This window comes from Streptomyces sp. NPDC006739, from assembly GCF_042869815.1.
In the GTDB taxonomy this organism is placed as follows: Bacteria; Actinomycetota; Actinomycetes; order Streptomycetales; family Streptomycetaceae; genus Streptomyces.
On the sequence record NZ_JBIAGM010000006.1, the window covers coordinates 57,672 to 115,128 of the forward strand.

Genomic DNA, 57,457 nt, shown 5'->3' on the forward strand with positions numbered 1-57,457 from the left:
TCTTCGCCCACGCCATCTTCAGCGCGTGCCGTCGTACCGGCATCCGAGCCGACGGGCGCAGCATCTGGCGTGGCTCGGGAACTCGTGCCGTCGGCCAACGCTTCCAGGAATCCGCGAGTGGTCTCGCTCAGGTCCTCGGATGTGAGGGTCGCCGGATCGATCTCCACCCAGCCGTCGGTGGAGCCGCCCGCCATGACCATGGCGTCGTGGACCGCTGCGTCGACCAGGTCGGTGCCTGGTTCTGTGACCGTCGCGTCGTGGACTTCCGGCTCGCTTGTTGCCGCGGCTCCCTGCACGCCGAGGGCTTTGGTCAGCTTGCGGTGCTGGGCCTCGATCTTGTCGAGTTCGGCTTGCTGCGGGAAGGGTTTGCCGACCAGTTCCTTGGCCCGCGCGATGTTCGCCTCGATCCGGGCGACGTGCTGCTCCGCCTTGGCGTACACGGTGCCCAAGCCGTCCAGGGCGTTTTCCAGCTTGCGGATCAGGCCGACGCGATCTTGCTTCGCTAGATCGCTCGCCGACAGCCAGATCGGGTCGACGGGGGCGTCCTCGAATCGCAGGTCCACGATCAGGCCGTCGAAGGTGCGCTCTGTGAAGGCCTGGACAGGGAGGCCGCCGAGTTCTCCGACGACGGCGTCCTGCCGCCTGCCACCGGTGTTGATGGAGGTGCGAACAAGGCGTTCCAGCCGCTGGGCCAGCGCTTCGCCTGCCTCCCGGCGCTCGTCGTAACCACGGCCGTCAACCTTCATTGTGAAGGCGTCGCCCCGAGTGACGGTTCGCCGGTCCATAGCGGCCTGAACCTTCTGCATCTGAACCTTGAGGTCCTGGACGCGCCGTCGTCCCTGCTCACCGGTGACTTCGTAAGCGAATTGCTCGTCGTGCCACATCTGCTGGTCCAGGCGCAGCTTGGCGAGCATGCCTTCGACGCGCTCCAGCTGTTCCAGCTCAGGCTTGTCCGCGGCGACGGCGAACATCACGCCGGCGGGGATGCGCCCGTCGTCGCCGTCCTCAGCGGCTTCCAGGATGCGGCTGGTGTCGTTGATGTCGAGGATGGCCTCGGCGAACGCCTGCTTGGTGGCTACCTTCTGCCACAGGAAGGGGTCGTACGACTTCTTGGTGACGATCGCGGTGTGGTGGATTTCCTTGTTCTGGTTGCCCTGGCGTTTGCCTCGCCCCAGGCTTTGGATGATCGGGGTCGCCTTCCACGTGGGGTCGATCTGCATCACGTGGATGACGCGTTTTTGCAGGTTGCGGCCGGTGCCCAGGCCAGAGCGGCTGCCGACCAACACGGCGATCCGCCCTTCGCGGGCATCCTTGTCGAGACGGGCCTTCTGCTGCGGGTTCTTCGCCTCTTGGTCGAAGCGGATGAGGCTGCCCGGCATGCCGCGAGCGGTCAGCGCCTCGCGCAGCGCCTCGTAGAACACGAACTCCTTGTCCGGGCCGGGCACGCCGAGGTCGCAGAAGGCAAGTTGCAGGCTGCCGCGGTTGGTTTCTTCGTTGCCGTCGTCGTCGTAGTAGACGTCGTCCTTGTGCAGCTGCCAGATGCGGAACAGCTCGTCGGCGGCGACGTCGACTTTCTGGGCTTCGTCGGTGCTCTTGTTGACCAGCCGTACGTCGAGCGAGGCCAGGCGGCCGTCCGTGGAAATCCACAGGGTGTTGTCCTCGACCAGCTTGCCCTTGCGGTTGTACTTCAGGTCCGGGCTGCCGAGGCGGATGCCCATCATCCGCTTGCCCAGGGACTGCATGAGCTGGCGCAGTTCCGGAGAGGCCTCGGCTTCCAGGATCCGCATCTCGCCGCCGATGATCGCGGGCTCACCGAGCTGGAGATCGCGCTTGAGTTTGACGTCGGCGATGGTGAACAGCACGCGTTTGAGTTCGGTCTGGTTGACGTAGCGGGCGTAACGGGCGCGAGTGGAGAAGGAGTTGCCGTCCGGGCTCATCTCGACCCGGTTGACGGGCTGGATGTAGGTGGAGACGAACTGGTCGTCCTCCTCGATGCCCCATTCGTCGCGCAGCAGGTCGGGGCCGAGGTACTTGATGGCGGTCAGGATCTCCATCGGGGAGTTGTCCACCGGTGTGGCGGTGGCGTGGGTCGTGACTCGGCCGCCGTAGTTCTTGCGCAGATAGGACAGCTTCATGTCCATGTCCGCGGTGATCTGGTTGCCTTCGAGGGCGAGTTCGCGGATGGACGAGATCACCCGGAGGTTTTTCAGGGTGTGGGCTTCGTCGTAGAAGATGTACGTCGAGCCGGTTCGCTCGAACTCCACGCCCGAATCGCCTGGCGTCTTGAGTTCGTCCTCGATCCGCCCCTTCAGGGTGGCGATCTGGTTCTCGATGTCCTTGACGGTGTACTTGTCGTCGCCATCAGCGTTGTCCAGGTGCGCCTCCAGGCGCTTGACCTCCCGGTTGATGTAGTCCAGGCGGGCCGTTTTGGACATCGGGATCTTCTTGAACGCGGTGTGGCTGATGATGACCGCGTCCCAGTTGCCGGTTGACCAGCGGGCGACGAACTTGTGCCGGCGTTCTCCGGTGAGGTCGGAGGAGTCGGCGACCAGGATCCGGGCCCTGGGGTAGGCCTGGAGGAATTCGCGCTGGAACTGGCCCAGAACACCCTTGGGCACGGCGTAGACCGGCTTCTTGGCCAGGCCGAGGCGGGTCAGTTCCATCCCGCCGACGATCATTTCGAGGGTCTTGCCCGCGCCGGTGCCGTGGTAGAGCCCGACGCCGTGTTTAGAGGCGCGGATCCGGGCGACCGCAGCCTTCTGGTGGGGGTGCAGGGTGTAGGCCTTGGACAGACCTGGGGCCGTGATCTGTACGCCGTTGTAGGTCGGGGGGACGATGGCGTTGTAGCGGTCGTTGTAGTACCGCAGCAGGGTCTCGGCCCGGTCAGGGTCTTCCCACAGCCACATCCGGAAGCGGTCGTCCAGCTGCTTGGACTTCGCCAGAGCGAACGCCGTCGCCTGCCGGTCCGTCACTATCTGCCCGTCGGGCGGTATTTTCCTGGTGACCAGGATTTCCTGGTTGTTGAGCAGGTTGCTGGCCAGGGCTTGGGCGGAGCGGGCCTGGGTACCCCAGACGGTGCGGGCCAGCAGGCTCGCGGTGTCCCCGCCCTTGACGCTCCAGCGGGCGCCGAGGTTGCTGACCTTGATGTCGTCGTCTTCCAGGATTTCACGAAGGAACTGCTGCACGTACTTGGCGCTGACCCAGGCGGCGCCGAGCCGGCTCTGGATCTCCGCGGGTTGCAGGTCGCGGGGGATGACCTCGCGCAGCGCCTGTACGTTGACGGCGAACGAGGGGTCCTTGGCCGCGGCCTTCTCGGCAGCGGCGAGCTTGCGGCGGACGTTGCCCGACAGGTACTCCATGCGGCGCACCAGACCGCCGGCCGGATCGTCGTAGACGAGGGTGCCCAGCGCCTCACGTGCTGCATGTTCGCTGTCCAGCCCAAGCAGACCGGCCACGGCGTCGAGGCGGATCTCGTTGTACTGGTCCCAGCAGATCAGCGCCGCGTCTTCCGGGCTGTCCGCCCGGGTCAGCGGCTCGGGCGGGGCAACGACCCGCTTGGCTAACAGGTCGGCCTTCGCCGCGATCTGGTGGTCCTCGTCGAACTTCTCCAGCGCGAAGACGTACGGGGCGAAGGGGTCGTTGCGGAACCCGCCCATGCGCGGGTAGCTCCGGCGCTCAGGCGCGTTGTCATCCTGTACGGCTTCACCGGACGGCGGGTTGTTGACCTTGAAGCGGTTGATCGGACCGAACCGTGCCACGTACGCGTCGTAGCGGCGGTTGAGTTCGGCCCGCAGCTGCGTCATCCGCGGAGTGATGAGGTGGTGCTCGGACTCCTCGTCCAGCAGGGCCACCGCGATGTCGCGCAGGCCGATCAGCTCGCGCAGCTCCCGGACCTGAGTCTTAGCGGGTACGTGCGGAACGGGCCGGCCGTTGCGGATCTCGGTGAAGGTACCTTCGGGACCGAGTTCCAGCAGGCCGTCGTACTTCTCCAGCGTGCCGTGGAAGACCATGCGCTCGGTGAAGGTACGGCCCGAGTCCTGGGCGCGCTGCGCGACGTGTTCCAGGGCCGCGCCGAGAGCGGCTTCGGCCTGCGGGTTCCCCTGGACGACCAGCTTTGGGCCGTATCGAACGATATCGACTTTGGGTGTGCCGAGCACCATCTCCGGGTGTTGCACGAAGTAGTTGTTGATCTCGATGGGCTGGGAGGCAACGCCGGTTCGCGCTCCGGGCAGAACCGTCGGCTCAACAGTCAGCCAGTCGGCTTCTGCGGGCGTCTCGCCTTCCCCTCGACGCCGGAAGACGAGGAGGTCCATCACCACATTCGTGCCGGCAGCATCCTGGTGGGAGTTGCTGGGCAGCCGGACGGCGCCCAGTAGGTCAGCGACGGCGGCCATCTGTTCCCGGGCTTCGCGCGCCTCGTCGGTCCCGTCCAGTGTGTAGCGGGAGGTGATCAGGGCGACGATGCCGCCAGGCCGGGTGAGCGCCAGGCTTTTGAGGATGAAGTGGTTGTGGATCGAGTGGCGCCGCCCGGGGTTGTACTTGCGGTCCGTGACCTTGTACTTGCCGAACGGGACATTGCCGACGACGACGTCGAAGTCCTCCTCGGGTGGCCGGGTGTCGGCGAAGGACTCGGTGAGGATCTGCGCGTTCGGGTAGAGGGCGCGGGCGACGGCCGCGGTGATGGGGTCGACCTCGACACCGACGATCTCGGCGTCGGCGGGGGCATCGGCGAGGAAGCGCCCTGCGCCCACACCGGGCTCCAGCACCCGCAGTGGTGCTCCGGCCGGCACCCCGAACCGGTGCAGGGCCTGCCAGACGACGCGGGCGTAGGCAGGATCGGTGTAGTGGGCGTTCAGGGTCGAGGAACGGGCCTTGGCGTACTCGTCGTCGGACAGGATGTCCCGCAGATGGGCGCGTTCGGCCGCGAACATGGCGGCGAACTTCTTGCGCTCGTCGAACAGGTACGGGGCGGCGCCCCAGCCCGTCCACTGCTGGAGTACCTGCCGCTCGGCCTCGGTGGCCGGCCGGTCCTCCGCCTGCAGCTGCAGCACGACGTGCACGGCAGCGATGTTCGCGGCGACCCGCTCCCGCTCCGTACGCGGCCCGGGCCGTGCTACTCCTGGTCCGGTTCCACGTCCAGGAGCACCCTCTCCCGCAGCACTTCGCCCTCCGCTGTCGAACGGGAGGTGTTCAGCCGCTGCAGGCGCTGCAGGTATCCCTCCCCGTCCGGCTCCTGGCCCGCCAGCTCCCGGGCCCGGGTCTCGATCTCCGTCGAGACCTCCTCCCCGAGTTCCGTGAAGAACTCCTCCGGGCTCTCCAGCTCCCCGAACGCCTGAGGCTTGTGCTCCTTCCAGTGCGTCATCGCCTGGTCGCCGTACCGGTTCATCGTCGAACCCCCCTGCCTGCTCAGCACTGTTGGAACTGGTGGACGGAGCGGGGTGCCCCGTCTCATCCTCTCCCGCCGCCGTGCCGTCCGGGCGTGCCGCAGCACCTTCCCGCACCGGAGGGGCCTGGTCACCGAAGCCCAGGCCCGGCAGGAAGCCGCTGTCGTTGATCGAATTGTCGTCGGCGGGCTGCTGCGGTGTACTCAACGCCTGCTCCCAACGTCGAGGGCGGTTGTGTCCATCGGGGGGCCCAAAGGGCTGCTGGTGGGCTGGGTCAGATAGGGGACGGCGGCACGGGGAGATCTCGCACGGCGGCGGTGCCGTCCGGGGTCATCCGCTGCCGTCCTCGTCCGGATCGGGCTGGTCATCACCGCGCGGCTCTGATGCATCGCCGTCGGGGTCGGGGCCTTCGGCGGCCAGGAGCAGAGCGAGGTAGTCCGCGTCTCCATCCCAGGTGGCATCACGGTGGCGGGCCCGGTGCTGGCCGTTTCGGCACGCGCCGAGCCAGAACCGGCCCATCCGCTCCACGGCCCGGGCGAGGGCGTCTTGCCACAGGTACGGCGCCGACCCCCCGTCCTCCCCGCCGGCGTAGGCCGACTCGTGGGAGGTCCACAGCGCCGTGAGTTCCTCAACGACCGCGCCGTGCTTCCACCAGCACTGTCTGGGCAACTGGTCCGTGGTCATCTCGTACCGGTCGGCAACCCAGATCACCCAGCGAACGAACTGAGGCCAGAGCACGGCGCGTTCCTCTGGTTCGAGGTCGTTCCACCGCACCGGGGCACCGACCGGGCGCTCCTGCTCCCCGTCGGCATCCCCGCTGCCCGATCCACCGGCCTCCAGCTGCTCCTCCAGCAGCTTGACCCGCTCACTGAGAAGCACCTGCTCGGCGTTGATGTTGGTGAGCTCGGCGAAGATGTCATCGAAGCCGCTAGCCATGACCACCGCCGACCTTCTCCAGCCCCACGCGGTCGTCGACCATCTCGTGCGCCCTGCGAGTGGCCTCCTTGATCTCCGCCGCCCGCGGCCCCTCGTGGGCACGGATAAACGTGACGAGCGTGGCGGGGGTGCGACGGTGGAACACCATCCCGCCGCGCTCCGGGATCATCCGGATCGCGGCAGGCTCCACCACCGCACGACGGCGCACCGACGTGGACACCGAGACCCGGTCCCCGTCATCGGAGACGGTCTCCACGTCCTCGTCGAATTCACCCGCGAGAGAACTGTAGGACTTCAATTCTTCGGGATCGCTGATACCGCCCAGGAAGACCTTCACCGTGCCGGATGCGAACATTTTCCGTACGCCCAGGGCACCCCAGCGTTCCTCCGCTTGGGCATATCCCTGAAGAACCGCCATGATGAAAATGTTCTGCGATCCGCTGACACTCATCAGGTTCGGAATTTCCGGCAGAGGCGCTACGTTGGCCAGCTCGTCCATGAAGCAGCCGAGCGGAATCGGAAGGCGCCCGTTAGGGCTGCGGGCCGCGACCCGCTTGGCGGTGTCGAACATCGCTTTGGCGAAAGCGGCATTAAGCGGTGCCAGGGCAGAGCCTTCTTCGTCCTCGCCGATCAGGAACAGCGTTCCGGACTGCCGGAGGTACGTTTCGATGTCGAAGACCTCCACGTCCCCCTGGGGGGCGAAGATCTCGGCGACCTTCTCGTCGTAGAGCGCGATGAATGACTGCTCTGCGGTCCTCCAGGTAGCGGATCGCTCCTCCTCCGCCGCGGCGTGCTGGCCGGCGAGCGCTGCGGCGAGCAGATGCTTGCCCTTCGCTGCCAGAAGGTCGACGGCCTCGCGGTTGTCGGGGTCCGTCGCCCAGGCCAGCACGTCGAGGACGGGCCGGTTATGGAGGGCTGCGGCATGCAGCCAGCAGGTAATAAGGGTTTTCGCGTTGAGCGCGAAATAACCGCCATTCTTTGTCCCTTCTTCGCTTTTCGTGGTCGCCGCAAGGGTCTCGGCGCGCTTGCGCGCTACCTGGTATTCCTCGCAGCCAGCGGTCAGCGGCCAGCGCAGCTGATTCGGCCAGCCGGACAGTCCCGTCGGGTCCAAAACCCAGACAGGTCCGTGTTCCTGCCGCAGAAGCGCGGTGTTGTAGAGGACGTCTGTCTTGCTGCTGGTGGCGAGGACCGTTCCACGGAATTCGAGGATCTCGGGAAGGATGATCTGGGAGGTCTTTCCCTCGCGCGGCGGGGCGACCAGGATCATCGATTCCTCGATCGTGATCCAGAGATGGATTTCCGAAGGATCTGCGCTGCCGATATAGACGGCGACGTCGCGGATGGTGATGGCCTTGGCGTTCTGCTCGGCAAGCGTGGGACGCAGCGATCCGGCACGGGACAGGGCCTGTTGCTCGCCCATGGCCTTCTCCAGCTGGGCGCGGGTCGCCATCCCGTCGGCGCCGTCAACGCCCCGGTGCTTCCACCACCAGTACGTCTTCCACATCCCCCAGGTCGCTGCGGCGAGCAGGAGGAAGAAGGTGGGCCAGAACAGGAACGGGCCGGCTACGCCCGCGCTCGGCGGCCAGGCGGCTGCGGGGTCGCCGGGGTGGCGGAAGACGGCGACGACCGCGTGGCCCGCGGAGTCCCAGCTGATCGCCGCCGGCCGCCCGTGTGCAAGAACCCCAGACACAAGCGCGGTCGACCACAGCAGTGCGGTGAGCACGAACGCCGCGATCAGCGGGAGGATCCACACGGCATCGCGACCGAGGCGCAGGCGGGCCGCGGTCTTGGGGGTAGCGGCTTTCGGCATCATGCCGCCGCCCCCTTGCGGAGGCGTATCATCGGAGCCGACACCTGTGCACCCTGATGGTCCGCAGGCTCCCGATGCCCCTCCGACATCCGGCGGTTGGTGTCCGTGAGCCGGATCTCCAGCGGGGTCCGGATATGTTCCACCAGGTTGATCCGCGAACCCACCTGCCAGATGGCCCGCCCTGGTGCGCACACGTTGGAACCATCGGCCAGCGCCTTGCGCGCCCAGTCGGGAAGTCCCAGGTAGTTGGCGGTGGTCTCGGCCTCGTCCCGGTCCATGTGATAGAGGACCCTGGTCGCCGTCAATTTCAGGATGGCCGCCGCCTCCGGGGCCTGCTCCAGCAGCAGATCCCCGAGGTGATGCAGGACCGCCCAGAAGGACAACCCCAGGCGCCTGCCGTACCTGACCAGCTCCTCGAACAGGCGCGCTACGGGGCGGTGGGAGAGGATGTGCCAGGCTTCCTCGACGATCAAGGTCCGTTTGATCCGGTCATTCGGCTTGATCCATCCGAACCTCAGCCAGGGCCCGATGACCGCCATGAGCAGCGGCATGGCCTCGCCCTCGCGCGGGAGCTTCGTCAGATCGAAGATGATCAACCTGGCGTCGAGGTCGATCCCTTCGGTTGTCGGGCCGTCGAACATGCCGGCCAGGTCGCGGCTGGGGTTGCACAGTGAGTCCAGGGCCAGCGCGGCTGGCTGGCCCCACTCCACCAACTCCTGTGGAGTGACCGGCTGTTGTCCGAGAAGGGTCGGCTGCGGGGCGGTCAGCGCGTCCAGGACGTCGGAGAGGATCGCCACGCGCTGCTGCTCGCGGGCGGCGGCGGTGGCCGACTTGTGGGCCTCGGCCAGGGCGAACTTGGTCTGCGAGGTGAGGGTGCCGGTGAGGATCTCCATCATGGACACGAGCACCTTGAACTGGTGCTCGGCAGGGATCCGGTCGTCGAGCGGGTTGATCCGCACCCCTTCGCCGCCGTCGCCCGCGCCATAGACGAGGCGGATCGGCGTGATGCCCAACTGCCGGGCGATGCCGTCCCATTCACCGGCGCGCCGTCCTCGCCCTGCGCGTCCAGAATGGCGAAGCTCCGGTCGCGGAAGCGCAGTTGTCGCAGGACGTAGGTCTTCTCCAGTGCGGACTTGCCGTAGCCGGACTTCCCCAGGATCAGAGCGTGGCCGCTGGCGAGCCGGATGCGCGCCTGCGGGTTGTACAGGATGAAGGGGTCGTAGATGTAGGCCTTGCCGCTGTAGGCCTCTCGCCCGATGATCACGCCACGGGGGTCCATGCTGGCCGCGCCGACCGCCGGGTAGAGGCCGCAGGCGTGGCTGGTGGTCGAGCGGACGGCCCGCCGCCGGGTCTGTGTCTGGCGCCGCAGCATCTCCAGCATCGCTACCGCCCTTCCTTCAGCAGTCCGGCGGCGAAGGGCAGCGTGTTGGCGAAGGCCCGGTGATGCTCGGTGTCGCACCACTCCAGTCGCAGGCCCGCGCGGGTGGCGCCGGCGCGGACCGTGTCAGCGTCCCGGCGCAGGGCGTCGAGGGTGGGCGAGGTGACGGTGATCCAGGCAGCGAGCCGCGTGCCCGCCGCACCGTCGGCGATGTCCCGCATCGTGCGGATCGAGGCGCTCTGGGCTTTCTGCTCCCGCGGGTCCTCGATCCGTCCGGCCTTCTTGTCCGCCTGGCCCAGCTCGTTCGTGGCGTCCGCCATGGCTTCGGTGATCGCCTGGTCCGTGCTGACGAGGTCCATGACCACGGACACCGACAGGATGATGTCCTGGAGGTAGAGCAGGATCGGCGCGAGGAAGTTGATGCCGACCGGGAGGACAGGCAGCTCCTTCACCCAGGCGGTCATCGAGTACCAGTCGTCCTCAGTGGCCTCCCAGCTGCGCGAGGACATGTACTTCTTGTTGCGGGCGTCCAGGACGGCGGGCCAGCAGGTGATCCGGTCCATGCCGGCGGTGTCGTCGATCCAATGGCCGGGGTCGTAGGCGTGGTGCAGATAGGAGGCCAGCCCGGCTTCGTCGAGATTGCGGACGTGGCGCAGTTGTCCGCGTCCCAGCGTCCGGATGAAGCTCTCGATCTCCTGCCCGAGCGTGATCGCGTAGCCCTCGTGGAGGGTGTTGTAGCGGCGGGCCTCGGCGACCAGGTCAGCGGTGTAGGGGATGCCCACCACAAGCAGCAGTCGGCGGTCCTCTGCGGTGACCGCAACGCGCCGGATCAGGTCGTCGTACGACTGCTGCAGCCACGTCGGGCTGTTGGTGTCACGCCGTTCGGCGGCGTCCCGGGCGTGGGCGTTGGGGTCGGTGGGGATGACCCGGCTGATCCACTGGAGGCGGCGGATCCGACCGCCGCTGTCGGCTGTGGTCTTCAGCAGGTGCTCGTAGGCGCGGATCAGGGCCTCCTTGTCCGCGGTGTCGAGGCTGCCGAAGTCGCGCTGGCCTTCCACCTCGACCACGGCGGTGAACATCAGCTCGTCCGGCTGCAGCACGATCGCGATCTCGCCGAAGGAGGTACGGGCCGAGATCCACTGCATGTTTCGCGGGACGCCGACGGGGACGTCGACGGGGACACGGCGGCCGTCGGCGTACCGGCCTGCGTACGGTGCCCTGGACCTGTAAAGCAGCGAGCCGTCCCGCAGCAGCTTCTTGTAGGTCCGGTTGATCTCGAACCACCGGACGTAGGTGCGCCCTTTGTGCGGTGCCAGCGTGGCCCAGGAGCATGCGCCCGCGATCAGCACGAAGCCGATGACCTTCAGCAGGATGCTGCCGAGGATCCAGGCCGCGATGAGTCCGCCGACGAATCCGCATCCCAACACGAGTTGCTCATCGGCTTCGAGCTTGCGGCCGAGCAGGCCGCGCGGCCTCGGCCGCGGGTAGGTGAAGGTGCGAGCCACAGCTACTCCTGGACGTACGTCGGGACGGGCATCAGCGCATCTCCTCGTCCGGCGGGGGCGGTTCCGGCTCGTCCGGGGGTTCGGGCGGCGGCCAGGACTGCGTGCCTGCGGGATCCACTGGCTCCCCGCCCGCCGACGCACTGTCCGGGACGGACGAGTCAGGAGCGCTTCCGGCAGACGGTGCGTCCCCGCTGGGGGCGTGACCACCGCCGCCATCGGCACCGCCGCCATCGGCACCGCCGCCCGCCGACGAGGCAGCGGATGAACCGCCGGAGTCGAGACCGCCGGTTGCCCCGTCGACTCCGCGGTCGACGGCGGCTTCGGCCTCGTCCTTGGTCTTGTCGACGCCCTTCTTCGCGGCCACGGCCGCCGCTCCGACACCGGTTGCGGCAGCTGCTCCTTCGGCCGCTCCGGCCTCGGTCGCACCGTCCCCGCTCAGGGCCTCGCCGTCTGCAGCGTCGTCTTCCCCTTCATCGCTGTCGTCACTGGATCCGCCGTCGCCGCCGCCCATACGCGATTTGAGTTCTCCGTAGGAGTCGCCCACCTGGTTGCCGACGTTCTTCGCCCGGCCCTTGAGGTCGTCGCGGGCGGCGTACATGTCGCGCACCTCGTCGCCGAACGCCGGAAGGAACTTCGAGAGCTGGAAGGGCATGTAGAAGGCGAGGAACAGCAGCGCCAGCGCGGTGAAGACGGTCGCGAAGGACTGGGCCAGGCTCTTGTTGGGGCTGTCGGATGCCAGCGTTCCGGTGGCGAGTGCGATGACCGTGAACGTCACGTACTTCGAGGCGATGATCGCGGCCATGACGCCGCACCAGCGCTTGGTGTGTCCCCACAGATCGCGGTCCACCAGGCCGCTGAACACCGTCGGTCCGAAGACGAGTCCTGAGAGGATCAAGGCGTTGCGGACGATGAGCTCCAGCCAGACGCCGGCCACCGCCGCCAGCAGTGCCAGGCTGAAGAAGATCACGATGATGGCGCCGCCGGGGATCTGCATCAGCGCGAGCATCGCTGTCGTGACGGTGAGCACCATGTCGGCGGCGTCTCCGGCCACGGGCTTGAACATGGCCTCCGCGGCCTCGTCGAAGAGCCGCACGGTGTAGGCGACCGCCAGCGGTGCGAAGGCGGAGACCAGGACAGACATCAGCAGAAAGCCGATGGACTCCCCCAGCGCCTGGAGTGGCTGAACCCCTTGAATCGCCCGTTTGGCCACGGCGATCAGCCACAGGATGACCGTCAGCACCGTGGAGGCGGCAAAGGCCATGGTGTAGGTCCGAAGGAACCCCGGGTCTTGCCAGTCGATGCGCGTGGTCGATCCGAGTGCCTTCATCATCTGGGTGAAGATGCTGGTCACAGCGTTGTTGAAGAACTGGGCGATGTACCCCAGGGGATCCGACGCGAAGTCGATAGCCTCGTTCGTCTTCTCGACGACATTGCAGACCTTGTCGGCAAACGGAATGTTCTTGCAGGACCAGTCGGAGAAGTCGTTCGCCTGGGCCTGACCCGGGGCGAGCATGATGCTGAGCGTGGCGGTCAGGCCGGTAATCCAGACGAGACGGGTCCGTACCCGATACTGAGTTTCAGCCGACATACGGGGGCGCATTGAACTCCCGATCTGCCGTGCGGAACTCATCCACGCTGGTGGGGCTGTCGCTGCCTGTATCCAGGGGGGTCGGGCCGTTGACGGAAGTGATCGCGTTCAGCTTCCAGTCGTTGGACTGCCACTGCAGGGTCAGCGTGTACGTGGTCCACGACGCGGATACCGGCATCGGGGCGTTCTTGTCAGTGACGCCGACGAGTCCGGCCATCCACACGTCGACGGTGGCCACCTGATCGGTGTACGTAGTAACCCTGGTGCCCATCGCCGCACCACGTGCGACCAGCTCGTCAGCGCTCCCGGCGGTGATGCCCAGCGACGTGAGGACCTGCTGCATGCCGGTGTCGTCGTTGCGGATCTGCCGCTCCAGCGCCTGCCTGGTCATCATCGCGGTGAGCGTCGCGTGCCGGGCCTTCTCGTCGGTGAAGTAGGCGGCTGATGAACGCGCCACCTGGTAGTTCACTGCGGCCTGAACCGCGCCGGCCTGGTTGTGGGTGTAGCCGACCGGGACACCGTTGACCAGCTTCTTCGCGGTGCTCTTGGTGTCCCCTCCCGTGGTGTTCTTCTCCGCCGGCGACTTCTGGCTCTGACCGTCGGACGAGCCGTCGGATCCGCCACCACCTCCGGAAAGGCTCATGAACACCGCGAGGATGACCAGCGCGAGGAACACCGCTCCGGTGATGGCCATTCCCCGCCACCAGGGCTTGCCGCCCTGCACTTCGGTCGATGTCTCGTCGATCAGGACTCGGGTACCCCTGCTACGGGTGTTCTGGCGGGCCATCAGATACCCATCCCGTACACGATCGTGAAGATCGTTCCTATCGAGGCGACGACGAAGGCCCCGACGAGGCTGCCTGCGATCTCCTTCTTGCCCTTGCTGACCTGGGCGACATCGTGCTGCCCCTCGCCGACCTTGAGATGTACGGCGCCGAGAATCGCGCGTCCTACCAGGACGAGAACGACTCCGGCCATGAGGGCCTGGATCACTGTTCGCCCTGTTGTGCCCAGCTTCCCGAACGGGCCCCAGTCCGGAGACAACCCATTCACGAGGGTGCCGATGTCACCACTCGCCGCAAGAACCACTAGGTGCTGTGAAACGGGCATCCCCCGACTCCCTTCCACCCTCGTCATGGAGGTCGACCCGAAACCGGGCCGTGAGGCTGAAAGGTACATACACGCAAACTTGACAACAAGTGTTTATGACTTGACAGACAAGGTTGCGCCACCCTTCAGGCGAGCGCTGCGAGCACGGCCATCCTGGGCGACCAGCCAGGGATGTGCAGCTCACCAGAAGGCTCACCAAACTCGCGACGAATCACGTATGTGCAGTTCAGATGGCATCTTGTTCTATGCGTGCGACCCCCGTTGAGTGGCTGGACGGCACGTCACTCCTCCATGTCGCCGCACGTCCAGCGGCGATTCAGGGACACGATTCCCCCGATGCCGACGCAGTCGCACGACAGACTGAGGTCGTCGAAGCGGGTGGCAGTTCCGCGGTGACTGAGGTTCACTGACCTTCTTCCATCTACACATGTTTATGGTTGAGGTTGGTATGAACGGGCTCGGCAAGGCCGCCATAGGCGTCACCGCGGCAGGCGTCTCGATGCTCTCGCTCTGCGTCCTTGCGGTCAGCGGTGCCACGACCCAGGCCAACGCCAACACCTGCCAGAACGGTCTTCAGTCGATCGGAGACGGGGAAAGCGGTGCCGGTACGGGGGGTGAGAAACCGAAGTTCGACGGCGGGCAGGAAGCGGGCAGTACCCAGGTGACTGTTCCCCTGCATCCGGAAGGTGCACAGAACAGCGCCAAGTGGACCGATCGACAGGTACGCAACGCGGCCACCATCACCAACGTCGCCCGGACTAGGAACCTTTCACCTCGCGCCGCGGTCATCGCCGTGGCGGTCGCCATACAGGAGAGCACCCTCAACAACCTGCGCCACGGTCACGCGGACAGTGTGGGGCTGTTCCAGCAGAGGCCCTCACAGGGCTGGGGCACGGTCAGCGAGCTCACCGACCCGGTTTATGCATCCGGGAAGTTCTACGACCAGCTTGTCAAGGTCAACGACTGGCAGCAGAAGGCCCTCACCAAGGTCGCCGCCACGATCCAGCGCCCCGCCGAGAAATACCGCAACGAGTACGCCAAGTGGGAGTCCGCAGCCGGCTCGCTCGTCGCCAAGACCTGGGGAACCCACGCCGTAACCTCGATCAGTACGGGCTGCAACGACCCGGCCGCCTCCGGCGGCAAGGACCCCAAGGCAACGTTCAGGGTCAAGAATCCGCGCACTGCCCCCCAGGCCATCGCGAGCGCCCGGAATGAAGCGGGCAAAACGGGTTGGTACCGGATGTGCGACAACTTCGTTGCTCAGGCCTACGGTTGGGGCTCATCCGGATCGGCAACGGCCAACGCTCACTGGAACCGCCTCGTTGACGCCGGACTCGCGCACCCGGGCGACGTGTCACCGCCCGCGGGGGCACTGCTGTTCTATGACACAGGCAGCTCGGCCGGACACGTCGCCCTCTACCTGGGCAGCGATCAGGTGGCCAGCAACGACGTAGGTGACGACTATCCGCGCCAAGGCAAGATCGCCATTGTCTCGCGGAAAGAGCTCACGGACGGCACCTGGCGCCTGCGGTATCGCGGATGGGCCGAGCCGGGCTTCCCGAGCGCCGGCGGCATCAGCACCATCCCTCTCCTCCCGGACAAGCAGGTGGACCAACAGTGAGCGACATATCTCCAGAGACGGTGCAGATTCGGATCACACCCGACGGGACCTGTTTCGTTGACGAGGAATTTTTCACGCCGCCGCCAGGCGTCACGCTCAATGAAGCGGTCCTTGCGCACCTCCAACTAGAGGCTGCCGCGCTGGAGATGCCGATCCGCGCTGTGATCCAGGACGAGCAAGCTCAATACACGACCACAATCCAGGTCAACACCGACGGCACCAGCAACCCCTTGGACGGCGAGGCTCAGGTCCCTGCCGCACCACCCGTGTCTCAGGCAGCCGCCTCGCCGACACGTCTGCCGATGCCGCAGGCACAGACCCTGGACCCTGTGCCGCCCGACCGGCCATACGAGCCGCTCCCCGAGCCCTACCGCGGACGGCTCGCTGCCGTCTGCGCTACCGCCAACCAGAACCTTTTCACCGAAGCGGCCCGCGCCGCCGACCAACTGCTCGCCGAGCTGTCGGCCCAGTTCGGACCGAGCCACCTCTACACCCTGGCGGCCGGCCTCGTACGCGGTGACATCGCCTGGCTCGCCCAGGACTTCCGATACGGCCTGCAGATTTGGATCTTCATGGCACGCTCGTGGCACCTCCACGTCGGGCCACAGCACGGCTCCACCGTCCGCGCCGTCGGCAACGCTCTGAGCTGTTGGTGTCTACTTCAGCCCGAGGACGCGAAGGCCTCCGTCCCGCATGTCGTCAAGCTCCTTCAGGACATCGCCATCCCGAACGGCGACTCGGCTGTTCAGACCATCAACCAGCGGGCGCAGAGGATCGTCCTGGCCAACTAGCGGACAAATGAGCATACTTGACGCATGAATCCCATACGCAACGGCCGTCTCATCATCTTCCTTCTGCCGTACACCCTCATAGTCACCGGAATCCTCGCCGCGTCGAAGGTCGCTGGTGCCCCCGGCGGCGTCGGCACTGCGTTCCAGGCCCTTGGCATAGGGGCCGTTGGCGGATTCTGGGCCTGGCGACGCGGTCGGCGCAGCAGCTACTGATCTGCACCAGAGTCAGATACCAGTTCCACCGAGCCTGCCGACTGCCGAAGTGGCCATCTACCAGTAGACCTTGCTGGCCGATGGTGGTGTCAGTGGCTTCTGCTATCTCCTCTGCCATGGGACTATCACCGGAATTGCCCGCTGCCGTCTATGCCGTGCACCATCCAGACTTCGGGGCCGTCAAGACGGGCATCTGCCTGGAGCCCAGGCAACGAAGGATCAGTGTTCATCAGCGCCGCGGCTGGGTGCTGCTCGCTGACTTCGGCACACCCACCGCTTTGGACGCCTCCGCCATCGAACGACGCGTTCTCGACGGACTTGCCACGCCGGTGTGGGAGGCGACCGGGTTCGGTGCTCGCAAGATCGACGGATTACCTGGACACGGCCGCATCGCAGAATGCCGCCACTGCGGCACACCCCGCGCCACGCCCTCCCTCCGTTTCCGGAGGGAGAGCTTCCTCACCCGGGAGCAAATGCCGCAGGGCGGCAGCTCGGAAACCTTCGACGCCCGGCTGGTCAGCCCAGGGCGCATGCAGCTGGCCCTGTACTTCGCCGAAGCCGAGCAGCGGGCCCGGCATTACCCCGACCGGGAGGACGACAAAGGTGCCTTCGAGGCCCGCCGGCTCCGGGTGGTCCGCCAGGTGGAGGTGGAACGCCTTCGCCGTCGCGTCTACTGAGCGCCCCGATCAAAATCAGAGGTGCAAGGACGCGGTCATCGTGTGGACAAGCGTCGACCGTGGCTCCTCCGGAGAGGGGCCCGACTCGTGGTCTACGCTCGATCGTCAAACCGGACGTTCACCTAAGGGCTTGCACTTCCCGCCCCGCCGCGGGCGGATTGATGGTCGCGCTCATGACATGATCCGTCTGCCGCTCACCGACCGCGCTGGCGCCGACAGCCCCTTCACCGCCGCCGAGGCCGCCATCCAGGGCGCCCTGCGGCTGATCCGGCTCCTTTACTCAGTCGCATTCTCAGGATGCCCGGTGGGCCGAGTAGTAGTCACGGCGTGGTTACTGCGACCGATGCCTGTGATGTTGGAGGATCGACGAATATCGCATAGCGGACGATGGCGCAGCAGCTATGCAGCTGACTTGGAGTCGGTTGAGAAACGGCAGGTGAGGGCTGTGGTAGACCAGGCACACGGCAATCAAGCACAGCAGAACCCTCCGCTGGTGTTCATCTCCTACGCACATGAACCTGATGGTGGACACCATGCTGAGCAGGTGCGCATGACGTGGGACCTGCTGCGAGAGGAGGGGATCGACGCCAAACTTGATCGACCGGTGTCCGAGAGTCCACAACAGTGGGCGGCATGGATGAGCCAGAACTTGGAGGAGGCGGCCTTCATTCTCGTTTTCGCTTCCCCCGCCTACAAAAGACGTGCAGAAGGTACCGAAGACCCAGGGGTGGGAGAGGGTGTGGCTTGGGAAGCTGCTCTGATCCGCGACTATGTATACCGTCACCCCACGACTTGGCACAGGCGAATCCTGCGCATCGTGCTACCTGGCCGTTCCCGCGAAGAGCTGCCAGGTTGGCTCGGAGGCCACACCGTCACCCACTATGACGTTGATCCAACCACTGGCATGGGCATGGAAGCCCTGGCTCGCTACTTCTTCAACCGGCCGTATTGGACCGAACGTGATCTCGGCACGCCCAAGCCGTATCCCTCACGCGACACCTCACTCCCCGCCTCCGATAAAGACCCACCAGGCGCAGTGCCCAGCTGTTACCGGGAGCAGGTACGCCGCATCGCTGCCCCTGACCTGGTCGGGCGAGAGGAGGATATGGCGGACCTAGCGATGTTCTGTACCGCACCGAATGCCGGTCCATATGGATGGTGGCGCGCCCCCGCCTGGTCTGGCAAGACTGCCCTAATGGCAGCCTTCGCTCTCCGTCCGTTAGCCGACGTGCAATTCCTGGCTTTCTTCATCACCTCCCGATACGCCGGCCAGAACGATCGCACCGCCTTCACAAACGCTCTCCTCGCTCAGCTGTGCGAGCTCCTCAAGTGGGACGTCCCCACGTTCCTCACCGACACAACGCGTGAGCCGTACCTCCTCGCGCTCCTGGACAGCGCCGCCAGTGCCTGTCGAGCGAGGGGCCAAGAGCTGGTGCTGCTCGTTGATGGACTGGACGAGGACCAAAGCGTGTTCGTGGGCCCCGACACCCATAGCATCGCCGCCCTTCTCCCTCACCCCGTACCTGGCGGCCTGCGCGTTTTGGTCACTGGCCGCCTCAACCCGCCCATCCCCACAGACGTACCTGACCATCACCCCCTGCGAGACCCAACAATCGTCCGCCAGCTGACTGTCTCACCAGCGGCGCACGCGGTACGTGGGGACATGGAACGCGAACTCATGCGCTTCCTCCGCGGCAGCCCTCTCGAACAAGACCTCCTCGGCCTCGTCACCGCAGCTGGAGGAGGACTCAGCGCCGATGACCTTGCCCACCTTGCCAGGTCCACGGCATGGGAAGTCGCACACCACCTCCGCGCCGCGTCAGGCCGCAGCTTCCAGTCGCAGGTCAGCCAGTGGAGGCCCGGGACGAGCCCCGACGTCTACATCCTGGGCCATGAAGAACTTCAGGCCACCGCCATGCAAGCTCTCGGCGATCAGCGCCTAGCTGCGTACCGCGATCGACTACACGCCTGGGCGGATGAGTATCAATCCGCCCAGTGGCCGCCCGGAACCCCCGAGTATTTGCTGCGCGGCTACTTCCGTATGCTCGCCACCACCGGCGGCCATCAGCGCATGGTTCAGATGGCCCTCGACGCCGCGCGCCATGAGCGCATGCTTCACCTGTCCGGTGGCGACAGCGACGCCCTCGCCGAAATTGTCACCGCCCAAGAAGTCCTGTCCACAAACCCCGAACCCGACCTTTTGAGCCTCGGCCGTCTGGCCCGCCACCGTGACCGCCTACACCAGCGCAACAGCAGTGTCCCTGGGGGGCTCGCCTATGTCTGGGCTTCCCTGGGCGATGTCCCACGCGGCGAACACCTGGCCCGCACAGTTACTTACCCGGCCGAACAGGCGGCTTCGCTGGCTGAGGTCTCATCGGTGGTGGCTGCAACAGACCCTGCGCGGGCGGAACGGCTGGCCCTCGATGCCGAACGTATCGCCCGCACCATCGCTCCCCCCAACCAGGAGTGGGGACTGCTCCTTACCGCCCGGGCGATGGCCCCCAGTAACCCTGAGCGTGCCGAACGGATGGCCTTCGAGATCAACGAATCCCTCAAGCGCGACTTCACCAACCCCAGGGAAGAGGTCCCAGCGCTGGTTTCGCTAGTCGCGGCAGTCCTCGCAGTGACGGTCAGGGATCCCCGTCGCCGCGAACGGCTAGCCCACACTGCCGAGCGCATCGCCCGCACTCTTGACGCTTACTACGACTACGAGCCACACGAGAAGGCGAGGGTAATGCTTCTGGTGGCTCGGACCCTAGTGGTCACAGACCCGGAACGTGCCGAGCAGTTGGCCCTCGATGCTGAACGCCTCGCCGGCACCATTACCAACCCCAGCCGAAAGGCAAAGGTAATGGCACGGGTGGCTCGGACCCTAGTGGTCACGGATCCGGAGCGTGCCGAGCAGTTGGCCCTCGAATCCGAACGCCTCGCCGGCACCATTACCAACCCCAGCCAAAAGACAAAGGTAATAGCGCTGGTGGCTCGGACCCTAGTCGTCACGGATCCGGAGCGTGCCGAACAGTTGGCCCTCGAATCCGAACGCCTCGCCCGCAAAATTACGCACCCCTACACGCAGGGAGAAGCGCTCGCAGCAGTCGCTCAGGCAGTGGCAGCCACCGACCCCGACCGTGCCGAGCGCCTCGCCCGCAAAATTACGCACCCCTACACGCAGGGAGAAGCGCTCGCTGCAGTCGCTCAGGCAGTGGCAGCCACCGACCCCGACCACGCTAACCATCTCATTCGCACCATCGCCGACCCCTCACGTCAAGCACACGCGCGCGCGGCGGTTGCCCGGACGGTGGCAGCCACCGATCCCGACCGCGCCGAACACCTCGCCCGCACCATCACCGGCGACATCGGCCATCAAGCACGGACCCTCGCCGAGGTGGCAGGAGAGATGGCCGCCACTAGGCCGGAGCGCGCCAAGAGCCTTGCTGCTGAAGCGGAGCAACTGGCCCACGCCGCTGGTGGATCTCAGAATCAACCCCTCGACCCCCTCAAGACCCATCGCACAGACCCGCTGAGAACGGAGGCCCGAGCGCTTGCAGAGGTGGCCCGGGCGCTGGCAAACAGCGACCCAGAACGCACAGAGCAGCTAGCCCTCGAAGCCGAACGCCTCGCCCGGACTATGGCCGACCGTGATTGGCAGGCGCAGACGCTAGCGGACGTCGCTCTGGCAATGGCAGACACGGACCCTGAGCGGGCGGAACGGCTGGCCCTCGACGCCTATCGCCTCACTGAGTACGTCATTGACGATCGCGGCCGGCGGGCTCCGGCGACAATCGGCGTCGCAAGGGCCATGGCATCCAGTGACCCGGAGCGCGCCGAACGCCTCGCCCGCGAACCGACCGACCCATACCTTCTCGCGGTGGTTACAGCGGACGTCGCTGAGGCGCTTGCATCCAGTGACCCCGAGCGCGCCGAACGCCTCGCCCAAACCATCACCAACCCGATATGGCATGCGCAGGCGCAGGAAGCACTGAAAAACGTCGTTCGAGCAATGGCGCGGAGTGACCCCGAGCGCGCCGAACGCCTCGCCCAAACCATTACCGACCCAAACTGGCGGGCGCAGGCACTGGCGGACGTCGCTCAGGCATGGGGCGGGACTCGTGGGTGTGCTCCACTGGCGAGGGCCTTTCGGGATGGCTCCTGGACCACGCCCCTCCAGGCGCTCGCCGGCGTCGATCAAGCTGCACTACTAACCCTTGCAGATGATCTACTTCGCACCGTCCCGTCCTGACAACCACGGTGTGTGGCTATGTCAGGCGCACGGTCGTCACAATCGGTAATTGCGCATGAAGAGCCCACACCCCCGAGCGCACTCTGACTGGATCCGGCGTTTCTGCAGGAGCGAGTCCCCGCCGAGCGATCCCGAAGAGCAGGTCGAGCGTCCCGACAACCTTCATTCCGACAGACGACTTGCCTGGTGAACGGTCCACGGCCGGGGCTATTTCGTAGCGATGACGTAGATGCTGCCCCACTGCCGCTTCGGGTTGGCGATCGTGGGGTCGAAGTCCCACGGGGCCACAGTACGGAAGCCCACCTCCGTGAACATTTGTTTCAGCTTCTCATTGTCGTACGCCCAGAGGTGTGGCGTGTAGGTGGGATCGTCGTCCTGATCGCGGAAGACGTAGTTGATCAGGTCGAGGAAAGTGTTGATGTCACCGACGCAGTCGCGTTTGGCGTACCACCGCTCGATCATCTCATCGGAGAGGGTTGGATTGTCCGGGTAGTGACGGAGTACGAACGCGGCGTCGGGAACCCCCGTGACGAGCTGGCCGCCTGGGGCGAGCACGCGGTGAGCCTCTCGGGCATAATGCTTGGCGGAATTCGGATAGTCGATGTGCTCCAGGAAGTGCTCGGAGAACATGAACCCTACGCTGTCGTCGTGCAGCGGTATGCCCTCGCGAATGTCCCAGAGTAGGTCGGCGGGCGGCACGGCGTCGATGTTGTAGAAGCCGTCGATCCGGTGGGCACCACCTCCGATCTGAACCGTCTCGGGAGCCACGTCGATGTGCCCCTTCGGCCATGCCCGGCTGCTGGTCTGGTGGTACCTGCTGATCTCGATTTCTTTGGCGGCGGCACGCAGCGTGCGGGCGAGACCGTGGCTGGTCGAGGGCTCCTGAAGGAGGGCGGTGATCTGCTCGGCGAGGAGGTCGAGCGATGGCGTGGAGCGGTGCGCGGTCATACGGGCTCCTTGTGGCGATCAGTTGGCTGAGGGCTCGGGGACCGACCACTTGTTGTTGCGCATCAGCGTGTACTTGATGTCCACGAGACGCGGCGCGATGGTCAGGTTTAGTTGCTCGACGGGGTGGACACGGCCGACGTCGTCCTGCTCGGCCCGCCAGATGCGGTACTCCAAGTCGGGGTAGGCCGGGTTGATGCCGACCTCGCCTTTGGGCATCGTGCCGTTGAAGGGCGCGAAGATGTCCATGTGGTTCCAGTAGTTCCACGCCTGGAGCGCCTTGTGCTGGTCGAAGTAGAAGTAGAAGTCCGGGTAGCGTCCGAAGGTTCGCAGCTCTCGGTGAATCAGGTGTCCAAGGAGCGGACCTAGGTGGGTGGCGAGGCTGTCGAACTCCCAGCGGGTGTGGTGCCAGGACTCCGGCACCTGGCCAGGCGTGAACAGTCTGGCGGCGACGAGGTAGCTGATCCGGTCGCGGAGATAGGCTCGGGCGTGCGCCGCGTTCACGGTGGCGTCGATCTGCCTCAAGGATTCCTCGAAGCCAGCCGGGGGCGGCCGGAATTTCGCCAAGTCGAATTTGCCAGCCATACCGAGGGTGGCGAACAGCAAGTCCTTATAGAGCCAGTTGTTGAGTTCTCCCCGGGCCGCCAGCCTTTGGGTGTGATCGCTGGTGGAGTGGAGCATCAAGTATTCGGCCAGCGCCTCAAAGTACAGGTACCCGAGAATCGGCATGCGGGGGATCGTCTCGTCCAGCAGCTCCAGGAACATGGCCGGTGCGACGTCGGCACCTCCGTAGACGATCGCCGCAGCGAGCGCGAGAAAAGTGGTGGAGTTCTTGGTGCGGCTAACGACCGTCTCGCGAAGCTCGTATCTCTCGGCGGTGGACAGCAAGTATTCGAGTTCGGTGTAGATGTTCAGGTGGATCGAGCCGAGGCGCAGGTAATCGACTCCCGCGAGTCCGCGGTAGGCCCGTCGAGGACGGGTGATCTCGAATATCAGCGGGGTCGGCGTCCGGCCAGGTGTCCCAACTTTCGCCACGAAAGCAGGTGCTTCCTTGGTGAGGATGTACTCGCCCAAGTTGTGCATACGAAAGCCGCTGCCATTCGCTGTCAGCGGCGCGCAGTAGATGCTGCCGACCAGGCATCCCCCGGAGGGGTAGAGGGAGCCAAGCTGGCTGATCTCCTCAAGGGCGTGGGTGATGTGTAGCAAGTACAGCGGCCCGGTTCCGGTGAGGGCGTCGAACAGGGCGTTGCCACGCATCAGGGCACCGTTGGGCGTGTCTTCTGCCAGTCGGGTCTCCCACGCGGCGGACTGCTGTCGCAGGGCGTCGGTGTGATCGGGTGTGCTGGAGATCAGTGGGGAGTCGAAGAAGGCGTGGGCGTCGGCCCAAAGGTGGTATCCGTCGCGGATGTCCATCAGCTGACTAACCTCCGCTGTTCCAGTGCCTTGAACACGGAGTCTGCGCTTTCGATGCCGGCGAGGTGCGCTGCCTCAGAGACGACGACGAGCTCGAACGCCGTGGCCCGCAGTGCGTCGAAGGCTGTGGTTCGGACCTTCGAGCAGTCTGGCCACCAGGACAGTTTCGGTTGGCGGTAGCGGTCGAGGGCATCAGCTGCCTTGAGCAGGTCCGTGATCTCCTTGGCCTGGGTGTGGTCGGTCCTGTCGTCCGCTGTAAAGGCGGAGTACGGCACGTCGTGCAGACGCGCAGCGGTCGCTGCTGCCACGATGCGCCGGGGAGTGGCGGTCAGGTGGAAATGCGCCCACACCGCGTCGGCGTTGTCCGTCAGCCACACGGCAGCCCGGGCTCCGTGGCCGCGGTCGTCCTTGTCATGCAGACGGCGGCAGTCGTGGACTGCTGCTGTGACGATCAGAGTGGCCGTGTCTTCCTCGGACAGGCTTGTGGCTTCTGCGAGGAGCGCGGCCAGCGCGGCTGTCCGCATTGCGTGGCGGATACCGTGCAGCGAGTCAGTGAGCCTCGGTTCGGCCAGCCACGTGACGGGGATGGCCGACCGGTAGAGGAGCCGTTGAGAGGCCGCCCGCAGCTCGTACGTCGGAGCGTCCGGGAAATTCGGCCTGTTGGCCTCGATCCATCGCACGGTGGCGTGATCCATGAACTGGTGGTGCGGAAGCTGCTTGCGTGCAGCCAGCTCGACCAGGCTGTCGGCCGGCGGGGTGCTGGTCATCGGGCCTACCCCCTCGGTGCCTCGGAAAGACGAAGGACAGTCAGGTCTGGGGTTCGATCTCCGCACGGGCGGCGGCCTTACGGGCCTGTTCGGCAGCCTCGAATGCAGCGGTGAAGTCGGCGAGCTCCTGCTCGGTCATCAACGTGACCTCCAGCTCCTTGGCCACGGCGAAGATGCGGTCAGTCGCCTCCTGCCGGACGGCGTCACTCGCGTTGTCATCCAGTAGCACTTCGAACTCGGCGTGATGCCCCCACGCCTCGCTCCACTTGACGGCGATCTCCACGCCTCGAAAGCGGTAGTTGTGGCGCCGGTTGAACGCTTGGTGCATCTGAGACTCAAAGCCCAGCGCGTTGAAGACCCGCACGGCCGCGGACACGTCCTCGCGCGCGATGGCGATCTCCGTCTCGGGGAAGGCGACGCCCTGGCCGATCTTGCTGTGCTTCAGTGTGATCTTCGCCGACCCGGCTGCGGTGTTGTCGGTGACCTTGAGGAGCTTGTCCGGCAGGACGTAGAAGTAGATGTGCTTGTCGTCACGGCCCAGGTCGGTGCCCTCTTGCTCCAGTCGGGCGAGGAGCCGGTCGTGGGCCTCCTCGTCGAATCGGGCGCGCATCTCGATCTCTACGGGCAATGGTCTGGTCCCTTCTTCAGGCATGGCTGATCCGCCCGAACCTGCGCAGGTGGCACATGGCTGGTCCGGTAGGGAGTGCTATGTGAGGTTGTGCGGCGGCGGTGCGGACAGCGGACTGTGCGCGCACCGCCGGCCTTAGCGGTCCGTGGTGAGATCAGGCAAGCTCGCCGAAGCGTTCACGCACGACGCCCTCGTGGAGGTAGTTCGGCAGTGCGACGCCGCCGACGGACGTGCGCGTGGTGGCGACCTGCTCCATCGTGTCCGCGGGGAAGCCTTCCAGGAGCTGGAGGCACTGCTTCACCCATTCGCGGGACTTCTCCCAGTCGCCCTCGTCCCGGTAACGGGAGGCCAGCGCGTAGGCGCTCTCCGTCGCCGCCCATCGGTCGGTCGCCAGTTCCTGCTGGAAGATCGATTCCAGCTCCTGGACGGAGGCGGCGCGGGTCTGGTTGGTCATGGTGCCCTCTCTGCTAACGGTGGTGCCAGGTAGTGCTCAACGCGGCGAAGCGCGCGGGGTGACGTCGCCATGCTCAGTACGTGTAGACCTCCGCGAGCGTGCGGTAGTCGTGCAGCTCGTCCTTGTCGAACCACAGCTCCACCTCCTGCTGGGCCTCCTCCGCATTGCCAGAGGCGTGCACGAGGTTGGCAACCGCCTTGCCGGACGCGACGCTGGCCGCCTTGCTGTAGTGGGAGAAGTCGCCCCGGATCGTGCCGGCCGGAGCCTCGTTCGGGTACGTGCTGCCCACGATCTTGCGAACGGTGGCGATGGCGTCGAAGCCTTCGAGTACCAACGCGATGACCGGCCCCTGCTGCATGAATCGGGCGGTGAACTCGTATACCTCGGCACCCAGTCGCTCTTCGAGATCGAAGTAGTGGCGACGGGTGAACTCGGCGTCCATCTGCTTCATCTTGACGCCGACGACCTTGAGTGCTGCGTCCTCGAACCGGGCGATGATCTTCCCGGCGAAGCCCCGTACGAGCGCGTCGGGCTTGAGGAGCACAAGTGTGCGCTCCGCCTTCTGTTCCTGCTCCTGCGCCATGGTCCTTCTCATCTCTTCCGCGGGTGATGTGACGGGCGTTCAGCGCGTCAGGGACTGAGGTTACCTGCGCCCGAAGGGCTGATCGTTTCTGGCAGTTGGGTTACGTACGTCGGTGCTGAACTACTCCTCTTGTATGGCGATTCGATGGTCGAAAGAAGATGCCCAGCCGGGCTGTCGGGCGGCGACTCCTGCGGGATGAGCGACCTCGGCCTGGCTGCGGCTGGCGAGCTCCAGGCCCCGGGAGCTGATCGAGCCGATGACGGCGACGTCTGCGTCCTGCCGATCGCACCGAAATCAGCAGTCCTGGCCCATTCGAATCGGCCCCCGCAACGTGCCCGGCTTCATGGTCCAGCTCCGCCGCCGTAGGAACGAGAGCGGAGATCGACAATGTCCGACGTCCCGTCGCACATCCCGGCCTCCAGACGGAGCCAGACGCGGTCCGGGTATCTGCGCCTCGACGCCCCTTCGGACACGTCCTCTCCCTCCTGCGGCTTCCGTTGCTGGGTGCCGGCCCGTGCCCGACGGGGGGGCAGACACGGGCCGGCTGCCGTCCGGGGCTTCGTCGTGACGTCCCACCCCGGGCGGCCGTTCATGTGCTTCCAAGGCACGTCATTAGGCCAAGACCGCGCATGCGCCAGCCAACTTGCTGATCTACAAGGCGACTTCCGCCTACGATGATCAGGGTGCTGCAGGCTCGCCACCCAGGCGTACATGAGGCGGATCGCGGGGTCTCGGTAGGCACACCTGAGAGTCAACCGGTGATCGCATCACTTCGCCATGAACTGCCAGTGCAACGGGCGTGCAACTTCGGCACATTGACCATGCACCCTGCCGACCCGATCCGTGAGGTCCACGATGGAAGTGATCGACGTTTGGACCGGCCACCGTGCGTGCATGCTGCAATCGGCTCTCCGCCTGAGCGGCGAGGCATTCGCCGACCGCCTGGGTATCTCGCCTCGAACGGTCGCCACGTGGCACTCCGACCCAGACGTGATCCCGCGCTCGGAGATGCAGCAGCTCCTTGACTCCGTCTTCGAGGGTGCACCCACCACCGTCCGCCAGCGGTTCGCTCTGCTGGTCGCGAGTTCTGACAGCAGGGGAACGGAAGCGCCAGGACCGCAGCCGCAGGCCCTGCGCGTCGCGATCGCAGTCGTAGTTCGCGACGACGAAGTCCTACTTGTCTGCCGCCGTGGTGATGATGCATCCGGGATCACATGGCAATTCCCGGCGGGCGTCATCAAGCCGGGCGTCAAGCCGGAGACCGCGACGGTCCGCGAGACGCTGGATGAGACGGGCGTGCACTGCGCAGTACGGAGAAGTCTCGGTGAGCGGCTCCACCCGGTGACCGGCGTGCGCTGCCTGTACTTCCTGTGCGAGCACCTGGCTGGCGACGCGACGAACCGTGACGTAGTCGAGAACGTGGATGTGAGATGGGTACCGAAGAATGCGGTGGGCCGCTTCATTTCCGCCGACACAATTTACCCGCCGATACTGGCAGTACTGGAGGAAGAAGCATGACCGAGCACACGGTAGAAGAGCGACCGGGCATCGCGGCGGCGATTGTGGTGGAGGACGGCAGCGTTCTCATGGTCCGCCGCCGGGTTGCGGAAGGCCAGCTGTCGTGGCAGTTCCCGGCCGGTGAGATTGAAGAAGCCGAGACCCCTGAGCAAGCAGCCGTGCGTGAGACCCTCGAAGAGGTCGCCGTAAAGGTGACCGCGGTGAAGGTCCTCGGCGAACGAGTGCACCCCAAGACCGGCCGGAACATGTCGTATGTGGCCTGTGCCGTGGAGTCTGGGACTCCGTACGTCGCTGACGACGAAGAGCTGGCTGAGATTGCATGGGTCCGGCATGCCCAGATTCCCGAGTATGTGCCCTACGGCCTCTTCGCTCCGGTGCAGGCTTATCTCGATGCCGCGCTGAGCAGGTAGCGCCTTGCCGTTGCAATTGGCGACTGGCGTGCCCGGCGTACTTGCCGATCCTCGTGGGCCCCGGCTCATACGTCGATGGCGGTGCGAGCTAGCTTTTACGCGTCGGGCCACCGGAGCTGTTCGCCGAGGTGTTCCGCTCAGCCGGGCAGTGGTGAGCACCGTGGCTGGGTGGGGGCCCAGAAGGCGTTTCTGCCCCGCCATGTCGCGCCGCAGCTGGGACTCGCCGGCGGCAAAGTCGCTGAGTCCATACAGCGCTAGCGCGTAGCCTCCGTGAAGGGCGCGTTCGGCTTGCCGCATGTCGTCGTTCATGATGGATGCGGTCATCAGCTGATGTCCTCTCTCCTGCTCCTTGGTGCGCCCCAGTCCGCTATGCGGCTTGGGCGCGTGTGAACAGTGCGACGGCCCTGTCAGGGCTTTCCCAGGGGAATGGCGGCAAGCGGCTCCCAGGTCATCTCCCAGCGCACGCCGCCGTCCGGCACCGGATGGGCGGTCCACTCCACGTCGAGCAGGTGGAGTCGGGAGACGGTGAGTGGAACGTGGCTGGGCGTAATGCGCCGGAGGGCACTCTGGAGCGGATCGGAGTCAGCCTCCTCGTAGGCGTAGCCGAGGGACGTGTGGCCGCGTCCGCTGTCATGAGCGATCGCCGGAGAGTCGTGCACTTCCCAGAGCGCGGCACGTGCCAGGTTTTGCAACGCGCTGAAGGGCTGGTCGGGGTAGGTGTCGAGCAACGTCTCTGCCCGGTCAGCGATGGGGGATCCGCACAGCAAGGTGAACGGATCGAAGTCGGAGAGCCGGGTGGTCAGGGCAGCGACGAGGTCAGCACGCTGGGCCACGCCGATGTGATCGCTGGTCGCCCAAGCATCCATTTCCACAGTGATGTGCAGCAAGTCGTCGGGCAGGCACCAGATCGGATAGCCCTGCATGGCCGTACGGCAGGCGGCGACGAGCGCGAACAGCTCGGTGTCTACGGCCGGGTCGGGCAGGATGTACAGGTGCAGCGCCCGGGCCCCTGACACCCACTCCCGGTGCTGGAAGACCGGCACGAACGGTTTCATGTCGCCTGCCTCTCTCCGGGGTGGCCCAGATGGATCTCATGAACGCGGCGGAACGCGTATCGCGATGTGTCCGGGCTGCCCAGCGGCCGGTAGCTGCCCGGGACGAAGGACACCGTGTCGGGGTTCCAGAGGATGGCCGTGTACCAGGCGCGGTGCGCGTTGGCGGCCATCGCCACCCCGTGCGGCCGTCCGCGGGTGGCCGGGAATGCGGCGTTCAGTCCGCAATCCGCGGCGAACGCGGCGATCGTCTCGGCGGCCTGGTCATCCCACTGGTCATGGGGCGTGACGGACTCGTCGACCACGACTTCTTGAAGGCCGAGGAGATCAGGGGCCAGCTCGCGAACCGCAGCGACGCGTGCGTTCCAGGCGTCGGTGCCGAGGGCGTCGAGGCGGAGTTTGTAGGCGTTGTAGTTGCCTATCGTCAGCAACGCGAATGTCCTTTCACAGACAGTAGGTTGACCTAGGCAGGCGGGTCAGGAAACAGGTGGTGGCTGCGGTGTGATCGGGTAGCCGTCTTCCAGTACCACCGCGCCGTCGGTATCGCGGGCGAGGAGTGCGGCCAGGGCGCGGCGGGCGTTCCCGGGCGCCATCAGGGCGGGGAGGTCGTCGGGGTCGACGAAGTCGACGCCTTCGATCTCGCCTTGGCGCGGGTGGATCGCGGCGATCTGTTCGCTGTCCCAGGTACCGCCGTCGAAGACGTAGATGATCTCGCCGGGGAAGCGTGTGGCGGGGGCGTATCCAGGTGTGGTGGACGGGACCCAGTCCACGGCCAGCGTCCGGCTGATCGGCAGGCGGACGCCCAGTTCCTCCAGGACCTCACGAGCTGCGGCCCGGGTGGGGACTTCCTCGGTGTCCACGCCACCACCGGGCAGGAGTCGCGTGGTGCGGTAGCTGACGCGCTGCAGCAGGATGCGGCCGACCGCGTCGGTGATGAGCACGGACACGCCGGTCCACAGGGCGGCCCGGGAGGACCCGTACGCGGCGGCCGACATCGCGGTGCCGTGTGGCGCGGGATCGCTGGACGGTGGAGAGGTCATAGGGGCTCCGAATCATCGAGAGACGTACCGAACTTGGCGTACGGGCGGCGCCGTATGAGGAAGTGCCGGACGGTGGAGGGAGTCGGCTGGGGGCGGGTCAGAGCGTTTGCTGGTCCCAGGTGAGGACGAGCCGGGTGTGGTGCTTGTCCAAGAGGTGGCCTGGGCGTAGTGCATGGTGGTGCGGGTTGCAGGATGGACGGTCAGGTGGGCTGCTGTCTGACACGGTTATTCCGCGACGGCGCCCGTCGTACCGGCGAAGGCGGTGAAGTGCGCTGGCGGGTGATCGATGGGCAGGTCGGGCCGCCAGGCGGTCAGGACTTGGGCGCTGCACTCGAACAGGCCGGAGGGCAGCGAGTCCAGGGGCCACCAGCGCCAGTCGCTCACGCTCTCGTCGGGCTGGTCGGTGGGGGTTCCCTGCCAGGTGGTGACGATGGCGGCCACGGTGATGCGGACGACGTCGCCGACGTGGTCGACGAGCGTGCCGAGTAGGCGTACGTTCGCCGGGCGGGCCATGAGGCCGGTCTCCTCGGCGAGTTCGCGCACGACGGTCTCGCACAGTGATTCGCCGGGCTCCACGGTGCCGCCGGGCAGCTCGATCGTGCGCCGGTGGTGCCGCCCCAGCAGTACGCCGTTCGGCCCGGACAGGATGATGCCGACGCCGAGTGCCGCGCGCGCTGTGGGTGGCCGGGTGGTGCGCGGGCGGGATGTGACGCGTACGGGGCGGCGGACCTGGAAAAGCCGGTAGGAGGCGTGATTGCCCTGTTCCGGGGCGTCGAGGACAGTGATGCTCTCCACCCTAAGCCCGTACTGGACCAGCAGGTCCTCCCACAGCTCGGGCGTGAGCACCCACATCTGGACGGTCAGCTCCGGACCGTCGGCCAGCCGCAGGGTCTCTGGCCGCGGGACGAGCGCGGCGGAGGGGCCATCGCCGTGGGAGTTGGTGTGCAGGACGGTGAAGCACAGCCTGCCGCCGGGTTTGAGTCCCGCGGCCAGAGCGGGCAGCAGCCGGTGCGGGTCGATGTAGGGGACGGAGTGGACGGAGTAGATCACGTCGTACGGGGTGGCAGTATGCAGGTACTCGACGGCGTCCGAGAGCACCATGTTCAGCCCGGGCAACTGGTCGTAGCGGGTGCGGGCGCGTTCGATCTGGGTGGGTGAGGCGTCGACGGCGTCCACAAGCGCGCCGCGGTCGCGGGAGAGGTGGGCTGCGTGCCGGGCCGGCCCGCAGCCCAGGTCCAGCACCCGCCGGCCGTCGAGGTCGCCGAGGACCGCATCCCCCGGCCCGGTGGCGCCGGGACCCCAGTCGATCCGTTCGACTTCTGGCAGTGGCGTGCCGCGCTGGAGATGGTGCTGGCCGTAGGCGGTCCACACCTCGGTATTGGTCTCCTCGGGCTTCATCGCGCCGTCCCCCCGGGGCGGCGTCGGCTCGGCTGCAGTTGCCCGGCGTCTGGCTCACGTCGTTCGGTCGTCATCACAGTTCTTTCGGGAAGGGGAATCCGAGATCAGTACGAAGACGGGTGCCGCCCCGCCGCATGACGGGGCGGCACCCGGGCGGTCAGCGGTCTTGTGACAGGGCGAGCAGCCGCGCGAAGGTTCCGCCGCCGGCGGCGAGGTCCTCGTAGGTGCCGTGCTCGGTGACCCGGCCCTCCTCCATCACAACGATCTTGTCAGCGATCTTGGTGTTCTCCAGCCGGTGCGTCACCACGATTGTGATGCGGTCCGCCGCCATGGCTTTGAGCGTTTCGAACGCCCGGTGCTCTCCTTCCGGGTCGACCTGGGAGGTCGGCTCGTCCATGATCAGCAGCTCCGGGAGTCGGTGCAGGCCCCGGGCGCACGCCACCCGCTGCCACTGTCCGCCGGACAGTTCCACTCCGCTGAAGATCTCCCGCGCCAGCAGGGTGTCGAGCTGGTCGGGTAGGTCCTCGACCGCCTCGCGCAGTCCGACGGCGTCGATCGCCTCCCACACCGGCACGTCGCCGCCGGGGCGGGGCTGGCCGAGATTGACGTTCTCCCTCAGCCGGAGCGGCCACTGCGCGAAGACCTGCGGGACCAGACCGGTCAGCGCCCACACGGTGTCCGGGTCCACCTCGGCGAGGTCGGTTCCGTTCCAGGTCACCGTGCCCTTGTCGGCCAGAAGGATCCCGGCGAGGAGGCGGGTCAGGGTGGTCTTGCCGGAGCCGTTGACTCCGACCAGCGCCAGGATCTGCCCGCGCCGCAGGGTCAGCGACACCCCGTCGACGGCCGGCTTGTCCTTACCCGGGTAGCGGTACACCGCCCCTTGCACGCAGACTTCGTCGATGGGCGCCCGCACCGTCAACTCCCCGCGGTGAGGGGCCTTTTCTTTGGCTTCGTCGAGGAAGGTGGTCATGTCGCCGAGGTAGAGGCTGGTGTGGAAGACCGCGGCGGCGCTGCGGACCAGCTGGGTCAGCGCGCCCAGCGTGGTCCGTACGGCGAAGACCGCGGTCGCGGCGATCGCCACCGCGATCTGGCCGGTGGCCGCCAGCCAGTACAGCGCCGCCCAGGTGGCCACCAGGAACAGCCCGCCGCACGCCGCCGACGCCAGGTTGATCCGCAGGATCCGGGGAGCCGCGGCCAGCGAGCGCTCATCCGCCTGCTGCGACAAGGTCCGGTACCAGTACAGCAGGTAGCCAGCCATGCTGTTGGCGCGAACCTCGTCCCCATACTTCGGGCTCGTCGCCCACCAGCGCATCATCCCCCGGGCGTTGCGGTTGGCGATGTTCGCGTAGTGGATCTCGTAGTCCACGCGCGCGGTGAGTACCGAGCCGATGCCTGCCGGGAGCACGGCCAGCAGCAGGAACGGCAGCAGCCGCCAGTCCAGCACCGCCAGGACCCCGCACGCCGTGACCAGCTGGATCAGAGAGGACATCAACTGCTGGGCGTCGGCGACCATCACATGGGTGCGGATCACGCCCATCTCGGCAGCCTCCTGCCGGTCATGAAACCCGTCCTCGCTGTAGGCAGCGGCCTCCACCTGGCACACCGAGGAGACCAGCGCCGTGTCGGCCTCCGTGGTCAACTTCGGAGTGATCCGCCGATCCCCGTAGGCCGAGACCGCGCTCGCGGTACGCGACAAGGCGGCCATCACCGCAACGAAGATCAGCGCCGGCAGCGCCTGGTGCAGCCGCTCCTGCACCGTGCCGTCCCCAAGAACCGAGCGCATGACCTTCGACGTGGCGGTCAGCTGTCCGGCCGCCGCCAGGCCGACCGTCACTTGGCAGACCAGCAACAGGACGACCGCCGCCCGGTCGACCGCCCACGACATGCCCGCGATCCTCTTCATCACCGACGGGATCCGGGCGCACAACGCCCGGAACGATACCCCGTCCATGGGGTTGACCGAGTACTGCCCGGTGTACTTGATCTCCGCGGGCGCCGAGGGCGCAACCGTCTTCCCGGAGGCGTCGGTCGAGGGGCGGGAGCCCTGCGTGGGCACGGTCGGCTGTGTCATGACGTGCCCCCGCTCGGCGTCACGGTGAGAGTGGTGTACAGCCGCCCGGCGGTGAAGCTCTCCAGGACCTGCTGGGTGTAGGGGTGGCAGTCGGGAGGCGGACTTCCGGGATCGATCCACAAGACCGCGTCGTGCTTGCCGGGCTCGGCATTGCGACCCTCGCCCTGCCAGCGCTGTGCCGTGAACACCGTCCCGATCACCCGCACCCCGTCCGGTCCCTCGTAGTGCACCAGCTGGCAGAACTCCAGGTCCTCGAACGCGACGCGAACACCGGTTTCCTCGGCGAGCTCACGCAGCGCCCCTTGGTGCACGAACTCACCGGCCTCCAACTTGCCCCCGACGACAGTGACTTGATTCGGCGAAGTCTTGGACGTCGCGTTGTGCCGCACCGCCAGGACTCTGCCGTCATCGCGCACCAGAAGAACCATCACGTTCACCGGACTCGTGTACGGATCGTTCACGCGGCCGGCACCCCCAGCCGGGCCATCGTCGCCCGCCCGCGCTCGACGATGTCGTCGTCCCCGTTGGGCACGCTTCGGGAGATAGCGCTCGCCGCGTCCAGCGCCGACAGCCGGCGCGACGCCAGCTGCTTCTCCTTGGGGAGTCCGAGGGTGGGCGGAATCGGCTGGGCGACGCTCATGCCCCTCACCTCGGACCCAGATCTGAGATATCCGCGGCGAACACGCGCACATCGTCAACACCGTGCTCATCGCGGGCCTGGCAGGTCGAGGCAGCCTGGCTCCGCTGTTCGAGAGCAGGAGGAGCGAAGAGGAGCGCAAGGACGGGATTCATGGATTCCTCCTGTGAAGGGCCGCGTGGGTGGAGCGACTTGACAACTTCCCTGCTGGAGAAGCAGTTACGGCTGCCGGGGAGCGATGGGTCGATCGAAAGTTCGATCAGGGCTGGACCACCTTGGGGGGACTGGGTGATGTGACCGTGGCGCGATGTTCGATTCACTCGCACAGGGGGTCGTCACCCGATGGAGGGATTGCTGTGATCCGGCGGGCCCGCGTCTGGCCTTGTCACGCCCCGATACGGAACGGGGACCGGCGCTGTCTCAGGGGGCTACACCCGCAGGACGGTGCCCTTGCGGGAGGCCGGCCCACCGGACTGCGCCCCTTGTGTCTGGCCGTCGCCGCCGTCGGCCAAGCTGGTGCCAGGAGGCGCGGCAAGCAACTGGGCGAGTGCGTGACGCAACTTGCCCTGGATCTCTCTGGTGAGGTCCTTGCCGTCCGCGGTGACCACGCGGATCGGGTCGATGCCGACGGGAACGGCGTACGGCCTTCCGTGGCGGCGTCGGCATTCGAAGACCATGTGCATGGTTACCTTCGGAGATACGAGAGCGATCACATAGTGGCCCTCGTCGTCCCGCCCAACGTGGACGGTGATGTCTGTCCGGCCGTCCAAGCGGTGTTGCAGCACTGCGAGTTGCTGCCGAATTTCCGTTGGCAGTGTGTCGTGGTCGCCGTAGGGAGTCAGGACGGGGAGTGACGCGGTGCCGGGAGCGGACTGTCCCTTGGCAAGCACCCTGTACAGCTCCCAAGAAGGGGTCTCATCGACGGGAACGTTGTTGTAAAACAGGCGGTAGTCAGCCCTTGTCCATCCCCGGCTGCCGTACCGGAAGACCATCTCGATCCGCGCAGTGCCGCTGTCATGAGTGAGGCCGATTGTCGGGCCGTCATAGGTGATTTCCGGCTGAGCTCCCGTTCGCCGGGCCATCTCGTCGGCCTCGCGCTGCACTGGAATTGGTAAGAACGACACCGGTCCGGTCGGGAGTTCGGTGGGGGTGGACACCAGTCGGGTGCTCCTTGTCGTGTAGGCCACTCGGAATGCGCCGGGCGGTTTGTAGACATGCCGCGGTCCGTGGGAGGGGGTGAGCCCGACGTGCGGGTCAGGTGGCCAAGTCCCAGGCGGCCAGCGGGGGGAAGGCCCGACGCAGAGCTTCGATTAGCATGCGATGGGAGAGGTCGACGACCAGGACGTGGTGATCACTCAGTCCGGTCATGTCCAGCACGGTGACGCCCAGCACGGCCTGGACTGTCCACGGGTCCAGGTAGCCCCGGTCGATCCGGGAGCCGCCGCCCTGGCCGACGGCGGCGAACCCCGCCGTCGGGGCCAGGGCCTCATGCTGAGCGAGTCGGCGGGCGGCGAACCGGGCCGGGTCGTGCATGTTGCAGTCCAGCATCAGGTCGTCCAGCATCGTGCAGCTCCGCCACGTTCCGTCCAGCTGCTTGAGGGCGCGGTGGCGCCGGTGCACGAGGTCCGTGACAGTCGTCCAGTCGATCTCCGGTACCGACTCGCCGCCGGGCAACGGGTACTCGTTCGTGTCGCCGAACAGCCAGCAGGCCGCCCGCGAGCGCTCAGGGTCGGCACCGTGCTGGGCCTTGACCTTGTCCGCCAGGGCCGACAGTTCGTACGCCTCGGCTGCCCGACCGACCGGCGAGCAGAACGAACTGTGGAAGGCGGCTGTCACGATGGGTACGTCAGGTACTTCCGGAAGCGCCAGCTGCACATTGGTGGGGGGCGTCCGGAACACCTTGGGGTGATGGTGTTGAAGACCGGCGGTGAACGTGGACTCCCTCACCAGGAGACCCGTCGGGTTGCGGCCCTGGCCCATACGGGCGCGGAAGCCGCGCATCCCGACGGTTTGCTGCAGAGCCCGCCACCGGCGTTCGGCGGCCTCCTTGACCTGGGCGTCCGCATCTGGCCTGGCCTGCGAGTACGTCAGCTCCGCCAGCCCCAGCCAGTCAGCCTCCAGCGGAGCCAGCCGCTCCCCGTAGTTTTGATGCCACAGGAGGGGAAGGACGCCGGGTTCTTCCTCGGGGCCGGCGTCGTTCTTGACGTTCGCCTGCACCAGTCGAACGACCCGTTCGCCGTAGGACGCTTTCGAAGGGACGAGGGAGGACGGCCGGGCTATCGGCATGGGAATCCTTCGAGGTCAAGGACGAACGGGATTGGGCGCCGGTCGCGCCCCTGATGGAAGACAGAACGGGTTGGTCGGCAGGGGCTGGCGGAGACGGTGGGCACTGTGGGTGGCCGGGAGGCAGCCGGTGGGGTGGGCTCCTGCCCGCGCGGAGTCAGCAGGGCACGGTCTCAACGCGACCGGATGGATCCGGCAGAGGATGACGGCGGCACAGCGCGAGTCCCTCATCCGGTCGGTGCCTCCGTGCTGCGAACGGCGGTGACGGTCTCGGAGACAGGTAGCTGGCCCGCCGCCGTACGCAGGGCACCGGCAAGACGCGCGTAGGTCTTGGCGTCGTCCTTCGGATTCGTGTGCCACAGATCCTCGATGGCGCCAAGGAGTGCGAAGTCGCCCAGCAGCCGTCGCTCCCACTGATCCAGAGACCGGCCGTATCCGCGGGTGAAGGCGTCCTGCAGAGCGGGGTACTCAGCCCACAGCAGCGACGGCCGGGCGAAGTCGACGGCGGCGGCCATCACCTGCGAGCGCTCGAACCCGGTCAGGGCCAGGGACCGTGTCACCCGCTGCCATCGCCAGGCGCCGACGCCGAAGGAGCCGTGGCAGAAGGCGACCGGCAGCTGTGGCAGGGCCTCGCGCAGGACGGCCAGGCGGTGCCGGATGACCGCGCGGTGCCCAGCCAGCACCGGGGAATCGATCCGTTCCAGTACGCGGTCGATGTAGTCGACGTACCGAAGGGTGTTCTCTGCAGCCTGAGCATGCCGATCGCCAGCCCCGAGTGTGCTCTCGTGAAGGATGCGCAACAGTTGCCCAGCCTGCTCCTGCACGGATTCGCTCAGCTGAAGGCCCCTGTCGGGTGCGTCGTCCACGCGTTCGCCGCGTGGCTGCCGCGTGAGCAGCGCTCGCAGTCTGGGGTCGAACCCGAGCAAGCGCGGTGCCTGTCCGGCGCCCAGCCGGCCGATGGCGTGCCGGTGCGCGGACACCTCGCGCTGGAGGTCGCCGTGGGTCCGGGGAACCCGCAACTCGACGATCCCTTCCGGCGAGGACATCCGCCAGCAACGGGCACCGGACCTGTTGTTGGGCAGCGCCCATGTCGGATGGAGTCCCACAAGATTGTTGACCCAGGTGGCCAGCTCCGGCGGGAACGGCGCCGGGCCCCCTCGTGATCCCGTAACTGGCCCTTCGCCTCGGCCTGCCTCGGTCGGGTCGGATGCCCGGACAGCTGGGACGCTGCCGGCCGGGCTCCGGCGGGCGGATTCCGCCGACGGCAGCGGCGGCGTGGCGTGCAGAAGGACGCCGGTGCCCGCAGTCGTCATGTGGAACGGAGGCAGGCCGGACAGTGCTGTGGCGGGGAAGCGCGGAGAGACCGCACGACATGTCACCGCCTCCACCAGCACGGCGTGAGCCGCAAGTTGGTACCGGTTGTCCGCGCCGAACGCGAAGGTGAGCCGCGCAATGGCGGTGTTCACGGTGTCGACGTCGCACTCGAACCGGGCCGCGATGCGCGATGCACTCAACCCGCCGACGATCAGATCGAGGACGGCCTGATCGTCCTCGGACACGTAAGGCTGAATGCCGGGCACACCGGGCAGGCGTTCGCAGGTGACCAGGCCGTACACGGCGCCGAGAGCTGCGAGATGCTGTCGGCTGTCTGCCGCCAGGACCTGGCGCAGTCTCCGCGTTCGCGCGTCGATCTTGGTGACGCTGTTGAAGGTGGCCCCGGCGATGTCGATGCGGCGTCGCCCTGCCGCGATCAGACGCAGGATCGTCAGGTCCTCCTCCTCCAGGAGAACCGGCGCACCGGCAGGCGGCGCCACGGGAGTGGCGCCGGCCGGATCGACAGGCAGGTCGTTGCGGTGTTCGCAGGCTAGGGTCATGAGTTTGCTGTCGGCGCTCTCGGTGCGGTCAGTCGGCATGTGTGGGGAGAGGCCAGCTCCGCCCGCGACGGGGGGCGCGGACGGAACTGGCGGTCCTGGGGCCGGAAGACTCCGGCGGGGTGATGGATCAGTCGGTGAGAGCAAAACGGGCACGGTAGAGATCGATGACCGTGTCGAGGCTGTACGTCACGACCACCGCGTGGTGATCGCTCAGGCCCGTCATGTCGACGACCTGGACATCCACCACCGCGGGCAACAGCCAGTTGGTGGTGTAGATGCGGTCCACACGGTGGGCCGGGCCGTGTGTGTCGCATGCATCCACGGTCGGCGCGACGGCCGCGAGGCCGGGTCCGCCAGGCTGGAGGGCAGCGTGCCGGGCGACGTCCTCCAACCCGGCGGTCAGCAGGATGCGGTCCGGCTCGGAATCCATCACCCGCTGTCCGGGGGCGATCTCATAGCTGCGGTGGGCACGGTGCGGCAGGTCCTTGATGTCGTCGAGCCTGGAAAGCGGTAGTTCGCCGGGGACGAGCCGATCGGGGGCGATGTAGCTGTTGCTGTCCATCCCGATCGCGAGCACGGGTACCTTCCGCTTCTCCGCGCCCCGCTCGTCCTCGTAGCTCTCGATCCGGTCGGCGAGCCGCGTCAGGTCCTCGGTCTCGGCCTTCCGTTTGGTCGGTGAGTTGTAGGAGAGGTGGGCGCAGCCTGCCACCACGTCGACGTCCCGAGCACCGCGCACGCGGAGGGTCATCGCGGTGGGGTGCAGGAGCCATCCGGGCCAGTCGGTGTCCCACAGGGGGATCTGCTCGAACACGGCGGGGTCGTAGTACAGGGCGGTGGCGTGCTTGCCCGGGCTGAGGTTGCCGGCGAGTTTCGTGATGCGCTTGGACTCACAGAAAGCGGTGGACCCGCGCCCGGTCAAGGCATAGCCGAAGGTCTCCTGCCGACACAGGATCGTCGGGCGCAGCCCGGCCAGCCGCTGCTGCATGGCCAACCACTTCTCGTAGTCACCGTTGCCGTTGAGTTCGAAGTTGTAGCTGACGACCTTGATTTGCCGAGCAGTGGACATGACCTTCCCTAAGCATGCGGGCCGTTGAGAGTGCTTAGCGTTCTGTAGAGACGGTGGCCAAAGAGGCCGTCGGGCAGTGGAGCAGCTACCGACCAGGGGACAGACGAACCGCGTGCGGTGCCGACGGCAGGAGCGTGCTCAGGGCCGAATTCCGAGAACACCCAACGGCCGGCATCTGTCCCACCAGCGTCCAGGAGGCGGTACTGCCCCGACGTCCCAGGCCCACTCAACGCCGAGCGCATAGGCCACTGCGCTGGCGTTGCCCGGGGGCAGCACAACACTGGCCGAACGTCCCGGTCGCCGCCATACAGCAACGGATCGTTCAGTGGTCGTTCGAGGAACGCGCCGTCCGAGAGAGAGCGGCAAACCACCCTTTTATGCCCCGGTGCTGCCACAAGGGGATCGTCCGACTACAGGAAACGACGCTTGAACGATTCAACAGCGACGGTGCAACGAAAGCGATAAATCGTCACGGTGAAGAGGTGCGCTCACCTGCGGCATCAGCCGGAAGACGCACAGCTCATTCGGGGCCGATCCTCCGGGGCGCGAAAGCGCCGCGGGGAGAAGCCGTAGTCGGCCTGGCGGCTCTGCATCGGTGCGCACGCCGTGGTGTGTACGCGGGCGGGGCCGAGGGTGTACGTGAGGGAGGACGCTGGTGTTCGGCGGAGGCATCACTGAGCGCCACGAGCAACTGAAGGCCGAGGTCCGGGAGTTCGCCGAGGCCGAAGTGGCGCCCCGTGTCGCGCACATGGAGACAACGGGCGCCGTGGAGCGTGACCTTGCCTGGGAGATCGCCCGGCGCGGATGGATCGGCGTCACGATCGATCCCACGTACGGCGGAATGGGTGCCGGCCATGTGGCGAAGGTACTCATCGTCGAGGAGCTGGCTCGGGTGTGCGGAGCGATGGGAGCCGCCGCTCAGGCATCGCAGCTGCCCGTTGCGATGATCGACAACTTCGGCAGCGAGGAACATAAACAGCGCTGGTTCCCGCCCATCTCGGCCGGTGACGTCATGCCCACGATCTGTGTCACCGAGGAGGTCTCGGGCAGCCAGATCGGTGCTATACAGGGCCGTGCCCGTCGCCATCGGGGCGGATGGATAGTGAACGCGGCAAAGGCGCACGTAGGCAACAGCCATATCGGCAACCTGCACTGCGTGGTGGTCCGGACGGCCGACTCGGGCCCGGGGAGTCTGTCCGCGTTCCTCGTGGAGAGCGATCGTGACGGGGTGTCGCCGGTGCGGCCGCAGGTGCCCGCGATGGCGCTGAGGGGGTTCTCCTTCGGCACGGTCGTCTTCGAGGACGTGTGGGTGCCGCAGGAGAACCTGCTTGGCTCAGTGGGCGACGGACGGGATGTCGCCGACTCCGCGAGCGTCCTGAACGGACGCACCAACCTGGGAGCGGTCTCCCTGGGCGTCCACCGGGCCACCGTGGAGACGACGCTCGCGTTCGCGGCCGAGCGACAGCGCTACGGTCGGCCGCTGAGCGAACTGGGCTCCGTCGAGCAGCGGCTGGGACACATGGTGTCGAACCTGATGACCGCCCAGACCATGCTGTACGCGGCTGCCGACATGCTGGACCGCGGGGCCCGGGGCGATGGGCAGCTGATGAACGCCAAACTCGTCAACTACGAGCTGGGGACGGCCTCGGCGAAAATGGGCCTGGAGGTACACGCCGCGAGCGGCCTGTTCACCGACCGTCCGATCGAACGGTATTTCCGGGACGCCCACGCCGTCTTCGCCCCGGCCGGCACCTCAGATGTGCAGCGGCTGCGGCTGGCGAGGCTCGCGCTGGGCACGGCGCAACAACCCGAGTGGTCGCAGCTGTTTGCCGCCCCCGCTCAGGCCAAGGGGCAAGGACGGGCGGGCTGACTCACAGTAGGTCGCGGACGCGGCGGTTGAGGAGGAACTGTGCTTGCTGGGCGCGCTCCTTGATATAGGTGAGCATCTGGCCGCCTTCCTCCTTGGGCCTGGGCTGCGTCCCGATGACGCAGACCGTGCCGATCGGAAGGGTGGGATCCTCGGGGTCGAAGAGCGGGGCTCCCATGTAGGTGCGGATACCGAACTCATTGGCGACCTCGTTGGTACGGAACCGCGGGGAGAGGCAGACGTCGTACAGCGGCAGGGCTTTGCCTCGGTCGACAACCTCGGGGCACCAGCCGTGTTCCAGGGACATCACCCTGGACATGGCGACGGCGCCGTCGACGCGGGCGCTCGGCGGTACCCACAGGCCGGCGAAGTACTGCCGGTCACCCAGGAAGTTGACCATGGCCATTGCTTCGTCGGTTCCCGATTCGCGGGCGAGGGCGGAGGCGAACCGGTCGAACTCCGCGTCCGGCTCACTGAACAGTCCGAGCTTGTGGACCCGGGCGAGCCGGTCCGGGGTCTGTGCCCGCAGGCGGGCGAGCTGGTGGGTGCTGGATGTGGCTTCAAACACGAGTGCTCCTGGAGAGGGAGGGCAGCGGGCTGGAGGGTCTGTTGCGGATCGCGAGGGCAAGCGCGTGCTGAACGAGGGTGATCAGGGCTTGGCGCCCCTGGGTAGCGTCGCGGGCGTCGCAGAGCACCACAGGGGTGCCCAGCGGCAGGTCGAGTGCGGTGTGGACTTCCTCGGGCTCGTAGCGGTCTGCGCCGTCGAAGTGGTTGACGGCGACCACGAGAGGGATCCCGATGCTGAGGAAGTACTCGACAGCGGGATAGCACTCCTCGAAGCGGCGGGTGTCGACGAGCACGATGGCTCCGACTGCTCCCTCGGCCAGGTCGGGCCACATGAACCAGAAGCGTTCCTGACCGGGCGTGCCGAACAGCAGCAGCGCCAACCCCTGGCGTCTGAACGTGATCTTGCCGAAGTCCAGGGCCACGGTGGTGGTGGTCTTGGACTCCACTCCCTGCACGCTGTCGGTGCGGATGCTGGCCTGGGTGAGCGTCTCCTCGGTGGTCAGCGGCTCGGTCTCGCTGACCGCGCCGACGAGGGTAGTCTTGCCCGCTCCGAACCCTCCCGCGATGAGGATCTTCCACAGCTCCAGAGGCGCGTCAGATACCTTTGAGTCCTTCAAGGATCCTCTCCAAGACATCGGGATCGCTCGCATCTGCGGTCCGGTCGGGCATGGCTGGGATGACGAAACCCTGGTCGAGAAGGTCGGAGACCACGATCTTCACGACGTGTACGGGCTGCCTGAGATACGCGGACAGTTCCACCACCGAGCAAGCCTCGGGGCGGCAGAGAAGGAACACGGCCTCCTCCACCAGGCCCTGAGGCGGATTGGGCGCCGGATCGCGGGCCTTCACCTGGCTGATGAGGTCCAGTTGGTGCGTCGGCTCGGTACGGCCCCGTGTGATCGCGTAGGGGCGCAGGGCAGCGATGCCGGCATCGATGAAGGGCCGCTCTTCAGGGGCCGTCATCATCCGGTCGCGGAGATACGCGCCGCAGTCGCAAGGGCCGGGCCGACACTCTGACCGAGCATCTTCATCTCGTACCCGATCAGTCCCAGGTCCGCGTCATGGGAGGCCAGCACGGTCAGCAGCGTGCCCTCTGCGGGTCGGGTGATGAAGATGAGGCCGCCGTCGACTTCGGCGATGATCTGCCGCGTGTAGCCGACGCCGCCGACGAATGAGCGGTCGGCGCCATTGGCCAGCGAGAACATGCCACTGGAGACCGCGCTGGCCTGGTCGGCATCGTCGTCGCTCTCGATCCCGGACGCATGCTTGAGGAGTCCGTCGGTCGAGGAGACGACCACAGCCTGCACGTGGGCGACCCGCTCCACGAAGCCGCGCAGCAGCCCGTCGAGGGCCTCGTTCGGGTTCTTACCGCTCATCAGGACATCTCCTCGTCAGTGGGGGCGGAAGGGGAAGAGAGAGCAGAGAAGGGGGCGGTGGGCTCGGAGGACTCGGCTGCGGGGGCGCAGAACCCTTCGGCGAAGCCAGCCGCGAGGTGCGGATTGTGCGTGGTGCTTGGGTGCCGGAGGTTCTGGTCCTGCTGGAGCTGAGGAGCCACGTGGCTGCCGGTTCTCCGGGGCAAGGGCCTCCGGCCCGGGGTCGGGACCACAGCGTCAGCCGACGTGCCGGAGGCGGCCTCCCAACTGCCGCACGGAGTCGGGGCGTCCGCCGTGCGTACTGCCGGGTGTTCGCCGTCGGCAACCGCTGGCTGTGGGCGATCGGGCACGGCGCGAAGCGCGGGCGGTGCCCCTGCCACCGCCTGCTGCAACCCTCCTGCGAGCAGGACACGTCCTGGCACCGGAGCAGCTCCGGGAGAGCCCGCCGTCTCTTGGAAGACGACGGCGACTTCCCTCTGCTGAGGGACGGACCCCGGCTGGGGAGCGAGCAGCGCGTGCGGAATCACCACGGCCGCCTGAGTGCTGCCGTACCGGTTGCGGAGCAGCTCGACTCTGATCCTGTGGCGCTGGGCAAGCCGGGCGACCACGAACAGGCCACTGCGGCCGTCCTGGATCAGGTGCTCCGCAATGTCGAACTGATCAGGATCCCGCAGCAGTTCGTTCAATCGGCGCCGTACGGCAAGTTCCATCGGCAGCCCGCGGTCGTCCACTTCGATCAACAGCCCGTCCGGTACGTACTCGGCTCGGACATACACCTCCTGCTCGGAGAACCCGGTGGCGTTCTCTAGCAGCTCGGCCAGCAGATGGGTGACGTCCTCGACAGCAAAACCATGAAGGAGAGCAGTGGGCGCCTCGGTGATCTGGACCCGGGTGAAGTGCTGGATTTCCTGGATCCCGTACCGCAGAACGGCCTTGACGGAAACCGGCTCGCTGATGCGCCTTGACCTGTCACCACCGAGCACCAGCATGCTCCCCGCCGACCGTCCGATCTGCGTGATCTGGTGATCGACGCCGTAGAGCTCGGTGAGCCGGTCGGAATCTTCCTCGTCCCGCAGGACCGTCTCCAGCCGGCTGAAGGCCGATTCGCAGTAAGACTGGAGCCGGCGGGCGAAGTTTACGAACACCGCCAGGTGCTGCTGCTGCACCGCCTGAGCGACGGAGGTCACTGCGACCCCCTGGAACGCGGATATGGCCCGGACGAGCTCCGCGAACATGTGGGTGCCTTCCACCGCGTCGGGCCCTGGCGGCTGGGCAGATCGGTCGCCTTTACGCACAGCCTCCGCATACTCCTGGAGGGCCAGGCTGCTCGCCTTTACACGCCTGAGCAGGAACGCGAGCCATTCCCCGACCGACTGGTCTTCTTGTTCCACCTGCCGGACGATCACCTGAACGTGGCGGTAGGCGATCACGAGGATGCCGCCCCCGACGGCTGCCGCGCCGGTCACCAGCAAGGCTGCGTTTTCAGCGGAGAGCCTCGCGGCTGACCCGTAAATGGCCGCGGCGGCCAGGAGTACAAGCTCGGATGCCGCAGGCACCATCACGGCCCGTACGAGCCGTCGCCGCAGGCCGTTTTCGTCCGCAGCCTTGTCACGGGCGGCGTGCCGAGCACCTTGGCGGCCGGCACCCGCCGGGGCGGGTGGGGAGAGTTCAGACATCGATGTCCTTGGAAAGACGGGTAGGCGGGCTCCTGCTTGGCACTGCCTGCCGCATCGGCCTGCCGCGGCACCCTGATTGGTGGAGCTGTCGCACCACCGACTGCTCGGAGCCGATCGCCGTGCCGTTGCTGACGGGGAACCGTTCGAGCGAGCTGTCTGCCGCGTCCCGCAGGACACGCGCAAGGTCTGGTTCCCCCGGAGAGGCGCGGCAGAGCCGCCGCACCGTATGCCGAGGGCTGACCACGCCAACACCTCTGGTCCCGACCGGAAATCTGTTATCAGCGGCATCAGGAGCACCGCCTAGCCTCTCGGGTAAATCTGATCGTTGCCAGTGCAACTTGAATCGTTCGGAGGTCGTTTCCCGCTACACGATCGCTTCTCGGCTTGTCAGACGCGGGCTTTGGGAAGCAGATGAGATCGACCGCTGATCGGACGCCTCGGGAACGACGCCGATCCGGCGCGGCCGGCCTGCGCCCAGCCCCCGGAGCGACAACGTCTCGATCGGTCGCATCCGGCCGGGTTGTTCCCGTGGCATGCTCCGCTCAGCGCACCCCTGGGGACTCCTCCGGCTCTATCTGGACGCGGCGGATTCACCGAGAAAGAAGAGAGCGCGCTCGATGCCGCCGGTCTGGATCAGATGGCTTCGCAGGTGCAGCAGACCTTCGATACCGTACGTACTCAATTCCCGGCATCGCCTGGCCAGCCAATTCCAGTCACAATCAAGGTAGTCGGCGGCTTGACGCAGCCTCTCGTGCGGGGTGCGGCCGGAGGTGATGCTGTGGGACCGCGCCTGATCGACGGCATGAGCCAGAGAGTTGATCTCACTCCTGCTCGTCGTGCTGTCGATATGCCAGACGGCGTCCGGGCTCAGCCAGTCGGCGACGATGGCAAGGTGCTGCGGGGCGATGATGAATTCCGCCGTGTCGGAGTGTGCCCGTTCCCTGTGTATGTGCACCGTCAGGCCGTAGGACTCCATCAGGGCCATAGCGAGCAGCAGCAAAAGCCGTTCGTACGGCTCGCTGTCCTTGACCGCGGATTCGGGGATGCCGAAGACACAGCCTGCCGTCCCCTCGACGCCGACGGAACACTCCTGCATCAACTGCAGTACCTGGTGCCGTTCGGCGAACAACAACCAGCCGGCGGCCTGCCCGCCGTACTGAACCCTCGACCACAGCACGGGGGCGGCATCGGCGGGGCCCAGGTGGCGCCGCAGATACGTCGCGCATGCATGCGATCCGAGCCAGGCCGCTCCGACCTCCGTGAGGTCGGGGTAGGCGGCACGAGCGGCCGCAGACCGTAGTTGGGCGAGGTGGGCTTCCAGACGCTGTTGCTCGACGTGGAGGGCCTGGTCGTCGGCCAGGAGACTGTCGTCCACGTTCAACGCCGCCCAGAGCAAGGCGTAGACGAGCTCGTCGAGCCGGTAGGCGCCTGGAATCGGCAGCCTGTCGACCGGCATCAACAGCTGACGCCGAGCGTGGGCGGCGTCCATGACGTAGAGGTCATCTTCCCCGCGCGCCCCCAGTGCCGCGATGAGCAGAGCCCTGCGACGAGCCCGGGTGAAGTATCGGAGGTGTTCCCAGTCCTCAGGCCCGATCACCACGGTGTCCCCCCGCGGCTCGGCCTCGTACATCTGGACCGCGACGGATGTCCCGTCCAAGATCCGCAGACCGTCGAGGTGCCACGCCCCTCCTGCGCCTGGCAACGGCCCGTTGACGGACAGATGCGAGCTGTCGAAACGGACATCGAAGCGGTGTACGGCGGCCAACGACACATCGTGAGGAACGCGGGCGAGTACCACTTTCCGCATCGGGGCCGGGCCCAGGAGTTCCTGCACACTGTGGCCGAGCCAGAATTCGAGGACCGTGACTGTGTCCCCGCGAGGTGCTTGCTCCCCGACCAGCCACCGTTTGAAGGTGGTCTTCGTGGTGTCCACGGTGGCCAGGCGTGGATTCCGGTAGTGCGCCGCTGCCCGGGCGCCGGCATCCTTCAGCTGTCGCTGAAACACCTCAAATCGTAGCCACTGGCGCTTTTCCAGCACGGCGTGCAGCAGTGTTGGACGCGTCAGCGTGTCCATGGCCTTTTCCTTCTTTTCGACGTTTACTTCCCGCCGGATCTTCAATCCGGTGATGTGCAGAAAACTCTGGTGATTTCTTCGGCAGGTATTGACAGGGCCTACAATTCACCCGGAATCAGGTCAATCGGTTGGAGATATCAGGAGACGTGCCGCCCTGGCAAGGTCCTCGGGTGTGTCCACTGCCATTCCTTCGTCGGACACAGGCAGCATCCGAACCCCGTACCCGTGCTCGATGAAGCGCAGCATCTCCACGCCCTCGGTCTTCTCTAGTGGTCCCTGCGGAAGCCGCTGGAACTGCCTCAGAGCCTCACCGGTGAAGCCGTAGAGCCCCAGTTGGCGCAGATACGTCGGACGGTCTGCTCTCGGATAGGGAATCGGCTGACGCGAGAACATCAAGGCGTTTCCACCGGTTGTCAGCACGACTTTCACGACGTTGTGGTCGAGGACAGCGCCGACGTCGCCCAGCTCGGTGTAGGCGTTCACCGCGAGAGTGCCTGACCCGAGGCGGTGCAGAGCGTCGGAGACGGCGTCGATCGCGGCCGGCGCGATGAACGGCTCGTCGCCCTGAACGTTGATGTAGCCGTCGGCAGGCACGCGCTTGGCGCACTCAGCAACACGGTCGGTGCCGGTGAGGTGTTCCCGGGTGCGCAGGCATTCGATCCCCAGCCGGCGGCATGCAGCCTCAATACGTTCGTCGTCCGTCGCGACCAGCACACCGTCAAGACGCGTGGCCTCCAGACAGCGCTGGTGCACGTGCCACAGCAGAGGTTTGTCCCCAAGTAGAGCCAGGGGCTTGCCGGGGAAGCGCGAGGCACCCCATCGGCAAGGGATGACCGCGACATGGCGGCGTTCGGTGCGCGGTTGTGCTGGTGAGGCGGCGGACATGGCATACCCCCGGGCGGTCGGCGTATCAGGAACGTGCAGGACGTGGAAGGAGCGCCAGCTTGGCGCGAACAGTCGGGGAGGCGGTCTCCTGAATCGGCCGCCAGTGGTAGCCGCTAACTTCCTCGGTCTGGAGGGTCACCGTGTGCGGCGCGCTGAGCCGGAAGACGAAGCGGAAGTCGATGTGCTGGTGTGCCGGTTCCCCTTTGGTGGGGTTGGCGTCGATGCCGTGCACATCAATGTCCAGGGGAACCGTCTCGTATCCGGGCAGCGGGGCGACCGCCGCAGAGGGGAGGCCGGCTTCCTCGGAGAGTTCGCGGAGGACGGTATGGACGAGGTCCTGGTCGTCCGGTTCGGGGTGTCCGCCGGGTGCGAGGAACTTGCCGCTTGCGTTGTGATGGATGTGGAGCACACGGTCCGTGGCGTCGAGGACGATGGCGCTGCAGGTGACGTGAGCGGGGAAGGTTCTGCGGTGCGCGGGGTCCTGTGCGCCGGCCAGAGCGGCGAACAGGGGGGCGAGGAGCTGCCGTTCGCCGGGGTGGTGGCTGAGGTAAGCCTCGGCGGTGACGCGGATGTGGTGGGTGGACGGCGGCATTGGGGTCACCTTTCGAAGTGGTCGAGCCAGATCCTGGCGATGGTCTGACGGTCGGTGGTGGGCATGGTCTGCAGGCCGGGCTGGAAGCGGCCGTGGCTGAGAGCGGCGGTGGCGGCGAGGATCTCGGCCTGGACGAGGTGGATGTAGGTGCCGACGGCCGCACCGTGGACGAAGTTGACGGCGCCTCCGTCGGCGAGCACGTAGAAGTAGTGACCGGTCATCTCGTAGCGCGTCAGCTGTTCCCCCACGGGGGCACGCTGGTAGAGCTCGTGGAGGGGCGCAAGCTCCAGCTCGTCTTCCGAGGAGGTCACTGACGCGAGGTAGGCGCCGTTGCGCAGGGCGTTGAAGTCGTCCTGGCGCAGAGCGAGATTCCCGGTGGCACACAGGACGAGTTCGGCGTCCCTGACCGCCTCGGTGGTGGTCGTGGTCGTGCGGAAGCCGTGGGAGTGCGCCTGCACGCGCCGGATAGGGTCTTTGTCGTAGACCGTGACCCGCAGGTCGTGTGCGCGGAGGGTCTGCGCGATAGAGCGGCCGACTTTGCCGAAGCCGAGGACGCAGGCGTTGCGGCTGGTCAGGATGTCGCCGCGGGCGCGGACCAGAGCGTCAGTGGAGAAGACGATAGACCGGCCGACCAGGTGGTCTTCGCAGTCCTTGAGGGGTGAGCGGGCTACCGAGATGACGGGGCAGGGGACCTGATCGAGCGCGGCGTATCGCTGGTGTCCGTTCTCCGTGTCTTCCACGACGCCCAGGACACGGCCGGAGAATTTCTCGGCCACCGTGTGGAGACTGGGAGCAAAGTAGCCGCCGATGTCCGCCAGGACGACGTCCTGTCCCCCTGCGGTGTCCTCTATGTACTCCAGTGCGCGGGTGGAGTCGGCGAACAGTTCCCTGCTGAGGTCGTGGACGGGATAGAGATCCCGGACCACGGCCAGTGTCTGCTGGTCGACGGACTTGGGCTTGGGCAGGACGGCACCGACGGTCGAGGTCGCGGCCATCGCGCGCAGGAACGCCGGGCGCTCGGAGAGCAGGTGCGTGATGATCAGCGAGGTGATCGGGCCGACGGCGGGGAATTGCTCGGTGACGTGCCGGAAGAAGGTGTCGAGTCGTGCTCGCTCGGGGCTCTCCACAGCAGCTCCTCCTGACTTCTGGCTGGTTAGGCGGCCTGGCCGTGCACGGGGAGCGCAGCGGCGAGGGTCTGCATGTGGGCGCGCAGGCCGCTGTGGAGGTCGACGTGTGGCTGCCAGCCCAGGGCCGCGTGGGCGCGGCTGGGGTCGGCGCGGGTGGTGAGGACGTCGCCGTGGCGGGGGCTGTCCTGGACCACCTCGATGTCGCGGCCGACGAGGCTGTTGGCGATGTGGATCACTTCGAGAAGGGAGGCGTTTGCCCCTCCCCCCACGTTGATCACCCCGTGTGCGTCGGGAGTGGTGGCCGCGGCGATGGTGGCGGCCACCACGTCGTCGATATAGGTGAAGTCCCGGCGCTGGTGACCGTCGCCGTACAGGCGCAGGGGCTGGCCGGTCAGGGCGCCGATGAGGGCGCGGTGGGTGAACATGTCGGTGCGCTGGCGGGGGCCGTAGACGGTGAAGTAGCGCAGTGCGACGACGGTGGTGGGGCAGTGGTGCTGCGCGGCGTGGGCGAGGCAGAGCTGTTCCTCGGCGAGCTTGGTGACGGCGTACGGCGACGCGGGCCGCGGGTGGTCGGTCTCGACGCTGGGGCTGCCGTCGGTGGTGCCGTAGACGCTGGAGGAGGAGGCAACGACCAGGCGGGGAACGTGCAGACGCGCGGCGGCGTCCAGCAGGCGCTTGGTGGCCACGATGTTGGAGGCGACGTAGTCGCCGAACTGGGCTCCCCAGGAGGGGCGGACGCCGGGGATGGCAGCGAGGTGGAAGACGGCGTCCGCTTCGATGAGGAGGGGATCGATCGCGCAGCTGATCAGGTCGGCTGTGACGTTCATGTACCCGGGCAGCGACCGCAGCGGGGCGAGGTTAGCTGCTGCGGCCTGGTTGGTGGCCGGGTCGCGGCGGTCGACGCCGATGACCGTGGTCCCGGCCTGGACGAGGGCGTGGGCCAGGTGGGAGCCGATGAAGCCGGCGGCGCCGGTCACCACGGCGCGGCGGGGAAGCGGGGAGTGCTGGGGGCTCAGCTGGTGTGTCACAGTGCGTCTCCAGTAGCGGTGGGGTCGGCGTTTCAGCTCAGCCGGGCCAGAACGGTGCGGCCGTGGGTGGTGAGGGCGAGATCGTCCTGCTCGTTTCCGCGGACGAGGGCGGTGACCGCCTCGATGGCACCGAAGGATTCGAGGAGGCGTTGCTCGGTGTCCGTGGGGCGGCGGCCGTAGCCGGAGTAGAACGCGTCCCTGAGGCGGGGAGCCGCCTGCCAGCGGCGGAATTCGAGACGGGCGAAGTCCCGGATGCGGGCATCGCGCCGCATGTGTTCCAGGTCGTACACGCCGAAGGGCTCGCCGATGTTCCAGTTCCGCGGTTGGTAGTCGAGGTGACAGGCCGCGCTGTCCATGAGCGTGCCGGCCAGGACGTCCTGGTGGACAGCCAGCAGTTCGCGTTCGTCGGCGGAAATGAGGCCGGCCTCATCCGCCCGCTGGATCCAGCGGGCGAGGCGGTCCGCCAGGTCTGGGCCGACAGCTCCGGAGCGCGGGATGAGGGTGCTCTGGTGGAGCAGGCGCAAGATGCGGCCCGCCTCATGGTGGACCAGTTCTTCCTCCGGCGATCCCGGGATGACGGTGTCCGCCGACGCGCCGGACAGCGCGGTCACCAGGAGCGTGTGCGTACTGTCGTGCCAGCCGACCAGATCGGGCACGTGCCCGTTGAGGTGCGGTGCCCAGGTGCGGTACGCGTGGACCTCCTGGACATACCGGGCTCTGCCACCGTGCTGCTTGGCGAAGTATCTGCGTCCCCGGCCGTCGGTCAGCTGGAGTAGGCGGGGCGGAAGGGACGGGTCCGGTACGACGCGGACGGCGCCTATCCGGTCACGGGCCAGGTCCAGGCGCGGATCGAGGGAGGACGTGATCACGAGGTGGCCTCCTGTATCGGGCGAACTTGGTGGGAGGTGTCGTTGTGCCGGTCGAGGATCCACCTGGTCTGGTCGAGTCGGTTGCGGTGGTGCTGCCAGCAGGTGACGGACGCGTGGGTGATGGTGAAGCCTGACGGGGAGCCGAGCGGGAGGCCCAGGAGCAGGGTGTGGGCGGCGATCACGGTCTCGCCGTGCGCGGCGAACAGAACTCGGTCGCCCTCGTGTTCGGTGATGAGCTGTGCCAGGTGGGCGCCGGCCCGTTCCAGGTATCCGTTCCAGGTGTCGGAGCCCAGCGCCCAAGGGGTGTCGGGGTGTGCGTGAGGGCCGCCGTCGGCGGCGGTCTTCACCTCGGCCCAGGGTTTGCCGTCAGCGTCGCCATGGACCGGGCCGTCGAGGCGTACGTCCGTGGTGAGCGGGATGCGAAGGGCCTGGCTGATGATCTCGCCGGTCTGGAGCAGGCGCAGGCGCGGTCCGGCGTACAACGCGTCGAACGGCTGGTGGCGGTGTTCATTGGCGAGCCGCCGGGTGACCTGTTCCACCTGGGCGTAGCCGCGGTTGGTCAGTCCGGTGCAGGTCCGAGGTCCGCCAACCAGTCCGTCGGCGTTGCACTGTGCCTCGCCGTGGCGGACAAAGACGAGTTCGCTGGTGATCATGCTCAACCTCGGAGTCGGGGGTAGGCGGGAGGCCAGCCGTAGCTGTAGCCGTTCCGCCCGATGTAGGGGGCGGTCAAAACGGCGTGTAGAGCGAGGAAGTCGTCAAGGCGAGGGCGGTCCGTGGCACCAAGGCGGATGTCGTGGTGCCCGGCGGCCTCGTTGTATGCGCTCAGCGCCGTGCCGATGGCGTCATCGGGGAGCGATCCGTACGTCAGCAGCAGCGTCGCGATCAGCTTCGCGAGGTCGTACGCCATCGGCGCGAGTGTGAGGTCGTCGGTGTCGACGGTGACGACGGCCCCGGCAGGAGTGATGAGGAAGTTGCGGGGGTTGCTGTCCTTGTAGAAGGAGACGGGCCCCTCCGCCGTCTTCTCCAGCAGCGCCAACACCGCGTGCAAGGCAGCCTTGTTGGGTAAATAGCCCTGTTCCAGGCGGCGTTGGAGCGCAACTCGGCGGGGTCCGACGTAGTCGGCGAAGGCAGTGCCGTCCTGGAAGCGGTGCGGTCTGGCCAGGTCAGCGGCCTGCAGATCGCTGGCCCAGGCGCAGCCGTGGGCATGGCCCAGCAGCGTGGCCAGCGCGGTCAGGTCCTCGGGCTGGACCGGGCGTCCTTCGACCCACTGGTATGTAAGGCTGGCATGGCCGATCACCACGAACGTCGGCAGCCGCAATGGGTGCGCGTGTTCGGTGAGCCACCAGTGGTGACGAACGGCTGCGGAGACCTGATCGGGCGTCTCGTAGAACTTGGTGAAGTGTGCGCTCGTCATGATCGGCCCTCCGGGGGCCGAGCCACGACGAACGTGATGACGGACCGGGCGGTCAGCGGCTGGTCCGGCACGAACTCGTGCAGCACGGCGGCCAAGGCGCCCGGTTGGCCGTACAGCCCCGGGGCCAGGTCGTACTTCGGGTTGGTGGCCAGGTACTCGGCGATATGGTCGTGGCCGTCGAAGGTGAAAACGTGCTCCTCGTTCTCGACGGTCACCACGTCGAGCGATGTCGCGGCCAGCGCGGCGAGGTTGTCGCTGTGCGCCGAGACATACAGGCTCTCGCGCTGCTCTGCGCGAGGGTCGAGGCCCGCGGTGGCGGCCAGTTGGTCCAGCTCCCGGTAGCTGTCGAGGCTCTTGGTGACCAGCACGGCCAGCCCACCGGGGGCGAGGACGCGGTTGATCTCCGTGATGACCGTCTGCGGGCGCGGTGAGTGGTATAGACAGAACGCGGCCACCGCCAGGTCGCACGAGGCGGTGGGCAGGGGCAGTTGATGGAAATCGCCCTGGAGAAAGCTCACCTGTACGCCCGGCAGATGGCGGGTCCGCTCGCGGGCCTGGTCGATCAGGGCCGGGGCCGCGTCGAACCCGACGACCCGCTCCGGGTTCAGCAGGCTGGCCAGCACCGCACTGCTCGTACCTCGACCGCAGCCGATGTCCAATACCGCACCAAGGCGGCCAGCACGCACGTGATGGGCTCGCACCAGCTCGACAATTGTGTCCGGCACGGGCCGACCGGCGGTCTTGGCCCGCATCAGGGCGTTGGACCGGCCGGCGAGGCGGGACGCATCACCGTAGAGGTCCGCCTGCCGCGCGGGGTCGAGGAAGGGGTTGACCTCGGTCATGCCGCGCCCTCCCCTCGCGGGCGCGGATGGCTCAGCTGTGTTGAGCTGCCACCTGTTGCAGCCAGCTTCGCGTCTGTCGCCGGTTGGTCAGCAGCACGACGTCGGCCCGGCTGGACGCGAACTCGTCGATCTTGGCCATGACACGGGGGCGCATCTTGCGGCGGTACGTCGCCACGTACTTGATCACACCCCAGTGGATCCGGTTGTGTACCCCGTTGCCCTTGTGACCGGCTCCATGCCGCAGCTGCCGGGAGAAGATCCCGTACAGAGCGGAGATCGTGGACACGTCCATGAGGATCACGGTGTCGCACGCCTCCAGGCGGACCTGGAGCGTCGAGTTGTAGTTGCCGTCGATCACCCACCGCGGCTTGGCGACAAGGTCCCTCTGCAGTTCGGCGAACTTGTCCATCGGCAACGCGTTCCACTCGTCGTCGTAGAACGCAGCGTCCAGATGCGTCACTGGGGCGTCGAGGATCTTCCCCAGTTCGCGGGCCAGGTACGACTTGCCGCTGCCTCCGCAGCCGACGATGGCAACCTTCTTCATGGTGCTCCAGCTTAGAGTCGCTCGCGTGCCCGAGCGGACCGGCCGCCAGGACACATCTGGACGATCCAGGCCCATAGGCCGGGAAGGTCTGTGGCATCACGCCGCTCCTCGCTCGCCCGCGCCGCGGAAGAGCGTGTGCAGCACGCTCTCCACGGCATCGGCCTGTCGGCTCAGGCGGAACAGGTCCAGGCGGTCCAGACAGGCGCGTATGAGGTCGGCGTGCTGCTGGCTGCCAGCGATCATTCGGAGATGGTCGAGCCGTTCGATCACTTCTCGGCCGGAGGACACGATCAGCTCGGCGGGTACGAACTCCTCGACGCGGCAGATGTCGGCCGGGGCCAGCGGCAGGCAGCCGGCGAGCACCGCTTCGAAGATCCGCTGGGTCATCTGCCCGACCTCGGCATACCGCTCGGGCAGCATGAGAACGGTGGCCAGGGATCTGCCGTACAGTGCGTGGGCGTCCTGGAACGGGATCCGTCCAAGGAAGCGGACGTGCGGCCAGCGGTCGGTCTGGGTCCACTTGCCGCCGACGAGGTGCGCCACGTGTGCGGCGGCCGGGGCGAAGTAGTGGTCGAAGTGCGCGTCGCGGTCATACTGGTTGCCTACATAGCCGAGCATCAGGTCACGCGGCTGCGCCGTCAGTGCGACGGGGTCGGCTTGGTCCAGGAGCCGGTCGTCAACGGGGAAGAGCAGGCGGTGGGCGCCCGGTGAGGGTTCGAGGGCCGCTTCGCACACAGCACTCTGCAAGGTGCCGCGCCAGATGCTCTCGTGCCGCAGCATGCGGTCCTTATCCCAGATCACGGTCGGTGTGCCGCGCCGCGCGGTGTAGTGGGTGATGAGTTCGGCCTGACGGTGCAGGTCACAGGTGTGGCCCTCGGTGCCGCACGGGGTCGTGTTGCGTCCGTCGATCGCCCAGCGCCATTCGAGAAACAGCGCGTCGATCTTCGGGATACCGGTGTCGAAGGTGTAGGTGCTGCCGAGGTCGTCGTCGGCTTCCAGCAGGTCGCGGTTGGCCTGGAGGAAGACGATCTCGTGACCGCGGGAGACCAGGGCGTCGATGAACGGGCGGCGATGGCTGCGGCCCCCGTCCGGGGTGTTGGTGATGCCGTTGCCGAGGAAGCCCCAGAAGCTGTATCCGATCTTCATTTGGTGATCCACCGGTCTTCCAGCAGCAGAGCGTCCAGGCCGGAGTCGGCCAGGCAGTTCAGGGCCATGGCCGGCGTCCCGCAGATGGGCTTGCCCTTGACGTTGAGCGAGGTATTGATCAGTACCGGGACTCCGGTGCGGCGGGCGAAGGCGGTCAGGACCGCGTGCATGAACGGGTTCTGTGCCGCGGTGACGGTCTGCAGGCGGGAGGTGCCATTGGCGTGGATGATGGCCGGCACCTGCTCGCGTGCGGTCTCCGTCACACCGGAGGCCATGGACATGTAAGGCGCCTCCTGGCCGAGCGTGAAGAACTCTCGGGCGCGCTCGGCCAGGACCATGGGGGCGAAGGGCCGGAATGCCTCGCGGTATTTCACGGTGGCGTTGAGTCGTTCCACGACACCCGGTTCCAAGGGCGAGGCGAGGATCGAGCGGTTCCCCAGGGCGCGGGGTCCGGCTTCCACCCGGCCCTGGAACAGGCCGACGATCATGCCGTGGGCGAGTTGGTCGGCGAGGAACTCTGCGGTCTCGATGCCCAACATCTTCTGTTGCAGTCCGGGCCACGGGGTGAGGTCGAGGGTGAGGTCGTGGAAGGACGGACCGAGGTAGCAGGCGCGGGCGATGCCGGAGACGGGGCGTCGGTTTCCCCCGTCCATGTGAAGGGCGACCGCAGCACCGAGCGCGGTGCCAGCATCGCCTGGGGCGGGGGGCACGAAGACCTCGTCGAAGATGTCGGCCTCGATGATGCGCCCGATGCTCACGCAGTTCGTGGCGACTCCGCCACCGACGCATAGGCGGCGAGAGCCGGTGATCATCCTGGCTCGCCGGGCCAGGTGCACCATGACCTTTTCGGTGCGCTCCTGGAGGGCCGCGGCCAGATCCTGGTGGACGTCGGCGAGTGGCTCGTCCGGGTGACGGGCGGGGCACGTCTCGGTGATGAAGCGACGGGATGTCCGGGGGTAGCCGGAGGACAGCGTGCGCGGGGGGAAGTAGGCCGGGTCGATTAAGAAGCCGGCCGACGTGGTGCGCACGGCGCGCGCGAACAGGTGCCGGAACCGCTTGGGGTCGCCGAGAGCGGCGAGGGCCATCACAGTGCCCTCCTCGTCCCCGCGGCGCCACCCCAGATGCTCGGTGACCGCTCCGTACACGTAGCCCAAGGACGCCGGATCATGAAGCTCCTCGACGATGCGGGTGCGCGGTCGCAGCGTCTCGTGACCGTGGCCGATGGTGGTGGTCTGTCGTTCGCCGAGGCTGTCGACGACGAGCACCGCGGATTCGGCCCATCCCGATGCGGCGAAGGCGGCCATCTGATGGGCCCGGTGGTGCAGAACGGGTGTGACGCGGGCGGAGGGGAACAGCCGGCCGAGGGTGCGGACGCGGTGCTGGGTGCGCAAGGCCACCTTGGCGAAGCCGTGGGCCCTGGGCAGCGCCCGCTCGCGGGTCGTCTCCGACAGGGCCAGGCGCAGCGCGGCCGGGGACTCGACGAGGTAGCGGGAGGGCTGGAAGTTGTAGGCGATAGCGTCCACGTCGCCGACGGTGATCCCGGCCTCCTTCAGCAGCCACGCGACGGCATGGCGCGGATACGCCTTGGTGTGCTTGTCCTCGGACAGGCGTTCTTCCTCGACGAATCCGACCAGGTCCCCGTCGACCAGGAGCGCGGCGGCCGAGTCATGGGTGTAGGAGCACAGGCCGAGAATGACGGACGGAACGTGGTCCATGGCGAACGTCACCTGACCCCTGCCACAGTGCGGGCGGACGAGGACGCGGTGCGGCGGTTCAGCTCGCTGTACCAGGAGGTCAGCGCCTGGCCGAGGGGGCCGTTGACCTGGTCGGCCTGTTGCCACGCCGCATCGCGCAGGTTGCCCTTCCACAGTCGGTAGCTGTGCATCGTCTCGGTCATGGCGTCCCAGCCCGGATGCCCCGTGACTTCTCCGGCCCGGACGTGCCGGAGCAGCTCGTCGAAGCCGTCCCACGGAGTGCTGAGGTCCGGCATGATCTCGCTCGCAGTGAGCGAGGTGAGTTGCTCGGCGTGGTCGAGGTGGTTCTCGTATATGTGCAGGGACC

52 protein-coding genes (2 of these 52 only partly in view) are annotated in these 57,457 nt (G+C 67.0%); 8 read left to right on the top strand and 44 right to left on the bottom strand.

All coding sequences use genetic code 11. The annotated features are described in order from the left end of the window. The 9 genes from ACFYMM_RS14635 to ACFYMM_RS14675 form a co-directional block, all read right to left on the bottom strand. On the bottom strand, positions 1-5,060 hold the start of the coding sequence (locus ACFYMM_RS14635; RefSeq protein ID WP_388386259.1) for an AAA family ATPase. The gene continues 15,103 nt to the left of window position 1, outside the view; only the first 5,060 of its 20,163 coding nucleotides appear in the window; its start codon is at positions 5,058-5,060; the stop codon falls past the left edge of the window. A gap of 53 nt (positions 5,061-5,113) precedes the next feature. Then, on the bottom strand, positions 5,114-5,386 hold the full coding sequence (locus tag ACFYMM_RS14640; protein WP_388386260.1) for a hypothetical protein: 273 nt from the start codon (positions 5,384-5,386) through the stop codon (positions 5,114-5,116). Between the two features lie 328 nt (positions 5,387-5,714). Next, on the bottom strand, positions 5,715-6,320 hold the full coding sequence (locus ACFYMM_RS14645; protein ID WP_388386261.1) for a hypothetical protein: 606 nt from the start codon (positions 6,318-6,320) through the stop codon (positions 5,715-5,717). Next, a complete protein-coding gene (locus tag ACFYMM_RS14650; protein WP_388386262.1) occupies positions 6,313-8,133 on the bottom strand; it encodes a type IV secretory system conjugative DNA transfer family protein in 1,821 nt (606 codons plus the stop codon). The genes ACFYMM_RS14645 and ACFYMM_RS14650 overlap by 8 nt, the downstream gene beginning before the upstream one ends. Next, entirely contained in the window at positions 8,130-9,143 is a 1,014-nt protein-coding gene (locus ACFYMM_RS14655; RefSeq protein WP_388386263.1) for an ATP/GTP-binding protein, read from the bottom strand. The genes ACFYMM_RS14650 and ACFYMM_RS14655 overlap by 4 nt, the downstream gene beginning before the upstream one ends. A 370-nt stretch (positions 9,144-9,513) precedes the next feature. Then, positions 9,514-11,013, bottom strand: coding sequence for an SCO6880 family protein (locus tag ACFYMM_RS14660; RefSeq protein WP_319656211.1), 1,500 nt, complete (start codon positions 11,011-11,013; stop codon positions 9,514-9,516). Positions 11,014-11,044: 31 nt separating this feature from the next. After that, a complete protein-coding gene (locus ACFYMM_RS14665) occupies positions 11,045-12,613 on the bottom strand; it encodes a hypothetical protein (protein ID WP_388386264.1) in 1,569 nt (522 codons plus the stop codon). Further along, complete coding sequence (locus tag ACFYMM_RS14670) at positions 12,591-13,388, bottom strand: hypothetical protein (protein ID WP_388386265.1); 798 nt, start codon at positions 13,386-13,388, stop codon at positions 12,591-12,593. Before ACFYMM_RS14670 ends, ACFYMM_RS14665 begins: the two co-directional genes overlap by 23 nt. Further along, on the bottom strand, positions 13,388-13,579 hold the full coding sequence (locus ACFYMM_RS14675; protein ID WP_123981098.1) for a hypothetical protein: 192 nt from the start codon (positions 13,577-13,579) through the stop codon (positions 13,388-13,390). The genes ACFYMM_RS14670 and ACFYMM_RS14675 overlap by 1 nt, the downstream gene beginning before the upstream one ends. 559 nt (positions 13,580-14,138) lie before the next feature. Between ACFYMM_RS14675 and ACFYMM_RS14680 the strand changes: the two genes are divergently transcribed. The 5 genes from ACFYMM_RS14680 (at position 14,139) to ACFYMM_RS14700 (ending at position 21,253) form a co-directional block, all read left to right on the top strand. Then, positions 14,139-15,332: a hypothetical protein gene (locus ACFYMM_RS14680; protein WP_388386266.1), complete on the top strand. Its 1,194-nt coding sequence runs from the start codon at positions 14,139-14,141 to the stop codon at positions 15,330-15,332. Beyond that, a complete protein-coding gene (locus ACFYMM_RS14685) occupies positions 15,329-16,123 on the top strand; it encodes a hypothetical protein (protein WP_388386267.1) in 795 nt (264 codons plus the stop codon). The genes ACFYMM_RS14680 and ACFYMM_RS14685 overlap by 4 nt, the downstream gene beginning before the upstream one ends. A gap of 24 nt (positions 16,124-16,147) precedes the next feature. Beyond that, the gene (locus tag ACFYMM_RS14690; protein WP_319647569.1) at positions 16,148-16,336 is read left to right on the top strand and encodes a hypothetical protein; all 189 of its coding nucleotides are present in this window, start codon (positions 16,148-16,150) and stop codon (positions 16,334-16,336) included. Positions 16,337-16,428: 92 nt separating this feature from the next. After that, positions 16,429-17,013, top strand: coding sequence for a hypothetical protein (locus tag ACFYMM_RS14695; protein WP_334645900.1), 585 nt, complete (start codon positions 16,429-16,431; stop codon positions 17,011-17,013). Positions 17,014-17,191: 178 nt separating this feature from the next. Further along, entirely contained in the window at positions 17,192-21,253 is a 4,062-nt protein-coding gene (locus ACFYMM_RS14700) for a hypothetical protein (protein WP_388386268.1), read from the top strand. A gap of 207 nt (positions 21,254-21,460) precedes the next feature. On the opposite strand, the gene ACFYMM_RS14705 is transcribed toward ACFYMM_RS14700, so the two are convergent. The 6 genes from ACFYMM_RS14705 to ACFYMM_RS14730 form a co-directional block, all read right to left on the bottom strand. Then, entirely contained in the window at positions 21,461-22,201 is a 741-nt protein-coding gene (locus ACFYMM_RS14705) for a methyltransferase domain-containing protein (protein WP_334580574.1), read from the bottom strand. An 18-nt stretch (positions 22,202-22,219) separates the two neighbouring features. Beyond that, positions 22,220-23,611, bottom strand: a complete 1,392-nt coding sequence (locus tag ACFYMM_RS14710; protein WP_359585571.1) for a hypothetical protein — start codon at positions 23,609-23,611, stop codon at positions 22,220-22,222. Beyond that, positions 23,611-24,378, bottom strand: a complete 768-nt coding sequence (locus tag ACFYMM_RS14715; protein WP_319647573.1) for a hypothetical protein — start codon at positions 24,376-24,378, stop codon at positions 23,611-23,613. Before ACFYMM_RS14715 ends, ACFYMM_RS14710 begins: the two co-directional genes overlap by 1 nt. Positions 24,379-24,418: 40 nt before the next feature. Next, positions 24,419-25,006, bottom strand: a complete 588-nt coding sequence (locus ACFYMM_RS14720; RefSeq protein WP_334646435.1) for a hypothetical protein — start codon at positions 25,004-25,006, stop codon at positions 24,419-24,421. A 154-nt stretch (positions 25,007-25,160) separates the two neighbouring features. Next, entirely contained in the window at positions 25,161-25,460 is a 300-nt protein-coding gene (locus tag ACFYMM_RS14725) for a hypothetical protein (protein ID WP_319647575.1), read from the bottom strand. 73 nt (positions 25,461-25,533) lie between these two features. Then, complete coding sequence (locus ACFYMM_RS14730; RefSeq protein ID WP_334645903.1) at positions 25,534-26,043, bottom strand: nucleoside-diphosphate kinase; 510 nt, start codon at positions 26,041-26,043, stop codon at positions 25,534-25,536. An 855-nt stretch (positions 26,044-26,898) separates the two neighbouring features. Here ACFYMM_RS14730 and ACFYMM_RS14735 point away from each other — a divergent pair. Together ACFYMM_RS14735 and ACFYMM_RS14740 are read left to right on the top strand one after the other, a co-directional pair. Further along, the gene (locus ACFYMM_RS14735) at positions 26,899-27,561 is read left to right on the top strand and encodes an NUDIX hydrolase (RefSeq protein WP_319647577.1); all 663 of its coding nucleotides are present in this window, start codon (positions 26,899-26,901) and stop codon (positions 27,559-27,561) included. Next, on the top strand, positions 27,558-27,971 hold the full coding sequence (locus ACFYMM_RS14740; RefSeq protein WP_319647578.1) for an NUDIX hydrolase: 414 nt from the start codon (positions 27,558-27,560) through the stop codon (positions 27,969-27,971). Before ACFYMM_RS14735 ends, ACFYMM_RS14740 begins: the two co-directional genes overlap by 4 nt. A gap of 407 nt (positions 27,972-28,378) precedes the next feature. On the opposite strand, the gene ACFYMM_RS14745 is transcribed toward ACFYMM_RS14740, so the two are convergent. The 11 genes from ACFYMM_RS14745 to ACFYMM_RS14795 form a co-directional block, all read right to left on the bottom strand. After that, entirely contained in the window at positions 28,379-29,026 is a 648-nt protein-coding gene (locus ACFYMM_RS14745) for a hypothetical protein (RefSeq protein WP_319647579.1), read from the bottom strand. Next, on the bottom strand, positions 29,023-29,454 hold the full coding sequence (locus tag ACFYMM_RS14750; RefSeq protein ID WP_388386269.1) for a hypothetical protein: 432 nt from the start codon (positions 29,452-29,454) through the stop codon (positions 29,023-29,025). The genes ACFYMM_RS14745 and ACFYMM_RS14750 overlap by 4 nt, the downstream gene beginning before the upstream one ends. Before the next feature lie 45 nt (positions 29,455-29,499). Continuing rightward, complete coding sequence (locus tag ACFYMM_RS14755; protein WP_388386271.1) at positions 29,500-30,063, bottom strand: NUDIX domain-containing protein; 564 nt, start codon at positions 30,061-30,063, stop codon at positions 29,500-29,502. Between the two features lie 225 nt (positions 30,064-30,288). Beyond that, positions 30,289-31,461: an NUDIX domain-containing protein gene (locus ACFYMM_RS14760; protein WP_388386272.1), complete on the bottom strand. Its 1,173-nt coding sequence runs from the start codon at positions 31,459-31,461 to the stop codon at positions 30,289-30,291. 157 nt (positions 31,462-31,618) lie between these two features. Further along, positions 31,619-33,412, bottom strand: coding sequence for an ATP-binding cassette domain-containing protein (locus ACFYMM_RS14765; protein WP_388386700.1), 1,794 nt, complete (start codon positions 33,410-33,412; stop codon positions 31,619-31,621). Between the two features lie 116 nt (positions 33,413-33,528). Further along, positions 33,529-33,993: an NUDIX domain-containing protein gene (locus ACFYMM_RS14770; protein WP_334580565.1), complete on the bottom strand. Its 465-nt coding sequence runs from the start codon at positions 33,991-33,993 to the stop codon at positions 33,529-33,531. After that, positions 33,990-34,172, bottom strand: a complete 183-nt coding sequence (locus ACFYMM_RS14775) for a hypothetical protein (protein ID WP_388386273.1) — start codon at positions 34,170-34,172, stop codon at positions 33,990-33,992. Before ACFYMM_RS14775 ends, ACFYMM_RS14770 begins: the two co-directional genes overlap by 4 nt. Before the next feature lie 425 nt (positions 34,173-34,597). After that, positions 34,598-35,326 (bottom strand): hypothetical protein, encoded by a 729-nt coding sequence (locus tag ACFYMM_RS14780; RefSeq protein WP_319647585.1) that lies wholly within the window; start codon positions 35,324-35,326, stop codon positions 34,598-34,600. 97 nt (positions 35,327-35,423) lie between these two features. Beyond that, positions 35,424-36,455: an endonuclease/exonuclease/phosphatase family protein gene (locus ACFYMM_RS14785; protein ID WP_319647586.1), complete on the bottom strand. Its 1,032-nt coding sequence runs from the start codon at positions 36,453-36,455 to the stop codon at positions 35,424-35,426. A gap of 224 nt (positions 36,456-36,679) precedes the next feature. Continuing rightward, positions 36,680-38,365, bottom strand: coding sequence for a hypothetical protein (locus tag ACFYMM_RS14790; RefSeq protein WP_319648177.1), 1,686 nt, complete (start codon positions 38,363-38,365; stop codon positions 36,680-36,682). A gap of 88 nt (positions 38,366-38,453) precedes the next feature. Continuing rightward, positions 38,454-39,392 (bottom strand): hypothetical protein, encoded by a 939-nt coding sequence (locus ACFYMM_RS14795; RefSeq protein WP_388386274.1) that lies wholly within the window; start codon positions 39,390-39,392, stop codon positions 38,454-38,456. A 655-nt stretch (positions 39,393-40,047) separates the two neighbouring features. Between ACFYMM_RS14795 and ACFYMM_RS14800 the strand changes: the two genes are divergently transcribed. Further along, complete coding sequence (locus ACFYMM_RS14800) at positions 40,048-41,262, top strand: acyl-CoA dehydrogenase family protein (RefSeq protein WP_334580562.1); 1,215 nt, start codon at positions 40,048-40,050, stop codon at positions 41,260-41,262. 1 nt (position 41,263) lies between these two features. Here ACFYMM_RS14800 and ACFYMM_RS14805 read toward each other — a convergent pair whose 3' ends face one another. From ACFYMM_RS14805 to ACFYMM_RS14890, 18 genes are all read right to left on the bottom strand, one after another. After that, positions 41,264-41,827: a GAF domain-containing protein gene (locus ACFYMM_RS14805; RefSeq protein ID WP_319647590.1), complete on the bottom strand. Its 564-nt coding sequence runs from the start codon at positions 41,825-41,827 to the stop codon at positions 41,264-41,266. Then, the gene (locus ACFYMM_RS14810; protein WP_388386276.1) at positions 41,820-42,443 is read right to left on the bottom strand and encodes an ATP/GTP-binding protein; all 624 of its coding nucleotides are present in this window, start codon (positions 42,441-42,443) and stop codon (positions 41,820-41,822) included. Before ACFYMM_RS14810 ends, ACFYMM_RS14805 begins: the two co-directional genes overlap by 8 nt. Beyond that, a complete protein-coding gene (locus ACFYMM_RS14815; RefSeq protein WP_319647592.1) occupies positions 42,421-42,792 on the bottom strand; it encodes a DUF742 domain-containing protein in 372 nt (123 codons plus the stop codon). Before ACFYMM_RS14815 ends, ACFYMM_RS14810 begins: the two co-directional genes overlap by 23 nt. After that, positions 42,789-43,202, bottom strand: a complete 414-nt coding sequence (locus ACFYMM_RS14820; protein WP_319647593.1) for a roadblock/LC7 domain-containing protein — start codon at positions 43,200-43,202, stop codon at positions 42,789-42,791. The genes ACFYMM_RS14815 and ACFYMM_RS14820 overlap by 4 nt, the downstream gene beginning before the upstream one ends. Next, positions 43,202-44,875 carry a hypothetical protein gene (locus ACFYMM_RS14825; RefSeq protein WP_388386277.1) on the bottom strand — a complete coding sequence of 558 codons (1,674 nt, stop codon included), beginning with the start codon at positions 44,873-44,875 and terminating at the stop codon, positions 43,202-43,204. Before ACFYMM_RS14825 ends, ACFYMM_RS14820 begins: the two co-directional genes overlap by 1 nt. Before the next feature lie 571 nt (positions 44,876-45,446). Next, the gene (locus ACFYMM_RS14830) at positions 45,447-46,949 is read right to left on the bottom strand and encodes a hypothetical protein (RefSeq protein ID WP_319648180.1); all 1,503 of its coding nucleotides are present in this window, start codon (positions 46,947-46,949) and stop codon (positions 45,447-45,449) included. A 120-nt stretch (positions 46,950-47,069) separates the two neighbouring features. Further along, positions 47,070-47,834 (bottom strand): 3-deoxy-manno-octulosonate cytidylyltransferase, encoded by a 765-nt coding sequence (locus ACFYMM_RS14835; RefSeq protein WP_319647596.1) that lies wholly within the window; start codon positions 47,832-47,834, stop codon positions 47,070-47,072. 25 nt (positions 47,835-47,859) lie between these two features. After that, the gene (locus ACFYMM_RS14840) at positions 47,860-48,426 is read right to left on the bottom strand and encodes an NUDIX domain-containing protein (protein ID WP_359584261.1); all 567 of its coding nucleotides are present in this window, start codon (positions 48,424-48,426) and stop codon (positions 47,860-47,862) included. A 5-nt stretch (positions 48,427-48,431) separates the two neighbouring features. Next, on the bottom strand, positions 48,432-49,553 hold the full coding sequence (locus ACFYMM_RS14845; protein ID WP_319647598.1) for an adenosylhomocysteinase: 1,122 nt from the start codon (positions 49,551-49,553) through the stop codon (positions 48,432-48,434). Between the two features lie 26 nt (positions 49,554-49,579). Beyond that, positions 49,580-50,581, bottom strand: a complete 1,002-nt coding sequence (locus tag ACFYMM_RS14850) for an NAD-dependent epimerase/dehydratase family protein (RefSeq protein ID WP_388386278.1) — start codon at positions 50,579-50,581, stop codon at positions 49,580-49,582. 32 nt (positions 50,582-50,613) lie between these two features. Continuing rightward, positions 50,614-51,450, bottom strand: a complete 837-nt coding sequence (locus ACFYMM_RS14855) for an aminoglycoside phosphotransferase (RefSeq protein ID WP_388386279.1) — start codon at positions 51,448-51,450, stop codon at positions 50,614-50,616. Next, on the bottom strand, positions 51,447-52,103 hold the full coding sequence (locus tag ACFYMM_RS14860) for a histidine phosphatase family protein (protein WP_319647601.1): 657 nt from the start codon (positions 52,101-52,103) through the stop codon (positions 51,447-51,449). Before ACFYMM_RS14860 ends, ACFYMM_RS14855 begins: the two co-directional genes overlap by 4 nt. Before the next feature lie 2 nt (positions 52,104-52,105). After that, positions 52,106-52,864 (bottom strand): phosphotransferase, encoded by a 759-nt coding sequence (locus ACFYMM_RS14865; protein WP_388386281.1) that lies wholly within the window; start codon positions 52,862-52,864, stop codon positions 52,106-52,108. Further along, a complete protein-coding gene (locus ACFYMM_RS14870; protein WP_334580556.1) occupies positions 52,861-53,706 on the bottom strand; it encodes a class I SAM-dependent methyltransferase in 846 nt (281 codons plus the stop codon). The genes ACFYMM_RS14865 and ACFYMM_RS14870 overlap by 4 nt, the downstream gene beginning before the upstream one ends. A gap of 31 nt (positions 53,707-53,737) precedes the next feature. Next, positions 53,738-54,250: a topology modulation protein gene (locus ACFYMM_RS14875; protein ID WP_319647604.1), complete on the bottom strand. Its 513-nt coding sequence runs from the start codon at positions 54,248-54,250 to the stop codon at positions 53,738-53,740. 96 nt (positions 54,251-54,346) lie between these two features. Next, complete coding sequence (locus ACFYMM_RS14880) at positions 54,347-55,396, bottom strand: hypothetical protein (RefSeq protein WP_319647605.1); 1,050 nt, start codon at positions 55,394-55,396, stop codon at positions 54,347-54,349. Then, complete coding sequence (locus ACFYMM_RS14885) at positions 55,393-57,111, bottom strand: carbamoyltransferase (protein WP_388386282.1); 1,719 nt, start codon at positions 57,109-57,111, stop codon at positions 55,393-55,395. Before ACFYMM_RS14885 ends, ACFYMM_RS14880 begins: the two co-directional genes overlap by 4 nt. An 8-nt stretch (positions 57,112-57,119) precedes the next feature. After that, positions 57,120-57,457 carry the end of a thymidylate synthase gene (locus ACFYMM_RS14890; protein WP_319647607.1) on the bottom strand. Its footprint extends 619 nt past the window's final position, so the window shows 338 of its 957 coding nt (coding positions 620-957); its start codon lies beyond the right edge, outside the window; its stop codon occupies positions 57,120-57,122.

Bases quoted from the DNA above. Each gene is read 5' to 3' on its own strand.
- ACFYMM_RS14640 (WP_388386260.1), bottom strand. From the start codon at position 5,386: ATGAACCGGTACGGCGACCAGGCGATGACGCACTGGAAGGAGCACAAG.
- ACFYMM_RS14645 (WP_388386261.1), bottom strand. From the start codon at position 6,320: ATGGCTAGCGGCTTCGATGACATCTTCGCCGAGCTCACCAACATCAAC.
- ACFYMM_RS14650 (WP_388386262.1), bottom strand. From the start codon at position 8,133: ATGATGCCGAAAGCCGCTACCCCCAAGACCGCGGCCCGCCTGCGCCTC.
- ACFYMM_RS14665 (WP_388386264.1), bottom strand. From the start codon at position 12,613: ATGCGCCCCCGTATGTCGGCTGAAACTCAGTATCGGGTACGGACCCGT.
- ACFYMM_RS14670 (WP_388386265.1), bottom strand. From the start codon at position 13,388: ATGGCCCGCCAGAACACCCGTAGCAGGGGTACCCGAGTCCTGATCGAC.
- ACFYMM_RS14675 (WP_123981098.1), bottom strand. From the start codon at position 13,579: ATGGCCGGAGTCGTTCTCGTCCTGGTAGGACGCGCGATTCTCGGCGCC.
- ACFYMM_RS14680 (WP_388386266.1), top strand. From the start codon at position 14,139: ATGTTTATGGTTGAGGTTGGTATGAACGGGCTCGGCAAGGCCGCCATA.
- ACFYMM_RS14690 (WP_319647569.1), top strand. From the start codon at position 16,148: ATGAATCCCATACGCAACGGCCGTCTCATCATCTTCCTTCTGCCGTAC.
- ACFYMM_RS14700 (WP_388386268.1), top strand. From the start codon at position 17,192: ATGATCCGTCTGCCGCTCACCGACCGCGCTGGCGCCGACAGCCCCTTC.
- ACFYMM_RS14705 (WP_334580574.1), bottom strand. From the start codon at position 22,201: ATGACCGCGCACCGCTCCACGCCATCGCTCGACCTCCTCGCCGAGCAG.
- ACFYMM_RS14710 (WP_359585571.1), bottom strand. From the start codon at position 23,611: ATGGACATCCGCGACGGATACCACCTTTGGGCCGACGCCCACGCCTTC.
- ACFYMM_RS14715 (WP_319647573.1), bottom strand. From the start codon at position 24,378: ATGACCAGCACCCCGCCGGCCGACAGCCTGGTCGAGCTGGCTGCACGC.
- ACFYMM_RS14725 (WP_319647575.1), bottom strand. From the start codon at position 25,460: ATGACCAACCAGACCCGCGCCGCCTCCGTCCAGGAGCTGGAATCGATC.
- ACFYMM_RS14730 (WP_334645903.1), bottom strand. From the start codon at position 26,043: ATGGCGCAGGAGCAGGAACAGAAGGCGGAGCGCACACTTGTGCTCCTC.
- ACFYMM_RS14735 (WP_319647577.1), top strand. From the start codon at position 26,899: ATGGAAGTGATCGACGTTTGGACCGGCCACCGTGCGTGCATGCTGCAA.
- ACFYMM_RS14740 (WP_319647578.1), top strand. From the start codon at position 27,558: ATGACCGAGCACACGGTAGAAGAGCGACCGGGCATCGCGGCGGCGATT.
- ACFYMM_RS14745 (WP_319647579.1), bottom strand. From the start codon at position 29,026: ATGAAACCGTTCGTGCCGGTCTTCCAGCACCGGGAGTGGGTGTCAGGG.
- ACFYMM_RS14755 (WP_388386271.1), bottom strand. From the start codon at position 30,063: ATGACCTCTCCACCGTCCAGCGATCCCGCGCCACACGGCACCGCGATG.
- ACFYMM_RS14760 (WP_388386272.1), bottom strand. From the start codon at position 31,461: ATGAAGCCCGAGGAGACCAATACCGAGGTGTGGACCGCCTACGGCCAG.
- ACFYMM_RS14765 (WP_388386700.1), bottom strand. From the start codon at position 33,412: ATGGACGGGGTATCGTTCCGGGCGTTGTGCGCCCGGATCCCGTCGGTG.
- ACFYMM_RS14775 (WP_388386273.1), bottom strand. From the start codon at position 34,172: ATGAGCGTCGCCCAGCCGATTCCGCCCACCCTCGGACTCCCCAAGGAG.
- ACFYMM_RS14785 (WP_319647586.1), bottom strand. From the start codon at position 36,455: ATGCCGATAGCCCGGCCGTCCTCCCTCGTCCCTTCGAAAGCGTCCTAC.
- ACFYMM_RS14790 (WP_319648177.1), bottom strand. From the start codon at position 38,365: ATGCCGACTGACCGCACCGAGAGCGCCGACAGCAAACTCATGACCCTA.
- ACFYMM_RS14795 (WP_388386274.1), bottom strand. From the start codon at position 39,392: ATGTCCACTGCTCGGCAAATCAAGGTCGTCAGCTACAACTTCGAACTC.
- ACFYMM_RS14815 (WP_319647592.1), bottom strand. From the start codon at position 42,792: ATGATGACGGCCCCTGAAGAGCGGCCCTTCATCGATGCCGGCATCGCT.
- ACFYMM_RS14820 (WP_319647593.1), bottom strand. From the start codon at position 43,202: ATGAGCGGTAAGAACCCGAACGAGGCCCTCGACGGGCTGCTGCGCGGC.
- ACFYMM_RS14825 (WP_388386277.1), bottom strand. From the start codon at position 44,875: ATGTCTGAACTCTCCCCACCCGCCCCGGCGGGTGCCGGCCGCCAAGGT.
- ACFYMM_RS14830 (WP_319648180.1), bottom strand. From the start codon at position 46,949: ATGGACACGCTGACGCGTCCAACACTGCTGCACGCCGTGCTGGAAAAG.
- ACFYMM_RS14835 (WP_319647596.1), bottom strand. From the start codon at position 47,834: ATGTCCGCCGCCTCACCAGCACAACCGCGCACCGAACGCCGCCATGTC.
- ACFYMM_RS14840 (WP_359584261.1), bottom strand. From the start codon at position 48,426: ATGCCGCCGTCCACCCACCACATCCGCGTCACCGCCGAGGCTTACCTC.
- ACFYMM_RS14860 (WP_319647601.1), bottom strand. From the start codon at position 52,103: ATGATCACCAGCGAACTCGTCTTTGTCCGCCACGGCGAGGCACAGTGC.
- ACFYMM_RS14865 (WP_388386281.1), bottom strand. From the start codon at position 52,864: ATGACGAGCGCACACTTCACCAAGTTCTACGAGACGCCCGATCAGGTC.
- ACFYMM_RS14870 (WP_334580556.1), bottom strand. From the start codon at position 53,706: ATGACCGAGGTCAACCCCTTCCTCGACCCCGCGCGGCAGGCGGACCTC.
- ACFYMM_RS14875 (WP_319647604.1), bottom strand. From the start codon at position 54,250: ATGAAGAAGGTTGCCATCGTCGGCTGCGGAGGCAGCGGCAAGTCGTAC.
- ACFYMM_RS14880 (WP_319647605.1), bottom strand. From the start codon at position 55,396: ATGAAGATCGGATACAGCTTCTGGGGCTTCCTCGGCAACGGCATCACC.
- ACFYMM_RS14885 (WP_388386282.1), bottom strand. From the start codon at position 57,111: ATGGACCACGTTCCGTCCGTCATTCTCGGCCTGTGCTCCTACACCCAT.